Below are 57,671 nucleotides of genomic sequence, written 5' to 3'. Positions count from 1 at the left end.
AGATTTAAATGGCACAATACCGTCATCCGTACCATGGAAAATAACTATCGGACATACGACAGAAACGATAAATTCATTGGTAGGAAATTTATACTGCAATATAGATCTTACCGGAAGAAATGAAAATCGCGACTTAGCCATATCCACCATACTATAATAAGGAGTTTCCAGAATCAGTAATTTGACTTGGTTTTTAGAAGCGATATAGGCTGCAATTCCTGTTCCCAATGACCTTCCGTAAAGTGTAATTTCAGAATCAGAATAGCTTTGTTTTAAGTAATTGTAGCCATATTGGGCGTCTTTGTAAAAGACGGCTTCACTTAATTTCCCTGTACTTTTTCCATAGCTGCGATAATCCATAATAAACACATCGTAGTCCATTTTTACAAAGAACTCAGCAATGGTTCCCCATCCGGACAAATCGCCCGCATTGCCATGAAAATAGAAAATCACCCCTTTGGAATGTTCAGCTTTAAAATGAAGGGCATTAATCACAGCATCATCGGCCGTTTCCAAAAACACTTCCTCAAATGGATGATTGAATTCATATTGATAATCCTGCGGTAAAACCGTTGGCATAAAAAGAATTCTCTCTTGTAGAAAATATAAGGATGCTCCAATCATAATATATAAAGTAACTATAACGAGTAGCATTTTTTTAAGTTTTTGTTTGATATGAGACTTAGTTTTCAAAGTTCAAATTTCAGGTTTTAGGCTTTTAAACGTTGACAATTCATTAGGTTATTAATCGTAATCCTTTGTTTAATAGACATGAATCCTCTAGCAAATCTACTTTAAATTATTTAGGTTTTAAACTATTCATCCTATTGTCAGTCATACTACTACAAACCTTTAAAACAAGTAGACATGAAAAAGCTAATAATGATTCTGATTGCAGTTGCAACACTACAGGTTTCTGCACAAGACCAAAAAAGAGAAATGAAAAAACAGCGCATGACTTCCAAAATGGATTATTCTCCTGAAGAAATGGCGCAACTCCAATCTAAGAAATTGACATTAAAACTCGATTTGGACGCCAAACAACAAAATGAAGTATCCGCTTTACTTTTGGAACAAGCAAAATTAAGACAAAGTAAAAAAGAAGCGTATTTAAAATCTAAAGACAAAGAAGAGACTAAGACGTTTTCAAAAGAGGAGCGCTTTAAAATGGCAAACGCCAGGTTGGACCAACAAATTGAAATGAAGAAAAAAATGAAAGGTATTTTATCTACAGAACAATATGAAAAATGGGGTAAAATGACCGAAGAACGCAGCCGTCATGGCAAAAAATACCATATGCATTCCATGCATAAAAAAGATGGGATGCCTCAACAAAAAGCAAAGCAGTAATTTATAATCATAATTTACAAAAACAAAAAAGGGAGTTTCTAATTAGAAATTCCCTTTTTTTTTACCTATACGCCAATGAGATTTAAAAATCTTTACTGACGATTTCAACCGCTTTTATAGTCGCATCCAAGTCCTCATAACTCAAGGCATCAGATATAAACCACGTTTCAAAAGCACTTGGAGCAATATAAATGCCTTCTTTAAGCATGCCATGAAAGAAACGTTTAAAGGTCTCATTATTAGCCTTTGCAGCAGTTTCAAAATCATACACCTCATGCTCTTCAAAATGGATAGAAATCATGGACCCCATTCTATTGATGGTATGCTTCACATTGTTGTTTTGAAGCGCCTTCGCAATCCCGTGATGCAAGTATTCTGTTTTCTCTGCTAAACGGTCAAAAACCGTTCTATCGTTATTCAAATATTGCAACATGGCCAATCCTGCAGCCATGGCCAACGGATTACCACTTAAAGTCCCTGCTTGATAAACAGGACCAAGTGGTGCCAAATAATCCATGATTTCATTTCTTGCGGCAAAAGCGCCAACAGGTAAGCCACCACCGATAACTTTTCCAAAACAAACGATATCTGCATTGACACTATATAACTCTTGTGCGCCACCTGCAGCCAATCTAAATCCGGTCATGACCTCATCAAAAATCAACAGTATATCATGTTGATCACATAAGGTTCTTAACTTCTGTAAAAAATCATCTTTCGGCGGAATACAGCCCATATTTCCTGCAACGGGTTCAATGATGATACAGGCTATTTCACCTTTGTTCGCTTCCACTAATTCGGTTACATTAGCAATATCATTGAATTTAGCTAAAAGTGTATCTTTTGCAGTGCCTTGTGTCACTCCTGGACTATTTGGTGTGCCAAATGTAATGGCACCAGAACCCGCAGCAATTAAAAACGCATCACTATGTCCGTGATAACACCCTGCAAATTTGATGATTTTATCCTTTTTGGTAAACCCTCGTGCCAATCTTACCGCGCTCATACAAGCTTCAGTTCCTGAATTTACGAATCTTATCTTATCGATGTTGGGTACCATAGAAATTGCCAATTCAGCAATCTCCGTTTCTATGGCTGTGGGCATTCCAAACGAAGTCCCTTGTTTCGCCTTTTCAATAACAGCATCCACTACTGGATCAAAAGCATGGCCAAGAATCATCGGTCCCCATGAGTTGATATAATCGATATACGTATTTCCGTCTTCATCATGGACATAGGCCCCTTTTGCCGATTTTGCAAAAATCGGGGTGCCACCTACGGCTCCAAATGCTCTTACTGGCGAGTTGACACCACCTGGAATAACTTTCTCTGCTTCTTTAAATAAACTACTACTGCGTTGATATAACATGAACTAATTAGCTTTTATTATGAGTATTTGACCTACTTGTAAATCATTGTTGCGCATTCCGTTCAATTTTTGTAATTCGTTAACGGAAAGATTATAGCGTTTTGAAAGGGAATACATCGTATCTCCCTGAACTACCTTATGGGTCACTTGAGATGCAACTTCTGTTCTTCTCGGTTTTGATGTGGTTGTTCCTAGAACTTCTTGGTCAAATTTATATAACTGAAATCGCTCAATCAAAGTGATCAATTTATCTGGATATTTTCTATCGGTAGCATAACCTGCCGCTCTTAAGCCTTTTGCCCAACCCTGATAATCATCAAGATCCAGTTCAAATAATTTTGAATAACGCCCGCGGGATGTCAAAAACTCAGAGTGGTCTTCAAAAGATTGTTCGGCATATTTATATTTTCTAAAGCATTCTTGCGAGGCATCGTCATCATGATGGATTTTATCACCTGCCCAACCATGACATTTAATTCCAAAATGATTATTGCCCTCAACAGCCAATCTCCCTCTTCCAGAACCCGATTCTAAAATGCCTTGTGCCAAAGTGATACTCGCAGGGATTTTGTGCGTTCGCATATTATTCTTGGCAATTTCACTGTAAGTAGCAATATAGATTTCGTTGACATTTAAATTTCCGGACGGCTTAGGAGTCGTCACCACAGGCCTCCCATCTCGAGACTTATCATCTGATGGACTGGTAGTACGTCCATCTCTAACAACCCGTTCGGTTTTTGCTTTAGCATGTTTCTTTTTAGTAACAATACGTTTCTTTCCCCCACAACTTGCAAGGGTCAACGCCAGTATCAAAACCATTAATAATCTCAGACTAAATTTCATAGATAATTTAAATAATTAAAGGCCATTTCTTTTTTCTCAATAGTTCATTCATTCCAGAAATCCCCTGTAAACCACCAGTATGAATGACCAGTATTTTGGATTTCTCAGGAAAGAACCCATGGTTCAATAAATCCATTACGCCAAACAGCAACTTCCCAGTATAAACAGGATCCAACGGGATGTTATGAGCGCTCTTAAACTGATTCATAAAACCGATTAATTCGGGATTTATTTTAGCATAGCCACCAAAATGATAATCAGTGATAAGTTGCCAGTTTGAATTTTCAGCAAACTTACTAATTTCTTCTTGCAAAAAATCACCTTTTAATGCAGGAAAGCCCAGAATCTTCTGATGTGGTTTAGAGGCATTAATGATTCCAGAAATCGTTCCTCCAGTCCCGACGGAACAACAGATATAATCAAATTCAGAATCTGCATCTAACAAAATTTCCTCACAGCCTTTAATGGCCAAATCATTGGTGCCGCCTTCAGGAATTAAATAGAAATCGCCAAACTCACTTTTTAAATTCTTAATGAATTCTGCAGAAATTTTATTCCTAAATTCCTCTCGGGTGACAAATTTAAACATCATGCCACAATTTTTTGCGAATTTCAAGGTGTGATTAGCCTCTATTTTATCCACCAACTCCTCGCCTCTTATCACACCAATCGTCTTGAAACCCAATTCTTTTCCCACCGCAGCAACCGCAGCAATATGATTTGAAAAAGCACCGCCAAAAGTCAATAAGATATTACTTCCTTCAGCTTTTGCTTGCGCCAAATTGTATTTTAATTTACGGTATTTGTTACCTGAAATATAGGGATGGATGAGATCCTCCCTTTTGATACTAACAAGATGCTTATAATTTGAGCCTAAGTTTAAGCTTTGGTTTTTTGAAAGATGTACTTGAAAATTCATGGGTTCAAAGATATTTCAAAAAGTTCCAAAATGGACGTTTTTTAAGATATTCTAAGTCATTTTCATTTTGATATGCCTCACGTTCAAAAGATATATTGTGATACGCCTCATGCCAATTCTTAAAATAAACATAGCGCACTAAAAATTCAAGACCATACCAGATAAAAAAAGGGAGGATTAAAAGTTCTAACTGTTGTTTCAGATGAATCCGTTCATGGTTTACAAAAACTTTATTAAGTTTGAGGTAAGCGTGCTTTACAAACACAAAAGGAAACAGGGCAATACCTGTAAACCCTTTAGGAACGATATATTTTGAGACTAATATCATGAATAGAGTTTAAAAAACCGTGAGACTATCTATATTTTGGGTCTGAAAACTTGGATCTTGAGTCACGGAATTTTTTCTCGAATTTACACTATCTTTGTAATACTATGAAGAAAATTGTGCCTCTTGAAGAAGGCGATTATTATTTGACCCCAGAAGGTTACCGCTGTTTTACTGCTCAATATTTACTCAAGCGTGGTTATTGTTGCGAAAGTGGCTGTAGACACTGTCCTTATGGTTTTGATCCTTCGACCCAGCTCAGGACTGGCAAAAATAAATTAAAGAAAAACTAATGCAAAGTACTTCCATTTCTTTTAAAGATCAAATTTTAGAAGGCATCCCAAGCGTTTTACCCCCAGCAAAACCTTATGATGAGGCCATCAATCATGCGCCAAAACGCAAAGACATTTTATCTGATGAAGAAAAAAAATTGGCCTTACAAAATGCTTTACGGTATTTTGATCCAAGTCAGCACGCGGAATTACTTCCAGAATTTAAACATGAATTAGAGACCTACGGCAGAATTTATATGTACCGGTTGCGTCCGGACTACAAAATGTACGCCAGACCGTTAGATGACTATCCTGCAAAATCAAAACAAGCAGCGGCCATCATGCTGATGATTCAGAATAATTTAGATTATGCCGTTGCGCAACATCCACATGAACTCATTACTTATGGCGGCAATGGGGCTGTGTTTTCAAATTGGGCACAGTACCGATTGACCATGAAGTATTTGGCGGAAATGAATGATGAACAAACCTTGACCATGTACTCCGGACATCCTATGGGCTTGTTTCCAAGTCATAAAGAAGCACCAAGAGTTGTGGTTACAAATGGCATGATGATCCCGAATTACTCAAAACCCGACGACTGGGAGAAATTCAATGCTTTGGGCGTTACGCAATACGGACAGATGACTGCTGGAAGTTATATGTATATCGGTCCGCAAGGCATTGTCCACGGCACTACCATAACTGTTCTGAACGGATTTCGAAAAATAAATAAAATGCCAAAAGGAAACCTGTTCGTCACCTCTGGTTTGGGAGGCATGTCTGGTGCACAACCAAAAGCTGGAACAATTGCCGGCTGTATTACGGTTTGTGCCGAAGTCAACCCAAAAATCACACAAGTAAGGTTAGATCAAGGTTGGATTGATGAGAAATTTTCAGATTTAGATCAATTGGTGCATAGAGTAAAACAAGCGAAAGCAGATCAGGAAACCGTTTCTATTGCCTATTTGGGGAATATCGTTGATGTCTGGGAGAAATTTGATCAAGAGCAAATCCATATCGATTTAGGCAGTGACCAAACCTCATTACATAACCCTTGGGCGGGAGGCTATTATCCTGTTGATATCTCTTTTGAAGATGCCAACGAGATGATGGCGAACAATCCGAAGCTCTTCAAGGAAAAAGTTCAGGAAACCTTGCGTCGTCATGCGAGAGCAATAAATAAACATACTGAGAAAGGTACTTATTTCTTCGATTATGGAAATGCTTTTCTATTGGAAGCGTCACGCGCAGGCGCCGATGTAATGGCCGATAATTCCACTTTAGGACGTGAATTTAAATTCCCAAGTTATGTGCAAGATATTATGGGACCTATGTGTTTTGATTTTGGCTTTGGACCATTCCGCTGGGTTTGCACCTCAGGAAAGCCCGAAGATTTAGCCAAAACCGATGAAATAGCTTGTAAGGTTTTAGAAGATATAAAGACCAATTCTCCTGAAGAAATCCAGCAACAAATGGCGGATAACATTCAATGGATTAAAGGCGCACAAGAGAATAAGTTAGTGGTGGGCTCACAGGCCAGAATCCTATATGCAGATGCTGAAGGACGCACAAAAATCGCTCAAGCTTTCAATGATGCCATTGCGAAAGGTGAAATCGGTTATGTGGTTTTAGGACGCGATCACCATGATGTTTCAGGTACGGATTCCCCCTATCGGGAAACTTCAAATATTTATGATGGATCTCGATTTACCGCAGATATGGCCATCCAAAATGTGATAGGCGATAGTTTTAGAGGAGCCACTTGGGTAAGCATACACAACGGCGGTGGCGTTGGTTGGGGCGAGGTTATTAATGGTGGATTTGGTATGGTTCTTGATGGTAGTAAGGACGCGGAAAGACGTCTAAAGTCCATGCTTTTTTGGGATGTTAACAATGGTATTTCAAGACGTAGTTGGGCTAGGAATGATGAAGCAATATTTGCCATAAAGCGAGCTATGGAAGCTGAGCCAAATTTAAAAGTCACACTTCCAAACCTAGTGGACACTGATTTATTGAACTCTATATAACCTAAATAAAAATGCTATGAACAAAATATTAACAACAGTAACAATGGCTCTGCTCCTAGTAGTAGCAACCTCCTGTAGCTCAGTAAAAGTTGCGGCAGATTATGACAAGAATGCAGATTTCAACCAGTTCAAAACCTTTGCTTTTTTTAAAACGGGCATTGACAAGGCGGAAATTAGTGACCTTGACAAACGTCGTATTTTAAGAGCCATAGAAAGTGAACTTATGGCCAAAGGCTATACGAAATCTGAAAATCCAGATCTCTTGGTCAGCATTTTCACAAAATCCCGTGACAAAGTGAATGTTTATAATAACGCTTACGGTTACGGACCATACGGTTATGGTTGGGGATGGAGCCCATATTATTGGAACTCTGGATATAGTTCAGTTTCTACTTCAACAGAAGGCACACTATATGTCGATCTGATTGACGCCAATAAAAAAGAGTTGGTATGGCAAGGCATGGGTGTGGGATATTTGGCAGATCGCATGGATAAAAAAGAAGAACGTATCAAAGAATTTGTTGCAAAAATCATGGAGAAATATCCTCCGGGAGCACAAAAATAATATTAAGGATTAATAAACTTCAAAGCATCAATTTTAATAATTGATGCTTTTTTTATGCATAAAAACTACGAGCGAAAGTAGCCTTCCTTTCTAAAACCCTATCTTTGCCCCCTTTAAAGTGCAAAAATCATGATGTTTAGCCAAACAAGAAAAAATTTCACCCAAAACCCGAAAAATGACATCCTCGCAGGCATTACCGTATCATTAGCCATGATTCCTGAGGTTGTCGCTTTTGCTTTTGTGGCACAAATAGATCCTTTGGTGGCATTGTCAGGCGCATTTATTGTGGGATTAATTGCCGCAATTTTTGGAGGCAGACCTGGATTAATTACGGGTGCTGCCGGTGCTGTAGCCGTTATTTTTGTAAACCTTATTTCTGAAGGACATTCTAAAGGGATGTTGTTTGATACCCCTATTGAAAATATGGGCTACTTTTATTTATTGGCAGCTGTTATATTAATGGGACTCATTCAAATAGGCGCTGGCGTTTTAAAATTAGGACGTTTTGTGCGTTTGATTCCCCACTCAGTGATGATGGGGTTTGTCAACGGGTTAGCAATTGTAATATTTTTGGCACAAGTGCGCATGTTCTCTCACAAAGAATTAGAAATAGGTGCGGACGGTTTAAAAACGTATATAAACATTCCGATGCAAGGTTCTGAATTATACATCATGCTAGGTCTTGTGGGGCTAACAATGGCTATAATTTGGTTACTTCCTAAATTAACCACAAAAATACCTTCAGCTTTAATTGCAATTATCGTTACAAGTGGTGTTGTTATTTTTGGAGGTCTTGATGTAAGCACCGTTGGCTCGTATATTATAGAAGGTGGTGGCGAAGGTTTGAAGGGCGAATTTCCAACTCCCAATACCGAACTATGGCAAAACCTACCGATCAATTTCGCTACACTTAAGTTCATCCTTCCTTATGCGTTTTTAGCTGCTTCTGTAGGACTTATCGAATCTCTAATGACCATGAACTTAGTAGATGAACTAACAGACACTCGCGGGAATGGAAATCGAGAATGTGTAGCACAAGGCGCAGGAAATATGGTAAGTGGCTTATTTGGAGGTACTGGAGGTTGTGGTATGATCGGTCAAACCGTTATCAATATTAATGCCGGTGGTAGAGGGCGTTTATCCGGAATTGCAATGGCGTTGACTTTATTAACTTTTATTTTATTTACCGCTCAATATATTGAACAAGTTCCCATTGCCGCTTTGGTAGGCGTCATGTTTATGATGGTTATTGAAACATTTGCCTGGTCCAGTTTCAGGATCATTAGAAAAATTCCGGTTGCAGATGCATTTGTACTTGTAACTGTATCAGCAGTAACGGTCATTTATGATCTTGCAATTGCTGTATTTATTGGGGTTATTTTGTCTGCTCTTGTATTCGCATGGAAAAATGCAACAATGATTAGAGCACGCAAACGCGTAAGCGAAGACGGTACAAAAATTTATGAAATATGGGGCCCTTTATTTTTCGGTTCTGTTCAGAATTTCAACAATAAATTTGATGCCAAGAACGATCCTCAAAATGTAGTCATTGATTTTGTAGAATCACGTGTCAGCGACCATTCAGCGTTGGAAGCTATTTTTAATTTGGTAAAAAAATATGAAGCGGAAGGCAAAACAATTAAACTCAAACATTTAAGCGAAGATTGCAAAACCTTGATGTATAAAGCGAGTCCTAAATTTAAGGAAGTCATTATTGATGCCATCGACGATCCCCGTTATCATTTGGCGGCAGATCCAGAAAAATTTACAAAACCACTTTCTGAATATAACTTATAAAAAAAAGGCGACTCAAATGAGCCGCCTTTTTTTTACATGATCGAAATGATTAATTATCTTTTTTATCCTTTATTTTGACGTCGCCATCATCATCAGTTTTGATTTTGACCTTTCTATTTTCAGTTTCCATTTTAATTTTGTCACCATCTCTACTAACTTCAATATCAGCACCCTCATCCTTCATTTCGTTTATTATTTTCTCTTTTTCCGTCTCTTCTCTACAAGATGTCAATGAGATGGTCATAAACAATGACATGAATGTCATAAAAATTACTTTTTTCATAATACTAGGTTTTAATGTTTGATGTGAAATTACCAAGTATTAGCGGCTCAAGTTGACTCTAATCAGTAATTAAGTAACTCATTTATTTTAGCCTTAACCTTTTCCGTACTCGGAATCATTGTCTCCTCCAATATGGAATTAAGGGGAATGGCGGGCATATTTTCACTTCCAATGGTCATCACTGGGGCATCCAAAAACTTAAAACACTCTTCCTGAATTTTTCCTGCCAAAGCTCTCGCAAAAGAATTATTTGAAGGTTCTTCAGTAACAACAAGACATTTCCCTGTTTTTCTGACGGATTTCATAATGGTTTCTTCATCCAAAGGAAACAAGGTTCTCAAATCAATGATTTCGATTTGATCTCGCATTCCCATTTCTCCAGACGCATTATACGCCCAATGCACGCCCATTCCGTAAGTGACAATTGTGATGGTCTCTTTTCCTTCTTGCTTCCAAATTTCTTGAAGTACCCAAGCTTTCCCAAAGGGCAATATATAGTCCTCCGCAGGCTCAACAGAAGTGGCTCCTTTAGTCCCTGGAACCTTGCTCCAGTACAAACCCTTATGTTCTAAAATAACGACTGGATTTGGATCGTAATAAGCCGCTTTCATCAGCCCTTTTAAATCGGCGCCGTTGCTTGGATAAGCAATTTTAATTCCTCTAATATTGGTCACGATACTTTCAACGGACGACGAATGGTATGGACCTCCACTCCCATAAGCACCAATTGGCACGCGCAAAATCATGCTTACAGGCCACTTTCCATTGGATAGGTAGCAACTTCTACTCACTTCAGTAAATAATTGATTCAAACCTGGCCAAATATAATCAGCAAATTGAACCTCAACAATGGGTTTTAGTCCAACAGCACTCATTCCAACGGTTGATCCCACTATAAAAGCTTCTTGAATTGGGGTGTTAAACACCCGTTCGTCTCCAAATTTTTGAGCCAAGGTTGCCGCCTCTCTAAACACGCCGCCAAGTCTCGCTCCGACGTCCTGTCCATATAACAGACATTCTTTATGCTTTCTCATCAATTCTTCCACAGCAAACAGGGCACAATCGACCATAACGACTTTCTCCGCACCTTTCGGCGAACGCTCGCCGGTTTCTTCGGTAATTGGGGTTGGTGCAAAGTCGTGCGTAAATAAATCTTCTGGCTTGGGGTCTTCGGCTTTTAGAGCCAGATGAAAATCTGCCGCTACAGCCTCTTTTGCATCATTTTCTATGAGTTCTAAATCATCGTTTGTAAATCCGCGATCCAACAATTGTTGTTTCAACACTGGGTAAGGATCCCTTGACCTAGCTTCTTCCAAATCATCACGATACCATTCCATCCGCACACCAGACGTATGATGATTCAGTAAAGGTACTTTAGCATGTACTAAAAATGGCCGACGCTCTTTGCGAATGGTCGTTATAACTTCTCCAAGAGCTTCATAACTTTCTATGAAATTAGCACCATCAATCGTTATGGCTTCCAAACCTTTAAATCCTTTAGCATATTCAAAGGCATCTTGTGCCCTGATTTCTGCTGCAATGGCAGAAATATCCCATTCATTATCTTGTACCAGATATAAGATGGGCAACTTTTTCAAGACAGCCATTTGGAACGCTTCTGCAACTTCACCTTCAGTCACGGAAGCATCACCCAAAGAACAGACAACAATTGGGGACGTCCCATGAAGGCGAGAATACTCTGAATGCACTGAAGGGTTATAATCGCTTGAGGATTTTTCCCCCGAATGATGCAAAGTTGTCGCTGTTTCGTTTTCTTCTTGAAAGAGCGTACCGCTTTCGCGATACTTAAAGCCCATCGCAACGCCAGTCGCTGGAATGGCTTGCATTCCCGTAGCAGACGATTGGTGCGGTATTTTTGGTTTATCGATATCTCTTAAACTGGGATGTGCGTAATAGGTACGACCTCCAGAAAATGGATCGTCTTTTTTAGCCAACAATTGCAACATCAAATCGTATGGTCTCAATCCAAAAGATAGCAGCATGGCATCATCCCTGTAATATGGAAACGCATAGTCTTGCGGCAACAATTGCATTCCGAGAGCTATTTGAATGGCTTCGTGCCCTCTTGAAGTGGCGTGTACGTATTTGGAAACTTGTTTGAAATTAGCTTCGTACAATTCTGACATCGCCTTCGCGGTACAAAGGTTTGTAAAAGCTTTACGAAATATTTCTTTTGGAATATTGTGGGTCATTTTGATTTATTCTCTTTTATTTATAGCAAAGTTTGCTAAAGTTTTGAACTCTTTAATTCGGAGGGTTTTATAAATTATTTACTATTCTATGAATTCCTTCTTTCAATAACCTAGAATTAAAATTCATCAGTAATCCTAATTTCAAATCTGATAATTTCAGATAAGTCAATAGTTGTGCGTAATGAACAGGTGCCAAATTTTCGACAGATTTTATTTCAATAATTATTTTATTTTCAACCAATAAATCTAATCTATATCCAATATCCATTTTTACTTCTTTGTATATGAATGGCATTGGAACTTGCTGCTGAACCGAAAGACCTCTTTCTCTCAAATCATAAGCTAATGCATTTTCATAAGTTGATTCTAGTTAACCAGGACCAATACTCTTATGCAATTCTAAAGCAATTCCAATAACTTTAAAAGAAAGTTCATTCTCTGTCATCATCTAATTATTTCACGCAAAGCAATATAAGAAATTCGCAAAGCACGCAAAACATCTTGGCGTTAAAATCTTTGCGTGGAAATTGAGAGTCATTGATGGATAAAAAAGGATTTCACGCAAAGTAAAATAAGGAATTCGCAAAGCACGCAAAATCTTTGCGTTAAAATCTTCGCGGTCTTTGCGTGGAAATTGGGATGCATTTATATTTTTCTATTAACATCAAATTGCTCGAAATAATCGGCAACGCGGCGCACAAAACTGCCGCCTAAAAAACCATCAACCACACGATGGTCGAAGGACAGAGACAAATACATCATGCTTCTGATGGCAATCTCATCACCCTTTTCAGTTTCCATGACTTCTGCTCTTTTTTTGATAATCCCCAAAGCTAAGATGGCCACTTCAGGTTGGTTGATAATGGGGGTTCCCATCACACTTCCAAACGTCCCAACGTTGGAAATAGTAAAGGTGCTGCCTTTGATATCGTCACCTCCCAATTTATTTTCCCTGGCTTTGTTCGCCATCTCATTGACATTTTCTGCCAATGTTTTCAAATCTTTTGTATCTGCATTCTTCACAACTGGGACAATCAAATTCCCACTTGGTAAGGCTGTTGCCATTCCGATATTGATATCTTCTTTCACGATGATGTCACTACCATCCACAGAGGCATTGATGTTTGGAAAATCCTTGACCGCTTTTGCAACCGCTTCAACAAACAAGGGCGTAAATGTTAAACGTTCGCCATATTTTTTTTGAAAAGCCTCTTTATTGGCATTTCGCCAATTGACCATATTGGTCATGTCGGCTTCCACATAAGCGGTGACGTGGGGCGACGTGTGTTTTGAATAGACCATATGATCAGCAATCATTTGCCGCATCCGGTCCATTTTTATGATTTTACCTTTCCCTTTATCGAAATTCAATTGTGGAATGCGGTAAGCGGTGGGGTCTTGCGCTACGGCTTGTGTAAACTTATAGGGCCTTCCCTCTCCTATATAATTGAAGACATCGCTTTTTCGTAATCGTCCCTCATGTCCAGTGGCTGGAATTCTCGCCAACTCCTCATAGCTAATATGTTGTTCTTTCGCTATTTTTTGGATTAAAGGGGAAAAGAAATCCCCTCCTGGCCTCCCCGAAGAGGAGGAAATATTTGAAGTTGAACTTGAAGTAATTGGTCTTGAAGTAGATCTCGTCGCTTCAGGTTTTTTTGGCGTTTGCTTTGTTTTTTCTTCAGAAACTTCAGAATTAGAAGGAAGAACAACTTTTTCAATTGAAGTTATATCTTCCGAAGCCTCAAAAATTGCAATAATTTCTCCAACTGGAACCACGTCCTTTGCCTGAAATAGTGTTTGTATCAGTTTTCCAGATTGAGGTGCTGGGACTTCATTATCTACCTTATCGGTGGCGACCTCCAAAATGATATCACCCTCTTCAAAGGAATCGCCTTCATTGATGAGCCAACTGATTATGGTTCCCTCCGTGATACTTTCGCCCATTTTGGGCATCTTTAATTCCCACGAAAGTGGGAATCTCTTTTCTTTACTCATTTTATCTAATTTTCAAACCGACTTAAATTCAAACCTATAAGGTTTTAAAACTTGCGGGTTAACCTATTTTATTTCTACTACAATACTTTCTTATTATTATCGACATTGCGTTAGCGATTGAACGGTTTGTTTGAGCTCTCCCGACTTTTCGTCGGGAAGCGAGTAGTGAAAGCGCGACCCTTGGGTAACGCCCAACTATTTCAAACTATAATCTTGCTCCGCTTATGATATGTTATCCGTCATAGCATTGTAATTAATGCCAGGAACTGAATATGGTATCAACCCCTTGTCGTTCTGCGTTTAATCAGAGGATTCCTGCTTGCGCAGAAAGTGTTCACGAAGTGTTTTATATACATCTTCCTGTATTTTCATATTCTTTGGAACTTCTCTTAAAGGTTCAACTTCTCTTAAACTCTCATGACAATCGGCTGGTAATTGCTGATAGAGTTGGGTGCCTTTAGTTTTCCAAGCGATCATCTCATCGCTTACTTGTTTAATTACTTTTGCCGGATTACCGACCACCAGACTTCGTTTTGGAATAATGGTTTCTGCTTTTATAAAACTCATAGCTCCAACGATACTTTCATCGCCTATGTCAGCATCATCCATAATCACTGAGTTCATCCCAATCAGGCAATTTCTACCCAAATTAGCGCCGTGAATTATGGCACCATGACCAACGTGCGCACTTTCTTTTAAGGTGATGGACTTACCCGGAAACATGTGTACCGTACAATTTTCTTGTACGTTGACACCATCCTCTAAGATAATTTGTCCCCAATCGCCACGAATAGCTGCGCCCGGACCGATATAACAATTCTTACCGATAATCACATTACCTGTGACCGCAGCTAAAGGATGTACGAAACTGCTTTCGTGAACAACGGGGGTGTAACCTTTGAATGAGTAGATCATAGTAATCCCCTTTTAATTTCCCCGAAGGGGAAAAACTGTTGTGTAATTATTCTAATGTTATTATACATCATATTTGAATTGGCATTACTCGCTCCTGCCCTTCGGGAAGGCCGGGATGGGATTTACTCATACTCCTTTAACTTCTCTTTCGTAAACTCTGAAAGAACCAATCGTCCACTTATCTTTGCACGTTGTAGCAATAGTTGGTCCCAGTCTTCGGTGCCTCTCCAAAACATGGTTTTCATTTCAGACATGGCTTTTGGGTTGTAACTGCACATGTTTTCTGCGAATGTTTTTATCGCGTCATCTAGTTCTTCAACTGTGTCGAATACGTGGGTATATAATCCTTTTTGCCTCGCCCATTCCGCTGTATAAAATGTGTTGGCGTCCATGGCAATCTGTGACATCCCGCTCAATCCCAATTTACGTTGAACTGCGGGACCAACCACAAACGGACCAATGCCAACATTGAGTTCACTTAGCTTAATTTCCGCATATTTGGTTGCCATACAATAGTCGGTGGCTGATGCCAATCCAACACCGCCACCAACAGTCTTCCCATGAATACGTCCGATGATGAATTTTGGACATTTTCGCATGGCATTGATGACGTTCGCGAAACCTGAAAAGAATATCTTCCCAGTTTCCTCATCGTTTATATCTACAAGTTCGTTGAAACTTGCGCCCGCGCAAAACGTTCTATCGCCTCCGCTTTGTAGGACTATAACTTTGATATGCTCGTCTTCACCTGCAGCATAAATAGTTCTTGCCAATTCTGACAATAGATTTCCTGGTAAGGAATTTTGCGCAGGATGGAAAAATTCAATATATCCTACTCCGTTTTTGTTTTTTAGTTTTACGTATTCTTCCATCACGCTTGCGTGTTCCCGTGAAAACGGAAAACTCTTTTAATTATTAATTATAAACTCTTGTATAAATCCAACCAATTTGGATTCATTTTTTCTATCAATTCAATTTTCCAAGCTCTATTCCATTTCTTCAATTGAATTTCTCTTAATTTTGCATCATCTTCTATGTTGTAATTCTCAAAATATACGAGTTTATCCAAATTATATCTCGCTGAAAAAGTACTTGGATGAACTTTGTTTTTATGCTAATATATTCTCTTCTTTAATCGTTTCGATTCTCCTATGTACAATACGCCATTTGGTTTATTCGTAATAATATAAACGCTCCATGTTATATTTATTTCCATAAAAACAGAAAATCATTAATTAGGCCTATATTTAAGGGACACCCGATTTCTCGGGTGCTTTGAGCAGTTTGGGCTACAAAAGCCCAAACTGTTCAAAGTGATGGTTAAGGTGCTTTCTTTCCAACAAATAAGATTCATATTTGTTCAATTCACCAAAAACCAAGTTTTTCAATTTTGCTTCTGGATGCTCCTTAAAAAACTCCAAATACTTTTCTCTTTGCTCTTGGAACTTTTGTTTCGCAGTCTCTAAATCTGGATATTTTAAAGCTTCCAACTTATCTTTTTCGAGCAACGGGAAATATGTATTTCTTGGAAACTTATCATAGGTATAAAGACTTGCGTGAACCTTTTCTAATATCTTTTCTGGTGTTGCCACTTCAAAATCCTGTATCTCACCTGAAGCAATTTTATAAGTGTATTCCAAGTGTTCCAACATATGTTGTGGCGTCATGATTCCCCATTTTGGTTTCATGCCTGGAGTTAGCTTTGAAAGAAGCTCTTGAATTTTATTATCGGTCAATTCAACAAATACTTCTTGTTTCTTTTGAACCATGGTTAAAATTGTAGCGACGGCCACCAATTCATCTTCCGCATCAAAAACCTCAACAAACCATTTGACAATTCCACTTGGATGTTCTGCGGAAGCGACATCTCTATCCACTTTTTGCTTACAGGTCAATCGCACATAAATTGTATCGTTATGATATAATGGGCGTAAGAATCGACAGTCCTCCAATCCATAATTAGCAGCTACAGGGCCTTTATTTGGATACACGAACAATCCAGCGGCCGCTGCGATGATAAAATAGCCATGGGCAGTTCGCTTCTCAAAAATGCTCCCGTCTAAGGAAGTGATATCTGTATGCGCGTAAAAGTGATCCCATGTGAGATTGGAGAAATTGATTATATCCGTATCCGTAAGTGTCCGTTTGTGGGTTTTTAACGACATTCCAGGTTGAATGTCTTCCCAATGGTATTTAAACGGATGCTGATCGGCTTCTTTATATTTTGCGTTGGCTTGATAAATTCCGGTAATTTCCGTCAGTGTTGTTGGTGAGCCTTGAATTGCGGTTCGTTGTAAGTAATGCTTAATACCTCTCACGCCTCCCATTTCTTCGCCTCCTCCTGCACGTCCTGGACCTCCGTGCACTAAGTTTGGCAATGGTGAACCATGACCTGTGCTTTCCTTTGCCATTTCTCGATTGATGACTAAAATCCGTCCGTGGTGACTTGCAGCATTAACGACATATTCTTTGGCAATTTTATCGTCAAATGTTGCAATAGAAGATACTAAAGAACCTTTCCCCATTTGCGCCAAGGTAATAGCTTCATCTATATTTTTATAGGGCATGATGGTACTTACTGGACCAAAAGCTTCGGTTTCGTGAACTGATAAATTTTTAAATGGATGGTCTTCGCGAAGCAAAATCGGACTTAAAAACGCTCCTTTTTTGGCATCGGCACCAATGGTTTCTATTTTATCCAAATCGCCATAAACGATGCTGGCAGTTTTAGCCAATTCCTCAACTCGATTTCTAACTTCTAAAACCTGATCTTTACTTATCAAAGCGCCCATTCTGACTTCTTTAAGTCTTGGATCGCCAATAGTGACTTTGTCCAAGGCTTTTCCTAAGGCAATCTGAACATCTTCGACCAGATCTTGCGGTACAATAATTCTACGGATTGCCGTACATTTCTGTCCGCATTTGACCGTCATTTCATTCCTGACTTCTTTGATAAACAAATCAAATTCTGGTGTTCCCGGAACAGCATCTTCACCTAAAACAGAAGCGTTTAAAGAATCTGCTTCCATATTAAATGGGACGGATTCTTCAATAATACGTTTATGCGATTTTAAGAGGCGACCAGTGGTTGCAGATCCCGTGAAAGTCACCACATCTTGAGATTGGACCGTATCTAAAATTGTTCTTGCTGATCCTGTAATTAATTGTAATGCGCCTTCTGGTAAAATGCGTGATGCTATAATTTCACGCACCACAGCTTCCGTTAAAAACGAGCCATTTGTTGCAGGTTTCACCACTGCAGGAACGCCTGCCATCCAATTTGATGCGCATTTCTCCAGCATGCCCCATACCGGAAAATTAAAGGCGTTGATATGAACAGCCACCCCACGTTTTGGTACCATAATATGATGTGCCATAAAGCGTCCACCGCGTGATAAATCGATAGGCTCTCCTTCGACGTGATAGGATTGGTTAGGGAATAATTTTCTTAAGGACGCATTGGCAAAAAGATTACCAAATCCACCTTCAATATCAATCCAACTATCCACTCTGGTCGCGCCAGTTCTATAACTCAATTCGTAAAAAGCCTCTTTCCTTTTGGTAAGATATAATGCGAGACTTTTCAACATGTTCCCACGTTCTTGAAAGGTCATTTTACGAAGCACTTCGCCGCCTTTGGTTCTTCCATAGTGAAGAATTTCGGCAAAATCCAGTCCTTGAGTATCTGAAAGAGCTACGACTTCGCCTGTTATGGCATCAAACATCGGCACTCCTTCTCCTTTACCTTCTATCCATTGTCCTGTGACGTAATTTTGTATTTTTTTCATCCTATCCCAACCCTTTCCAAAGGCAAGGGCTTTTTATTAATTAAACTTCTAATCCTAATTCATTCCTGCATAAACCTCACAGGTTTTTGAAACCTTTGAGGTCTGCGTTAGCGATTACTCATTCATTCTTATTTGATAATTAAGAAATCGTGAATGCTCCGCATTTGAGCGGTCTGTTTGAGCTCTCCCACCCTTTCGTTGGGAAGCGAGTAGTGAAAGGGCGACCCTTTTCGGGTAACGCCCAAATACTACAAATTCACATTTTCAATTATTGCCGCATAACCTTGTCCAACCCCAATACACATGGTAACCAAGGCATATCGTTTTCTTGTTTCTTGCAACTCTAAAGCAGCAGAATAGGCTACTCGTGTTCCCGTTACACCGAGCGGATGACCAATGGCAATGGCACCTCCGTTAGGGTTCAATCTTGGATCGTCATCTGCCAATCCCCAAGCTCTTGTGCATGCCAAAGCTTGTGCTGCGAAGGCTTCGTTGAGCTCGATGATGTCCATATCGTCCATGGTCAGTCCTGCTTTTTCCAATGCTTTATTAGAGGCTTCCACTGGACCGATCCCCATAATTCTTGGTTCGACACCAACCACTGCTGAACTTACAATTCTTGCCAATGGTTTTAAATTGTATTTTTTTACAGCTGCTTCAGAAGCAATAATTGTTGCCGCTGCTCCATCATTCAATCCTGAGGAATTTCCAGCGGTGACGCTTCCTCCTTCAGCTTTGAATGCCCCGCGCAATTTCCCTAAAACCTCTAAAGAGGTATTCGGTTTTACAAATTCATCTTTTGAAAACAGAATGGGATCTTTCTTTCGTTGTGGAATTTCAACAGTCATAATTTCTTTTGACAATCTTCCATTTTCCTGCGCTTTTGCCGCTTTCATCTGACTCCAATAGGCAAACTTATCTTGATCTTCTCGAGAGATCTTATATTTCTCCACGAGATTTTCTGCAGTTTGCCCCATACCATCGGTTCCATATAATTTTTCCATTTTCGGATTGACAAAGCGCCATCCAAAACTCGAATCGTACATTTTAGCATCGGTTCCAAATGCACTGGATGGTTTGGCAACTACATATGGTCCACGGGTCATATGCTCCACACCTCCAGCAATAAAAACGTCACCATCATCAGCTTTTATGGCGCGATTAGCGTGAATAATTGCGGATAATCCCGAGCTGCATAAGCGGTTGACCGTTTCACCTGGAACGGTAAATGGCAATCCTGCTAAAAGTAAAGCCATACGCGCCACATTTCGGTTGTCCTCGCCCGCTTGATTAGCACAACCTAAAATGACATCGTCATACGCCTCTTTTGGAATGTTCGGATTTCGTTTGACAATTTCTTCTATGACCAAAGCTGCTAAATCATCTGATCTTACTGCAGATAAAGTGCCTTGATAACTTCCTATAGGCGTTCTGATTCCGTCTATGATATATGCTTCTTTCATTCCTATCCCTAACCCTTTCCGAAGGAAAGGGAACTTGTTTAGTTATTATTTAAAAATATTATCTTTCAAAACTACAAGGTTTTGGAAGCCTTGCAGGTTCAATTATTAATCGTTTGTTTAATTCAATAATTCCGAAAACGTATCGCCTTGTCTGATATCGCCAGATTTATAGCCTTTCATAAACCAATGCATGCGTTGTTCAGAGGTTCCATGGGTAAAGCTATCTGGTTGCACACTGCCTTGCGTTCTTTTTTGAATGGCATCATCACCAACTGCATTAGCAGCACTTAAGGCTTCTTCAATATCCCCTTCTTCCAAATACTCTTTGTTATAGTATGCCCAAACACCTGCATAAAAGTCGGCTTGAAGTTCTTGTGCTACCGAAAGTTGATTGGCTTGTGCTGTACTGGATTGTTGTTGCATCTGCCTTACTTTTTGAGACGTCCCAAGCACGGTTTGAATATGATGACCAATTTCGTGAGCGGTTACATATGCCATGGCAAAATCACCACCCTTTGCTCCAAATCGAGATTGCAGCTCATCAAAAAAAGCTAAATCCATATATACTTTCTGATCTGCAGGACAATAGAACGGTCCTGAAGCTGCGCTTGCATTTCCACACCCTGTTCTGACAGCGTCCGTGAACAATACCATTCCTGGTTTGTCATACTTTCCAAGGTTATTTTCACTGAAAATTTGATTCCAGGTATCTTCCGTACTTGCTAGAATTCTTTTAAAAAGAACACCTGACTCCTTTTCTCGTTCGGTCAATTCGCGCTGTTCAGTCGGCTGTGAACTTGACTGTGTTACACCTTCAAGAATTGGTGCCAATACTTGTCCGGTATCACCACCAAACATTTGTAGCAAAACTACTACAACTGCAATTAAGCCACCACCAGCAGCCATTTTCCCTTTATTGGACATTCCGCGTCGGTCTTCCAAATTACCACTTTCTCTTCTACCTTGCCATTTCATATTTTTTAGTGTTTAAAATTATTAGTTATTAAATTTAAAACATTCTTTTTTAATTTTCCCAATCTTTATTGGTTCTATATACAACTCCTTTAAAAAGAGCTACTAATTCCTCGCCTCGTTTTACCTCGATAATATTGAATCCTAATTTATTTTTCACTTTCTCAATTACGGATTCCGCCACTATATAATCACCTTCATTTAAAGCTTCAATGTGATTGATGCTCGTTTCAATGGAAACCGCATATTTACCATGCGTATTTGCTGCAAAACCGAAAGCGGTATCTGCCAATGAATAACTGATGCCGCCGTGGGCCTTTCCCATGCTATTTAGCATATCTTTTCTGATGGTCATCCCAACTTTACAACGACCAATCTCGCATTCTAAAATTTCAATGCCGAGGTAGGTGCTGTAGGCGTCGAGTGAGAGCATTTTGTAGGGGATGAGGTTTCCTTTTAAAGGCATTTGGAATTAGGGATTAGGGATTAGTTATTTTTGCGTTTCTTTCTAAAATCTTATTTCTTAAGGAAGACATCATTTTCGTCAATTCTGAAATCAACTTTCTATTTTCTTCATCTTCATCAAAATCAATATATTGTCTTCGTTTAGCTTTCGTACTGCAACTAACACACTCATTCGCGCTATAAATAGCATAATTTATGTGCTTAACAAATTGTGCATCAGAACCGGGATAGCCTTCTGCAATATTCAACGCAATTGAATCAGCTGCTCTTCTGAACTGTGATGATAATGCATACAATTCGTATGCTGGAAATTTTTTCACTATTGCATCCACAACTTCCCCAAAGTCCATCGCCTTTTGATAAACTTGTAAATCTTCAAACTTAAAATGAAATTCACTTTTCATACTAATTCCAAATGCCTAATACCTAATCCCATTATGACTCCAAAAATGATCTCTATGGCTCTGCCTTGTCATACCTCAAACCTCAAACCACCTATATTCATCCTCCTCAACAACGGGCTACACCGATATCTATCCTCATGATATTCATTATATAATTCATCCATTTTTGAAACGCACCAATCGATTCCTTTTTCATTTGCCCACGCTAATAATCCTTTTGGGTAGTTGACCCCTTTGGTCATAGCCTCATCAATAGCTTCCGCGGTTGCGATATTCCAGAACAAAGCATCGACAGCTTCGTTGATAAGCATGACGAGAACACGATCGAATATGTGTTGCGATAGTTTTTTATCATGAGAGTCCTTCTCCCGATAGTAATCGCGTTCAGGAATGATTATACCACCACTTTTATCATAGTTATAATACCCTTTACCTGATTTTCTGCCCAAATAACCAGCTTCAGCCAAACGTTTTTGGGTAAAGGCTGGCTTGTATCTCGGGTCGAAATAAAAAGCAGTAAAAACAGTTTCTGTTACTGTATAATTAACATCATTTCCTATGAAATCCATTAATTCGAAAGGCCCCATTTTGAAACCCCCTAAAGTTTTCAGGCTTTCATCTATGGTTATAAAATCGGCAATACCTTCTTCGTATATTCTTAAGGCTTCACCATAAAAAGGTCTTGCCACCCGATTGACTATAAATCCAGGCGTGTCTTTTGCAACGGCAACAATTTTTTTCCAATCGGATATGATTTTCACAGATTTCTCCAAAACTTCTTTTGAGGTTTGAATGGCTGGAATCACTTCTACTAGTTGCATCAATGGCGCTGGATTGAAAAAATGAATTCCTATACAACGTTCTGGCCTTTTTAAGGAGGCTGCAATGGAAGCAATCGAAAGACTTGACGTATTGGAGGCAATGATACAGTGTTCTGAAACATAGGTTTCCAATTCTGAAAACACCTTTTTCTTGATGTCCAGGTTTTCAACAATCGCTTCAATGGTCAAATCGGAGTCTGATAGGTCTTTTAAATCATCGACGTAGGAAATGTTGCTTTGGATTCGGATCTTTTCGTCACCGTCAATGCGATCTTTTTCAATCAATCGTGATAATATTTTATCCAAAGCTGCTTTTGCCTTGTCCAATGCGGATTGATTGGTGTCGAATAATTTTACTTTGCAACCCGCTGTAGCAGCTACTTGTGCGATGCCGCTTCCCATGGTTCCTGAGCCGATAATTCCTATTTTCATGAATAACGAATATTGAATTTTGAATACCGAATATCGAAGTTTAGTTTAGTCATACTATTCATATATTTAGCTTTTGTTCTTATTTTGTGATGTGCGAATACTTGAAACGAAAATCGCAATTAGTTCATTATTTTCTTTCATTAACAGATCCAATCGTTCAATGTCTTTTATTAAATCTGCCCCTTTTTGAATCTTGAGATTGACTAAGGACTCTCTCAATTCTTTTAGGCATAACCTCATTTTATGAAGAAAATCTTTCGCAGACTCAGCACTTTGCGCTTCTCCGTAATTAAGAGCGGCGGAAGTTGCTGAACGAATTAACTGTTTTGACAAATGTTGTGAGGCGAAACTACCGTCAATTTTCCCACAGATTAAAATAACATCCACAGCAAACTGAATTAGACGTTCTTCCAAATCATACTTATAAATTGCCATTTTAAACTTCGTTATTCATTATTAATCAGTTCGATATTCGATATTCATTTACCTTTAAACTCCGGTTTTCTTTTTTCAACAAATGCCGCAACTCCTTCCGTATAATCTTCTGTTTGTGCTGCTGCGATTTGAAATTTAGATTCCAATGCTAACTGAGCTTCCAAATCGTTGGTCATAGATTCATTGAATAATTCCTTGATCATTCCTAATGCTTTTGTGGGCATATTGGCAAGTTTCAATGCCAACTGATTGACATCTTCTTCGAAACTTTCTAACGGCAGAACTTTATAAATCATGCCCATTTTTTCAGCTTCTGCTGCGGATACTTTATCGCCAAGCATAGCCAATGCCAATGCTTTTTGAAATCCGATAAGTCTTGGCAAGAAGAAAGTTCCTGCACTATCTGGCACCAAACCAATGAGGCTAAATGCCTGTATAAAACTGACCTTTTCATGAGCAACTACTATATCGCAAGCCAAAGCAATATTTGCTCCTGCTCCAGCGGCTACGCCGTTGATGGCACCAATGATTGGTTTTTTAATCGAGCGGATTCTTGTGATTATCGGATTATAATGTTCTTCCAAGATTTTCTTAAAACCTGGATTTAATTCTGGAGATGTCACTTCTTTTAAATCTTGACCCGCACAGAATGCCTTTCCGTTTCCAGTCAAAACGATGGCGCGAACTGCATCATTTTTTTCACAAGCATCAAGTGTGTCCTGTAACCGTAACGCCATTTCGCGATTAAAACTATTGAACACCTCTGGGCGGTTGAGCGTGATATACGCAATCTTGTTTTCTATTTTTAATAAGATACTTTCGTTCATTCTTTCTATTCAAAAACCTACAAGGTTTTGAAAACCTTGCAGGTTATTATATTCTACTTAAGACATTTAAAATAATCAAACGGCTCCAAACAGTCATCGCACTGAAACTGTGCTTTACATGCTGTTGAACCAAACTGGCTCACCATTTTTGTGTTTGTTGAACCACATTGTGGACATTTTACAAGGCGTTTCCCGTGTAGTAAAACATCTTTGTCGGCTTCGACTCCCAAAGGCGCTGCAATGCCATAATCTTCCAATGCTTTCCTGCCTCTTGGTGTTATCCAATCGGTGGTCCAAGCTGGGGATAAAATCAACTCTACTTCCGACTTATATCCCGCATCTTTTAAAGCTTTTTTTATATCGTCACCAATGACATCCATGGCAGGGCATCCACTATATGTTGGAGTGATTTGAACTTTTACAATGCTATTTTCAAAAACAGCAGAACGCACCACACCCATATCCATAATAGAGAGGACTGGGATTTCCGGGTCGGAAACTTGCTCCAATATTGGAATTAAAATGTCATCGATATGTTGTTCTGTTGTAATCATTAGAGATTTCATTATCTAAGAGATTCCTGCTTTCGCCGGAATATATTGCTTCACTTTCATGAGATTCCTGCCTTCGCAGGAATTGGTTACCATTCCATATTAGGGTAAGTGCGCTGCATGTATTGCAATTCTGATAGCAAAAAACCCATATGTTCTGTATGAATCCCCATTTTCCCTCCTTTTTGGAAATATTTAGATTCTGGAATAGTTAAGGTTGATTCTTCTAAAATCGTATTTACTTTTTCGTAATAAGCTTCTTTTAATTTGGTGACATCTACGCCAATGCCTTCTGAAACCATGGCTTTATCAGCTTCGGTTTGATGGAACAATTCATCGGTATAGGTCCATAAATCGTTAATTGCTGCTTGCATTCGGTTTTGACTTTCTTCAGTGCCGTCGCCTAAACGTCTGATCCAATCCGATGAGAAACGCTGATGGTATCTTACCTCTTTAATGCATTTTGTAGCGATTGCCGCCAAGGTCATATCCTTACTTTTTTTTAATTCTGTCAAGAATAATAAGTGATATACATCAAATAAAAAATGGCGAGCCATGGTATAAGCAAAATCGGTGTTGGGTTGTTCTACCAAAAGCACGTTGACATACTCACGTTCTTTACGAAGCATGGCAATATCATCCTCTGTACGCCCATCACCTGCAATTTTGGCCGCGTATTGGTAATAACTACGCACCTGCCCAAATAAATCTAAAGAAATATTGGTACAGGCGATATCGGTTTCCAAACTCGGTCCGTGGCCGCAGAGTTCACCCATGCGTTGACCGAGGATTAGGGAGTTGTCGGCGATGCCGAGGATGTAATTGTATAGGGACTTTTTCATCTCTTAAATTGAAATTGAAGTCGAAAATGAAATTGAAAGGCTGAAATTCATAATTTCATCTCTTCTATTACAATTCGATCTCAAGTTTGTTTTATATTCTTAATTCTTGTTACCATTATTCGAATCAATTGCTCATTTTCATCTTTTAATGGTGTTAAATTTTCATTTGAAAATAGTTTTGCTTTTGTCTGAATATTAAGATTTCTGTGACACTCTCTTAATTCTTTTAAACAAATTCGCAACTTGTTTATTTTATCTTTGTCCGTGCCAGCACCTAAAACTTCTCCATAATTCAAAGCTGAAGAACACGAAGAACGAATGAGTTGTTTAGCCAAATAATCACCAGCATAAGACAACGGCTTTTTATCATATAACAAAATGATAGTTGCTGCAAAGTCTTCTAACCGATCACTCAAATCAAATTTATTCTCACTCATTTTTTCAATTTGAATTTCAATTTCAACTTCAGCTTATACGCTACATATATTTCACCTCATCAGGTAACTCATAAAAAGTGGGATGGCGATATACTTTATCTTTTGCTGGTTCAAACATTTCGCCATTGTGTTCCGGATTGGATGCGGTGATGTTTTTGGATTCCACGACCCAAATGCTGACGCCCTCATTTCTTCGGGTGTAAACATCGCGCGCATTCTCAAGTGCCATGTCGGCATCTGCTGCGTGCAGACTTCCAAAATGACGATGCTCCAAGCCGTTTTTGCTTCTTACGAAGACTTCCCAAAGTGGCCATTGTTTAGTTGACATAATTTTATGAATTAAATTGAAATCGAGTTTGAAATCAAATTCGAAGTTAATTGGTCTTCAATTTCAAATTCATCCTCAATTTCAAGTTCTTATTATACTGCTTCTTTTTCTTTTCTTTCGGCTTTCTTTTCTGCGTGCGCCATGGCTGCATCTCGCACCCATTCGCCGCGTTCCCATGCACCAACTCTGGCTTTCATTCGCTCCTTATTCATTGGGCCATGACCTTTGACCACTTGCCAAAACTCATCCCAATCGATTTCTCCAAAGTCATAACTTCCACGTTCTTCGTTCCATTTTAAATCGGCGTCAGGAATGGTCAATCCTATTAAATCTGCTTGTGGAACGGTTTGATCAATGAATTGCTGACGTAATTCGTCATTGGATTTACGTTTCAGTTTCCATTTCATGGATTGTTCGGTATGGACAGATTCGGCATCTGTTGGTCCCAACATCATTAAACTTGGCCACCACCATCGGTTTAAAGCATCCTGTGCCATTTCTTTTTGTTCAGGTGTGCCATTTGCCAACTTGATCATGATTTCATAACCTTGCCGCTGATGAAAGCTTTCTTCCTTACAAACCCTTACCATAGCTCTTGCATAAGGACCAAAAGAAGTGCTACATAATGGCACTTGATTGATGATAGCTGCGCCATCGACCAACCATCCAATAGCACCCATATCGGCCCAAGTAACGGTAGGATAGTTGAAAATACTTGAGTATTTTGCCTTTCCAGTATGCAATTGCTCATACATTTCTTCACGTGTAATACCTAAAGTTTCTGTTGCAGAATAGAGATACAGGCCATGACCTGCTTCGTCCTGGACTTTTGCCAACAAAGCTACTTTTCGTCTTAAAGAAGGTGCTCTGGTAATCCAATTCCCTTCTGGAAGCATCCCTACGACTTCTGAATGCGCATGCTGTGACATCTGACGAATATGCGTCTGACGGTACTTTTCTGGCATCCAATCCTTCGGTTCGATTTTTTCGTCTCTTGCGATACGTTCTTCGAATTGCTTTTCTAAATTTCTTATTTGCTCTTCACTCATAAGCCTCACCCCAGCCCTCTCCGAAGGAGAGGGAGCTTATAGGGACTTTGATTTTAAGTTTTTATATTTAATACCAACTAAACATTCAAAATCTAATTGGTATAACGCCATTTTTGCGTCTTATTTTTTTTCTTATTTAAACCTACAAGGTTTTAGAAACCTTGCAGGTTAATGCCTGCTACACATCAAAATCGACCACAACTTTATCGCTTGTTGGGACGGCTTGACAACTCAATACATAATTCTGTGCCACTTCCTTATCGGCGAGTGCGTAATTCTTTTTCATTTTGACCGAACCTTCTATGACTTGACATTTGCAGGTACTACAAACGCCACCTTTACAGGCAAAAGGCAAATCGGCTCCAGCAGCCAATGCACCATCAAGAATGGTATCAAAATCATCATCCATAATGAAATGGAATTCTTTTCCGCCATCAATAATGGTCACACGTGTGCCATCAATTCTTTGTTCAAGGACTTCTGCAATATGTTTATTCTCTTCTTCAGAACTGCCTGTAAAAAACAATTCGAAATGAATATTATCCTTAGGCATTCCTGCAGCTTGTAACTCATCGCGAATCAAGTAAATCATATCTTGTGGTCCGCAGATGAACGCATGTTGCGTATCTGGAATATCAATAAAGGTTTTGGTCAGCACTGCTAATTTCTCCTTGTCAAATCGTCCGTTCAAAAACGGAATATCGCGCTGTTCTTTTGTTAAAAAATAAAATACTTGAAACCTTTCAAAGAACTCATTTTTAAGCTGTTCGATTTCTTCTTTAAAGATAATGGATTTTACGGTTCGGTTCAAGTAAAACAACTTAAAGGTGCTGTTTGGCTCCTGATGTAAGTGTGTCTTAATTATGGATAACAATGGTGTAATACCACTTCCTGCCGCAAATGCGATGTAATTGTTACGCGCCGAAACATCCACATCAACCGTAAATTCACCGTGTGGCACCATCACTTCCAGAGTGTCCCCTTTTTTTAATTCGTTAAAGGCATAATTTGAAAAGACTCCGTCCCGTATGGTTTTGACAGCGACTTTCCATTCGCCATCCAACGGACTTGAACACAACGAATAATTCCGTCGGATGTCCTCGCCATTTAACTCCTTACGCAAAGTCAAATGTTGACCTTGTCGGTATTTGAATTTTTCCTTTAGCTCATCAGGAACATCAAAAGCAATGACTACGCAATCTTTTGTTTCCTTGTAAATATCTGCCACTTTGAGGTTGTGGAATTCTGCCATAATCCTATCCCTAACCCTTTCCAAAGGAAAGGGAATTTTTGTTTTATTAAATTCAGTTTAACTACAAATACCTAATCTCGAGGATAGGAAAACTTGCAGACATCAAACTAACACTTGTTAGTTTGAGTGACAAATTTACAAAATTAATTGTAAACTATTTGTTAATTCCGTTGATGAGAACGTCGCTCAAGTTTTGAGCCAAGGCTTTTGCATTAATTTCTTCTTTTCGAGGGATCCATAAATACAAGGAGCGAAGTGTTGAAAGTATTGAAAACATCACTACTTCAGGATTTGTATCGACAATTTCATTTGAAGAAATACCGCTCTTGATAATCGATACAAAATCTTTCTCATAGCGCTCTCGTAATCCCAAATAATACTCGAGTTGACCTTCCAAATGCATCCAATCATTGTTGAGGGACGCCATTCCGTATGGGTTCTTTGTTGTAATATCGACGTGAAGTGCAACAATCAGATTTAACTTTTCGATAGCCGTTTGATCGGATTTTTTAATGATATCCATGCCTTGTGTGAATTCTTCAGCCAAAGAAATGATGATGGCTTTGAGGATTTCTTGCTTGGAGTTGATGTGATTGTAAAGACTTGCCGCTTTCATGCCCATAGCCGTTGCCAAATCTCGCATGGTCACCGCACTATAGCCCTTTTCTTTAAAAAGTTTTGTGGCTGTGTTTATAATTTCGTCTCTACGTGTGCCTTCGGTATTCACGATTCAAAGTTTAAAATTCAAAGTGTATGGCTCAAAATTTGTCCAATATTTTGTAAATTTAAACAAAAGAAAACTATGGGAATTTTCGATTTTATATTCGGTATCAAAAAAAGGCAAATAAATGACCTTTTAGAAAAAGGCGCTATCATTTTGGATGTGAGGACTCAAAGGGAATGGGATAATGGTCATATTAAAAATTCAAAACACATTCCATTGGATGAGTTAAAAAATCGGGTTGGGGAACTCAAGAAATTAAACAAACCAGTAATTACATGTTGTGCCAGTGGTGCACGCTCAGCAAAGGCAGCTGAATATTTAAATTTGAATAATATTATCGCCACAAATGGTGGTGGTTGGCTGAGTTTGAAGAGCAAGATTCCCTCCTAATCTCCCACCTGAATCCTCCTGAAGGGTGGACTTTTAATTCGTGTTGGCTTAAAAAAATGATCGATTAAAACTTACAGTTTGATATTCTGCAAATCATCAGAAGACTTGATGTTGTTGCCTTCATATTGAAGTGTCCAACCTAAAGAACTGGTCAGGATATAGAATTTCGACAATTCGCTGATCAAGCGATTTTCCGCATTGCTTTTTAAGTTGGAAGCTTCAATCTTCTTCATCAACTGCGCTCTTACTTTATCTTTGATTTTATTATAATCTTCCGCTTTAAATGGATTTAAATAGTCAGCCGTGATATCATAATACTCAAAATCTGGACTGATATTGATCTCTTCTTTTGGAATGCTTAAAATTCTGAGTGTTTTGGAGGCTTCATCCAATTCGTATTCAATCAGGCTTAAATCGTAGGACACGGTCACATCTGCATTAACCACTACCAGTGCTTTCTTTTCGACATTGACAAGGTTGGCAAAAATGGCTTTTGAGTTCTTATAGGTGAACACCTGACTGAAATGTCCTTCAGTCACTACCAACTTGCTGACGTTCCTAATCTGTTCTTGAATTAGTGCAGAATTTTCCTGTAGAATCGTTTTGTCCTTATCATTAAAAATATAGCGATAGCCGAACATGACGACCATCACTAAAATTAAAACGTACAGGAGTTTGCGCATTGTTTATTTGTTATTTATATAAACCTTCCAGGTTTTGTAAACCTTGCAGGTTAATAGATCTTACTTATTGAGTTCTAACTTTTCGGCAAAATAATCGCAGAAATCCTTCATGGTTGCGGACATTTTTTCATCTTCAGTGGCGCGATGAAAGGTGTTGCTCATTTCGACCAAGGTTTGATGGAAAAAAATCTTCATTTCATCCACTGGCATATCTTTCGTCCAAAGGTCGATACGCAAAGTTTCTTGTGCTTCACTATCCCAAACAGATAGCATCATGGCTTTAGCTTCTTCATTATTGATTCCACCATCTGGTGCCGTCCAACTTAGTTTTTCAGGCACACGATTTTCATCCAATTCAACGTGCAATTCGATGGTTGATTTTATGGTTTTAGACATTATTTACGTGGTTTAAATTTAGATTTATTAAAAATTTCGTCAGCGTCCATTCGTAACATCTCCAAAAATGGAACATCATTGTTCTTCATATAAGATCTTACGATTTCCCAACCTAAGTACTGACCTATTTTATCTGGAGACTCACTGTCCAGTTCCAAATAAAATTTAGAAAACGGTGCATCAGCAATAAATCGACCAGCCAAACTATTGTCCGTACTGAACAACAATTCCCGCTCGATAAAATAGCGCCAAATTTCACTTTCATTTGCTTTAGCCCATTCTATTTGCTCTTCAGAATAGCCGATTTTTTCAGCATCCGATTTAAATGGAATCATTTTATCCTTAAAATATAATTGTTTTCCAAAATAGATCATATCATCCAAAAGGGTTTTTGGTTTATTTTGAAAAATATAACCCTCTGAATAGTTTGCTGCCAAATCGCTTACAATTTGAGAGCGCTTCATATTTAAGGTCAAAAACCTTTGGATACCTTCGTAAAAGTGGTGATCAGAACCTAAATAAGTGTCTAAGGAAATCAACACAATTGTATCGGTTACAATCGTTTTATTTCTGTAATCCACATCAGAAGTTACCGTAATCACTCTTGGTACTTTAAAGGTTTTATCATAATATTTCAAATGTTGAAAAAGTGATTCGATCTCCTCATAAACATCATCAAAATTGGAAAATGTTCTTTTAACTTCGTTTGACAGTTCTTGTTGAAGTGAATCATTAATCCGCTCAATCCAGATAGAATCATTGATACGCTCCGAAAACAAAAAAGGATAGGCCTTTTTCAACTCAGGTAAGTCTTCAGATTTAGCATTTGCGAAATCCAAATCAAAACGCTCCACTCTAAAGTCGATATCAACTTTAGAAATTTCACTTTCTATCTGATTATTTTCTTTACAAGCGTTAAAAACAAACAGTAGAATTAACAAAAAACCAACATTCTTCATAGAATTATTATAACCTCTTTAATTTTTATTACTTAGGCGATTACTTTATTTTTGTGGTACAAAGGTAGTATTCTTTGTGTTAAATCCTCCAAAAAATGCAAACTGAAAAAGTTATTGACCACATCGTAAATTGGTTAAAAGATTATGCCAACAATGCCAAAGTAAATGGTTTTGTAATTGGTATTTCAGGCGGAATTGATTCGGCTGTCACTTCCATCCTATGTGCCAAAACCGGACTGGAGGTATTGTGCATTGAAATGCCAATCCATCAGCCAAAAAGCCACGTATCAAGAGGACAAGAGCATATAAAACAATTAAAGAAGGATTTTCCTAACGTGAAGAACTCATTAGTGGATCTCACTCCTGTTTTTGATCAATTTAAAGCTGAAGTTTCCATAATTGAAAAGCAAGCTACCGTTGACATGGCGCTTGCGAACACAAGGGCAAGATTAAGAATGACCACACTGTATTATTACGCTGGATTACATGGTTTATTGGTAGCGGGTACTGGCAATAAAATCGAGGATTTCGGCATTGGATTCTATACAAAATATGGCGATGGTGGTGTAGATTTGAACCCCATTGCCGATTTAATGAAGTCTGAAATTTATGACCTTGCCAAGGTATTGGGTGTTTCCAATTCTATTATTAAAGCTGCGCCAAGTGATGGATTGTTTGGTGATGAAAGAAGTGATGAAACCCAGATTGGCGCATCCTATCCTGAGCTGGAATGGGCAATGACAATGAAAGAAAACGGAAACACAGCCAAGGATTTTGAAGGCAGAAAACGCGAGGTTTTTGAACTCTTTTCAAAACTTAACCGGAATAACCAACATAAAATGATTCCAATTCCGATATGCGAAATACCTAAAAGCTTAAAATAATCTGACTTTTTTTTCGTGCAATTCACTGAATGTTGTCAAAACCAACTGAGTTTCATGTTTTTTTTCTTACATTTACGTAGCAAATCTCCACAATCTAAAACTTACCTTCTTAAGTGTATAGACTAACTTAATTAACTAACAAACAATAAATTATGATTAAGGTATTGGTTGTAGACTACCATCCCATTGTAAGAAAAGGCTTAAAACTGCTTTTTGAATCAGATCCAGAAATTGAAGTGGTCGGAACTGTAGGTACAGGCATCGAAATCTTTGAATTTATAAGACGCTATCCCGTAGATGTGATCATTTCTGAAATTGATCTTCCCGAACTTAATGGCATCACCGCATTAAGAGCCATTAAAAAAGAACACGAAAATTTAAGAGTGATCATGTTCAGTTATCACCCTGAAGAAATCTATGCCATCAGCAGTATAAAGGCTGGAGCATCTGGATATCTTTCAAAAACGGTCGACACAAAAACCATTAGGGACGCCATCATTAAGGTACATAACGGCGGTATATATTTGAGTGCCAATATGGAGAAACATTTGCACTTTGATGACACCCGCAATACGAAAAGCAAACTTTACAAACGCTTATCCACAAGGGAAGTTGAAGTTTTGAAATTGCTGTCTACGGGTAAGAAAAACAAAGAAATTGCTTTGGAACTCGATATCAACGAAAAAACGGTCAGTACCTATAAAGCTCGACTTTTCAAGAAATTGAATGTCACCAATTTAGTAGATCTGATCCATCAAGCGCAGCATATGGGCACCGTTTAAATTTTACTGCCAACTACTTTCCCCAATTTTTTGGATAAGAGGGTTTTTAATCTAAGATAATCTCGGACGTCTTCCAGGATTCCCATGCTATTGTTTTGGGGCTGGGCTATTTCCATTTTGTATTCCATCACCTTTTGGTCGATTAAAAAGCACCTTAAACTCAAGATTGTTTGAGTGACTAATTGTGAAATGGATTTATCTTTGTCTTTCGGAATAATATGGTTACGCTCCCAATCGTGTAGGCTATAACGTTCATCATTCATCAAAATAGAAGTGACCTCATTGGCCATTTTCTGATCCAGTTTGTTAATGAAATCTTTCAATTGAAACTCTTTAGACTGATGAAGCGCCTCAATAATCACATAATAAAGATTTTGAAATTGCTCATCAGAAAACTGCATTTCATCTTCCTGTAAATCCAGATAAATTTTCTCAAACACTTTTGCCTGATGGATTACCGGTTCCATTTTTAAGTCGCCAGCATCGTCTTCTTTCATAACCAAGTCTTCAAATTCTTCTGTTTCATTGCCATAAAGCAATAAAATTTCGATGATTTTCTGCTCCAATATATATTGGTGATTCACTTTTTTGGCAGGCTGTTCTGAGCGGACTACCTCAAAAGCCGTTTGCTCCGTTCTGTGCTGTCTACTGGCTTCTTGGGTTTCCTTTTTACCAATTTGCGCCAAGGTACTAAACAAAACTGCCTCACTAATGTCCATAATATTGGAACATTCTTTTACATAGATCTCCCGTTTTATTGGATCAGGAATCTTAGAAATACTATTGACAATTTCCCGAATGGTATCTGCCTTTTTTATAGGGTCATTTTTGGCATCTTCAACCAACAAAGACGCTTTAAACTGAATAAAATCTTTCGCATGATCCTCAAGATAAGTGGCCAGCTCTTCAGGGGTATTTTGTCTCGCAAAACTATCCGGATCGGCACCGTTTGGAAAGGAACATACTTTAACATTCATGCCTTGTTCCAAAATCAAATCAATCCCTCTAACCGCCGCTCTAATACCTGCTGCATCACCATCAAAAAGAACGGTGATGTTTTTGGTCAACCGATTGATCAAACGAATCTGTTCTGGTGACAACGCAGTTCCTGAGGATGACACCACATTCTTAACACCCGATTGGTGGAACTGGATGACGTCGGTATAACCTTCTACCAAAAAGCAATTGTCTTCTTTGGCGATGGATTGTTTGGCATGAAACAAACCATACAGAATTTTACTTTTATGGTAGACATCACTTTCTGGAGAATTCAGATATTTTGCAGCCTTTTTATCGGCACCCAAAATTCGACCTCCAAAACCCAATATTCTTCCACTCATACTGTGGATGGGGAACATGACCCGACCCTTAAACCGATCAAAACGCTTCTCTTCTTTGACAATGGTCAATCCAGTCTTTTCAAGAAACTCCAATTGATAGCCTTTCTTCAAGGCTTCGTCAGTAAAGCCCTGCCATTCATCTAAGGAGTACCCCAAACTGAAGGTGTTGATGGTATCCATAGTAAATCCGCGTTCCTTGAAATAACTCAGTCCAATCGATTTTCCTTGATCTGTTTTATGGAGTGTTCTTTGAAAATAGGTATTGGCAAACTCATTGACCAAATAGAGGCTTTCCCGCTCATTGGCAACTTCCTTTTGCTCATTGGTCTGCTCAGTTTTCTCAATCTCAATATTGTATTTTCTGGCGAGGTACTTAAGAGCTTCAGGATAGGTAAAATGCTCGTGTTCCATAAGAAAAGTCACCGCATTTCCGCCTTTACCACTACTAAAATCCTTCCAGATCTGCTTTACGGGACTTACCATAAAACTTGGTGAACGTTCATCGCTAAACGGACTCAGTCCTTTGAAATTACTCCCGGATTTTTTAAGATTGACGAAATCGCCAATCACCTCCTCAACCCGGGCGGTTTCAAATATTTGGTCTATAGTGGATCTTGAAATCAAAGTTGTAGATGTAATTTTTTGTAAAAATACTATAAAGAAATTAAATAAAAGGTTAATGTTACGTTTTGGGGTGTTCGGGAATTAGTCGATATTCGTTTATGCTCTGATTAGCATATGCGCCCCGAGTTTACCCAAGCTAATACTATTTAAAACATTCTGGTTGGGACTAACAATTAAATTTAAACCTATGAGAAAAATACCGCGTTTTACAAGTAGATTACGAACTAACATCGTAGAAGTGCCAGAAATCATTAATACATGTTCAGGAATTCAAGTTTTTGGACAGCTATTAAAATCTTTTTTATTCAGCACTGATGTGGCTATTATCCGCAATACAAACGCGAACGCCATTATTGCAGTTTATCCATTTACACCACAACCTTTAATCTCGCATTCCCTAATTTTAGCAGCAGACAAGCCTATATTTTGTGGTGTAGGTGGCGGCATTACTACAGGAAACCGGTCGATTGACCTTGCCATAGACGCAGAATTTCAAGGGGCATTGGGAGTCGTATTAAACAAACCAACGCCTAATGATTTGATAAAAAAATTAAAAGATAAAATAGATATCCCTATAGTCATCACGGTAGTTTCCGAAAAGGACGATATCAAGGGACGTATTTTGGCCGGTGTGGATATTTTTAATGTTTCAGGTGCTGAAAAAACTGCAGATATTATCAAAAAAATACGAGACATTGATAATGATGTGGCCATTATAGCTACTAGCGGTAAAACCGACGACACGATTCAGCTAGCAATTGAATCGGGCGCAAATGCCATTTCTTATACCCCACCAACTACCGCAGAATTATTTAAAGATATTATGATAAAATATAGGAACGAATAAATCAGCATTTTCAAAATTGGAGCGAACATTAATTAAGCAAAAAACATCAAAAAAAGAGTTTGAATAGATAAGACCAAAGTTGCTCAAAATGAAAAAAGGCATTGAAGAACTTCAATACCTCTTTTGACTAACACAAATTTATTAAGTTCTATTTACCAGACTTTTATTGGAAATCCCAACGTAACCCCAATGACACATTATTCTGAGCAATAGCTTGATCTTTGAATAAATCGTTGAGATTATATTTAGCGTAAATACTAAAATCACCAACACCAATGTATCCACTTACACCATAAACAAGATTGGTGGTATTGTAATCTGATTTAAATTTATCCTTTTGATTATTTCCATTTTCTTTATATTTCAGTTTTTGCTTTGTCGCTAAGTTGACTCCTGCAAATCCACCTAGACCTATTTTGAATTGTTTATGGGTTTGATATCTAATACGGTCATTAAAACCCAGTAGCTTTGATGGACCAAACTCAAAATGAACTGGAACAACTAAACTGGTGGTTCTGAATTTGGATTTTTTCAAATTCAAATGGAAGGTTTCCAAGGTGGTTTCGTCGCCGTTCGCAACAAAGTATTGGTTGTCTTTTATAGATAATTTATTCCATTGAAAGGACAGCCCATAATTGACCCTTACGAAATTCGAGTTCTTTAAAAGTCTGGTTTTCCATAGCCAACCCAACTCCACAAACCCAGAACCCCCCAATTGATAAGGTGAATCGTCTAAACTTTCACCATCAATTATGGTGTTATTGAAGCCGATGGCAAATAGCAATTGATTGCTAGTTCTAATGTCATATTTAGGCGGCTCGTTCTTACTTTTAATATACAATCCCTTTTTCTTTCCAATGGAGATAATAACTTCATTTTCCGGAGATTGTGTAGATGGATAATAGCCGGGATTACGTGTAATAAGTTCAATCTGGCTGTCAATAATAGCGATACGATTTTCGATGTTCAAAGCTCTTTTTTTAGCCATCTCTTGTTTTAAAACCTCGGCTTCCACTTGGGTAATTTCTTTGTTTTCAAGACGTTGATTAATCGTCTCTACTTCAGTTTTTAGAAATGCTTTTTCCTCTTGGGTAATAACTTCTTTATACTCCTGTAAACTTTCAATTTTTAATTGACTTTTTGTTTTCTGGAGCGTGTCCTGAGCATGTGATGTGCCTGTAATTAAGCATAAGGAGATCAGCACAACGAGTTTTGTGATTGTGTTCATAATGTTCGATTTTTGATTGATGATTAATTTTGACTGTTGGGATTCCTGCCTTCGCAGGAATTGGTTTAATTATTTCGTTCCGCAACTGCAGTTTTTACGGTTTCATAACTATTTTTCAAAGCTTCAAAGATTTTATTTCTGAATGATTGCTGCAAATCAGCTTCAACATCCTGTAACAGCGCATTTGCATCTACAATTAAGGTACCGCCCTGTGTCATGGTTTGATACCTAATTTCCTTCTGAGCCTGGACTAACAACGCATCAATATCAGCATCTGTTATCGTTTGACCCTTACTTTTTAAATCCTGAATTTGAGCAACAATTTCCGTGACTTTTTTATCTTCTAAAATTTCATTTTGAAGATTTGTATCTAATGGCTCAATTATTTCTTTCTCGATTTTAGCAACGGAACTGTTCTGCTTTATTGTTGGCGTTAAATCGTTCTGTTTTTTTACAAGCTCTTTATTAGTGGTGGTTTTATCGATTTGCTCTGGACTTTCATCAGCTTGTTGAGCTTCTGCTATTTGTATTTCCACTGGCAATTTCTCCATCGGAATGAGTTGATCATCTATCTGTTCTTGTGTATCTACTATAACTGGGGCTTGAATCTCGTTTCCATTCCCGTTAAAAAAAACAGTCGCCGTAAATAGTATCGCTGCAACACTTGCTGCCATACCCATCCACCAATAGATTTTTTTACTCTTGTTTCTGTCGGAGGCATCCAGTTTACTTGCCAAGGCATCCCATGATTTATGAGTGGGCTTAATCGTTCTTTTCTCAAGCGTTTCCTTTATATTATCTTCCCATTTCATCTGTTCCATTATTTACAATGTTAGACATGTTAATCTTTTGTTGCAAAAGTTGACGCGCTTTAAACAATTGCGATTTTGAGGTACCTTCATTGATGTTCAGCAAGTTTGCGATTTCATGATGTTTGTAGCCTTCAATGGCATACATGACAAAAACCATTTTATAACCTTCAGGCAATGCGTCAATATGCTGTTGGATCTCATTCACTTCAATTGCCGTTTCAATGTTATTGGTTTGCTGATGATCCATATCAAAGGTTTCTACTGAAAACTCAATCTTCTTTTCTTGCCTTAAAAATGAGATGGCTTCCCTGACCATGATTCTTCTGAGCCAACCTTCAAAACTACCTTCATTTTTAAAGTTCTTTAAGTTGACAAAAGCTTTGAAAAATCCGTTGAGCATGACCTCTTCCGCTTTTTGAATATCCTTTACATAATATCTACAAATACTCAACATTTTTGGCGCATGCACTTCATAAAGCACATGTTGCGCCTCACGATTGTTTTTTGCTGCTTTTTTTATGAGCTCGATATTGTTGTTATGTAATTGAATGACTTTCAAAAATTGGTTCTATTAGGTCTTCTATTTATAAAGACGCAAAAATCAAGTAAAAGGTTGCCTAAGCGAGTTGTTTTTTTATTGAATTATTTAAAAACAAATCGAACATGACTGATTTTAAGTAGGTTATAGCGATGAATTAAATATTTTTTATTTTGAAAAAGTGAAGTACTTCGCAATTCAAGCTCAAAACCTATTTCTTCCTGTCAATCACATAATTGACCATGAGTAGCAAAGACGATTTAAATTGTGATTCCGGATAAGCATTTAAAAGTAATAACGCTTCGTCCTGAAATTCAAGCATTTTAGAAACAGCATACTCCAATCCGCCTTTGCTTTTCACAAATGCAATAACTTCTTTAACACGCTTTCTGTCTTTATTGTGGTTTTTGACCGAATTGATCAACCAAGACTTTTCTTTTTTTGTAGAATTATTAATGGCATAAATAAGTGGGAGGGTCATTTTACGTTCCTTAATATCAATACCAGTAGGCTTTCCGATGGCTTCATTGCCATAGTCGAATAGATCATCTTTAATTTGAAATGCCATCCCGATGAGTTCACCAAATTTGCGCATGGTTTCCACATCCGGAGCGTTAGGCTTTACAGAAGCCGCACCAAGACTACAACAGGCAGCTATGAGCGTCGCAGTTTTTTGTCGAATGATTTCGTAGTAAACATCTTCGGTGATGTCCAATTGACGTGCTTTTTCAATTTGCAGCAACTCACCTTCGCTCATTTCCCTGACGGCTACGGAAATTATTTTAAGCAAATCAAAATCGTTATTATCAATGGAAAGCAGTAAACCTTTAGACAATAGATAATCGCCAATAAGCACGGCAATTTTGTTTTTCCATAAGGCATTGACGGAGAAGAAACCACGCCTTCTGTTACTATCGTCTACCACATCATCATGTACCAAGGTGGCTGTATGAATCAACTCTATGACTGCAGCACCTCTGTAGGTCCGTTCGCTGACATTGCCATTATTGACCATTTTAGCGACAAGAAACACAAACATTGGTCGCATTTGCTTGCCTTTTCTATTGACGATAAAGGTGGTAATTCTATTTAAAAGCGCCACTTTAGAAGACATGGAAAGTAGGAACTTTTGTTCGAAAAGTTCCATTTCATAGGCAATGGGCTGCTTTATTTGTTCGTCAATTTTCAAATGGAGGTCGTCATGCGGATTTCTATAACAAACGTACTAAAAATGGGAATGATATACTATCTAAAATTTCAGAAAGCTGAATTTTATGTGATAATTTCAACATATAAAATAGGAATAAGCTCTTTTAAGACTTATTTGCCAACTGGCCACAAGCGGCATCAATGTCCTTGCCTCTTGAGCGTCTTACCGTAACGGTAATATTGTTTGCTTCCAACATCGAGATGTACATATCAATTGCAGCGTTATCCGCTTGTCGGAATTCGCCATCATCAATAGGGTTGTATTCAATTAAATTGACTTTGCTGGGGGCGAATTTACAGAATTCTATTAAGGCTTCCACATCTTTTTTAGTGTCATTGATGCCATCCCAAACCACATACTCATAGGTAATGAGGTTTTTTGTCTTGGCATACCAATGCTCTAAAGCCTCTCTTAAATCGGCCAGTGGAAATGTTGCATTAAATGGCATAATAGAGGTACGGATCTCATCAATTGCAGAATGCAAAGAAACGGCAAGACCAAATTTAACCTCATCATCGGCCATTTTCTTGATCATTTTAGGAACGCCCGAAGTTGAAACGATAATTCGCTTAGGAGACATGCCAAGACCTTCTGGAGAGGTAATCTTGTCAATAGCCTTCAATACGTTATTATAGTTCATGAGAGGTTCTCCCATACCCATAAATACGATGTTCGTCAAAGGTTTATTGAAATACAATCTACTTTGTTTGTCAATAGCCACAACTTGATCAAAGATCTCATCAGGATTCAGGTTCCGCATACGTTTAAGTCGCGAGGTAGCGCAGAATTTACAGTCGAGACTACAACCAACTTGCGAGGACACACAGGCGGTGGTACGTTTCTTTGTTGGAATCAAAACAGATTCGACTATTAAACCATCATGCAGGCGTACTGCATTTTTAATGGTGCCGTCATTGCTGCGTTGCATCTGGTCCACTTCAATATGGTTGATGACAAAATTTTCTTCCAACATCTGTCGTGTTTCTTTAGAGATGTTGGTCATGTCCTCAAACTTGTGGGCGCCTTTGTTCCACAGCCATTCATAGACCTGATTACCTCTAAAATCCTTATCGCCTTGTGAGACGAAAAATTCACGAAGTTGCTCTTTCGATAATGCGCGTATGTCTTTTTTAATTGTTTCCATTGCTGATGCAAAAATAATGAAAGGATTGACGATATGAGACAAGGTCAGGGTATAATTTGAGAAAGTCTGGTTGAAATTGAAGTTGAATTCGAAATTGAAATTGAATTTCAAATTTCAACTGACTGTCAAACTGCTGACTGCCTACTGCCTACTGCAGACTGCCGACTAAAAAAAAAGCCCCATCCAAAAAGATGAGGCCGTATTTCTATCAATCTGCTAATTAAATAATCAACATCGCGTCCCCATAAGTATAGAAACGGTATTTTTCCTTAATAGCCTCATCGTAAGCCTTCTTGATGAAATCATGGCCTGCAAAAGCAGAAGCCATCATCAATAAAGTAGATTTTGGTGTATGAAAATTCGTAATCATGCAGTTGGCAATGCTAAACTCATAAGGTGGAAAAATGAATTTATTGGTCCAGCCTGAAAACTCATTCAGCGTTCCACTTGATGATACTGAACTTTCAATAGCTCTCATGGCAGTTGTACCTACAGCACACACTCTTTTTTTACGAGTTTTGGCATCATTAACAATATCCGCAGCTTGTTGGGTAACAAAAGCTTCTTCACTGTCCATTTTATGCTTAGACAAATCTTCTACTTCAACTGGATTAAAAGTTCCCAAGCCAACATGAAGTGTGACCTCAGCAAACTCGATACCCTTAATTTCCAAACGTTTTAATAGATGTTTAGAAAAATGCAAACCTGCGGTTGGAGCAGCAACTGCGCCTTCGTTTTTTGCGAAAATAGTTTGGTAGCGCTCCTCATCTTCTGGCTCTACCTCTCTTTTGATATATTTAGGAAGTGGTGTTTCTCCAAGTAATGTCAATTTTTGACGAAATTCTTTATAAGACCCGTCGTAAAGAAAACGCAAAGTACGTCCTCTGGATGTTGTATTGTCAATCACCTCAGCCACTAAAGTTTCATCATCTCCAAAATACAGCTTGTTACCAATTCGTATTTTTCGGGCCGGATCAACCAAAACATCCCATAAACGTTGTTCTTCATTAAGTTCTCTTAATAAAAAGACTTCAATTCTTGCTCCTGTTTTTTCTTTATTACCGTATAAACGGGCTGGAAAAACCTTTGTGTTATTAAGAACCATGACGTCTCCTTCATCAAAATAGTCAATGATATCCTTAAAAGTTTTGTGCTCAATAGTTTGTTTTTTTCGATCCAAAACCATCAAACGGGATTCATCTCTAATTTCTGTTGGATGCTCAGCCAATAATTCTTCAGGAAGTTTAAAATTAAAGTGGGATAATTTCATGTATTTATGTGTTTTTAATGATCAGATCTGTTTGCCAACAAATCTTAAGAATACCCTTTTCTATCAAATCATTCCTTTAAAACCTAGTTATAAGTGTTTCATAGCTCGATTTGTATAGATTTTTGCAGGCTGCAAAGATACAATCTCAAAGTAGGCCTTGTCAAGTAAATGACCGTTTATTATTTTGTTATTTTAAATCCTACAGTTTTGAGGTCATCCCAGAAGGTGGGATAGGATTTTGAAACCACCATCGCATCTTCAATCTGGAGATTTGTTTTGAGCCCTAAAGGGGCAAATGCCATGGCCATTCTGTGATCATGATAAGTAGCTATAACCTCTCCCAACCCTTTATTTGACTGGGCTTTAGCTTCAGACGAAAACAATTGATTAGGTTCTAGCGACAAACTGTTTTCAGTTATGGAAACCTGTGCGCCTAACTTTTCAAGTTCCGTTTTTAGAGCTACAAGTCTGTCCGTTTCTTTTATTTTTAGCGTATGTAAACCTGTTAAAAAACAGCCTATTCCGAGTCCAAAAGAGGTTACGGCAATGGTTTGAGCAATATCTGGCGCGTTTTTAAGCTCGCAAGTGATAGTTTTCAGCTGGCATTCAGCTTTCTTTAAAAGAGTTATGGCATTCTCGCCAAATTTAGTTTCTACACCAAAATCCGTATAGATTTCTGACAGAACTGAATCGCCCTGCAAACTATCTTTTTTGTAGGAGGATAAGGTGATTTCAGTTCCCACGGGACTTAATGCCACAATACTGTAAAAATAAGATGCCGAAGACCAATCGCTTTCTACCGTTAACGGTTGTTGATGCGCGTTCAGGGTTTCAAGCGGACTAATATTTATTTTATTATTCTCGAAACTGGTTTTAACTCCAATTTGATCGAGTAAATCCAAGGTCATATTAATATAAGGTACGGATGTGATTTCACCCTCTAAGGTCAATTCCAATCCGTTTTTTAATTTTGGGGCAATCAATAATAACGCAGAAATATATTGACTGCTCACATTGGCTTTTAAAGACACGTGTTCTTTTGACAACAACTTCCCGTTGATTTTTAAAGGTGGACAACCTTCCGTTTCCAAATAGGAAATATCGGCTCCTAAGGCATTTAAGGCCTCAACCAACACTTGTATTGGTCGCTCCTTCATTCTGTCAGAACCTGTAATAGTTATTTCCCTTCCTTCTTGTGTGGCAAAAAAAGCGGTTAAAAAACGCATGGCAGTACCTGCATGAGAGATATCAATAAGGTTTGAAGTTGATTTTAATGCTTTTTGCATCACTTCGGAATCGTCGGAATTGGAGACATTTAGAATCTGTAATTCCGGATAAAGTGCTTGCAACAATAACAATCTATTCGACTCACTTTTTGAACCTGTGATGACTATTTTTGGAGGATTTTCTACGATGGTAGATTTGTGAAGAGCTAACAACATGGGATTGACGATTGATGATTTTTGATTTACGATTTTTGCCTGCCCGTCCGCAGCTTTTGCGAAGGCGGGATTTACGATTTTTGCCTGCCCGTCCGCAGCTTTTGCGAAAGCGGGATTTGCGATTTGCGAAAATAGAAAAGCTATTCCACAAAGTGACACAAAGAAGCACGAAGTTTCACAAAGGAAACCTTAGAACGATTTACGATTGTGGATTGTGGATTGTGGATTGACGATTGATGAAAAGAATAATTTACATCTTCAAAAACTCATCACTCATCACTCATAACTCCTAACTCCTAACTCATAACTCATAATTCATAAAAATCATTTCAACTTCTCATTCCCATGATGCCTGTCGTGATCCCGCTTTGTTTTTAAGTCCATTTTTTTGTCAAAAGCAGCCTGAAGATCAATTCCCGTTTGGTTGGCCAAGCACAGAACGACGAAGACTACATCTGCCAATTCCTCACCAAGATCCTTGTCTTTGTCACTTTCTTTTTCACTCTGTTCGCCATATCGACGCGCAATAATCCTGGCAACTTCACCTACTTCTTCGGTAAGCTGTGCCATGTTGGTCAACTCATTAAAATATCGGACGCCATGTGTTTTGATCCAATCATCTACTATCTTTTGTGAGTTTTTAAGTTCCATTTTATATTTTTTTAAGTACTACTTTCTCTGTTTGCTTTTCTGTGATGCCCTGATAGAATTGCTTGAAATTAGCATATTCATCCGGAAGAATGAAGGACTGATTCAAATCTAAGGAAATTAAAAACTGTAACATCTTACCATTTACCTTTGCAACATACTTAAACTCTCCTGCATTTCCTTGGAATTGAACCACGTAACTCTCCGGGATGGACTCCACAGCATAGCCGTCAGGAACGATCACATTAATAATGTATCTATCGTTAAATGCATATATAAAATCAATTGGATATTCTCTTTTATCTTCCTTAAACGGATTTTCCTTTGGCGCAAAAAACAGCATTGGGGTTAGAAATACTTTATCGCCTATTTGCTCTAGGCCATTCTTCAGATTATAATCATAAACATACATGATCGGTTTATCTATTACCTCCATATCAGTAACTTCATAATTCGACACTTCTATCTCGCCCTTATCCTTTTCAAGAGCCTTCAATTTTTCTTCGGTATTGAAATTCTCATATTTACTCCTAAAATTCTTAGCCGCAAATGAGGTCATTTGTCCTCTGACCTTACCCTCAATAGAAAGATCCTCATTAATTTTCGCATTTAAGGACGTATTCTCTTTGACTGTTTCTTTAGGACTAAGATCGAACCAAGCTGATGTGCCCGCCTCTCTAATGATTCTACCTTGCCAATTAATTGCTCTTACTGGAAGCACATTGGGGGTTGAAAACTTATCGGTGGCGTCCAAAATAATGACATCGTTAAGTACTTCTACGGCAGAAACAACATAATTAAAGCCACCAGTAGCAGGAAATACCGGAATGTCATTACTTCTTGTACTGACCAACATGGGATTAGCATTTATTTTGGCATAACGCAACATGGCAGTGAGCATTAGATTGATGTCCGCTACGTTGCCAACACCTTCTTTATAGGCCTTTTTCACACCATTATCTGTCGTATAACCATTATAGTCATTCCACTTCACTTTCGATTTTACAAAATTATAAATAAGGTTGATTTTTTCAGAATCATTGGCAACACCTTTGATCAACGCTGAAATATCCTCTTCAAAATAATTGGTCTGTTTTAACTGCCCTCCAAAGCCGCTGTCATCAAAAATTGTTTTTGTAACCTGATCCCAAGTGGACGCATAATTTGTAATTAGGCCATTTGCTTCCTTAGAAAATGCATATTCCCATATTAATTTGGTCCTATAGGTATTTAGATTGCTGACATAATTCTCGATTTTAAGCGCAGGTGCATTCTTAAGTTTTATTTCCGTTTTGTTTTCTTTGAACTCCCAATTTTCACTTGAATTGTTCGATTTAACAAATCCGTTAGCCCCAATTCCAGTGTTTTTAAGATGAAGCACCTCCGTCCTCATTACCTCTGAATTAGTAATATTTGGGATGTATGTTGCTCTTGGATTCACATATTTATTAAAATTAAAATATTCAGGAATTCTGACGTACATATCCAATTCCTTTATTGGAATGCCATATTGCAAATTAATATCGCGTATGCTTATGTATGGAGAAGTAATCTTATATTCAAATTCTAACACACATCCATCTTTAATATTTGGCATGGTAAACTTTGAGGTTTTCCAATATTTATTGTTTTTTTCGTCAAACATGCCATCCTTCTTCAATTTGGTCGCCTCTATCTTCCCATTCTCCAAGGTGTAGGTTACCGCTTTTAAACTCACCACAGATTCTCGTTTAGAACCGTCATCTCTTAATTCGATCTCTTCAGTAGCCCAATCAAAACCATCTTTATTATAGATTTTTATGCGCTTATAGACTTCTGTAATTTGTACAAAACCTTCATTTTGCACGTAATTGTAATATGTTTTTTGATTCAGGTATAGAATTGCGGCATTTGCTTCAGGATCTCCGGGATATGCGGATTCTTGAAGTTCATCCTTGGACACCTTTCCGAATCGGTAATCTTGGGCGTTGGTCCAGTTAAAAGCGATAAAAATAAACAGGTAGGCGATTTTTTTCATGAGGCTAAGATTTTTTAATAAGGATAATTCTTGATTGGTCTTGTTTAACAACTTCTAAATAAAAATTCCTGAAATCCTCATAATCGGTGTTGACATAATGACCTTTATTCAAAATAAAACTGCGTTTGAACAGTAAGGTATGGTCGTCCATTTTAGAAATGGAATAGTTGTATTTTCCGAATTTATTTTCAATAAGGACGTCATTTTGAAGTGCTTCAACTTCAAAGTTTTCTGGGATGGAAATAACATATTCATCCATATCATGAAAACCGCGTTCTATTTCAAACGGCAGTTTTCTTTCTCTGTAACGCGTTGGCACATTGGAAAGCACATTGAAGAAATTTGGACTCAACAGCAAGCGATCACCTGTTTTTGAGGCATATTTTTTTGCAGTCAGTTCAATGTTTTCAGTAAACATTATCGTGTCTTTATCGTTGTTGTAATTCATTGAAAGAATATCTACATTATGGATATAGCTCCAATAATCTTTATAATGAAGTGTTTGATCTTTTAAGGTTCTGTATTGAATCCCCACGTGATGGCCATATTGGGTACCGTAGGAATTTAGATTGATTTTAGCTTCAATATCACCATCTTCTGTCAAGACGATATTTGCTTTGGTATCCAATAGATTTTCTGCAGCAGTATAAATTTTGGTTCGGATAACTTCACCGCCATCAGGCCTGATCACAAAAACATTTCGGTCGTCCGTAAAATTGGCACTATATCCAAAGGGTGAGGTTTGACTTGTGCATTCCAACCAGATATTTGTTCCTTGATAAGGAAGATTTAAAATGACATGATTTGATTGCCCAAGAAAAGAGACAAAATCCTTATTGATATCCACTAAATTATCGGGTGACGCAAAAACTCTTGTATAATAGGATTCAACACCAACAAGATCCAATAGGGCTTTGGTATAGTTGGAAAGTCCTTTGCAATCGCCATATTTTACCTCATCAACTTTTAGTGCATCAATAGGTTGGATGCCCCCAATACCTTCTTGAACACTGATATATCTTGTGTTATTCTGAACATATTGATACACCACTTTCGCCTTGTCTAGCGGATCATCCAGACCTGCCACCAAAGCGTTTATTTCATTTTTGGTCTTATCAGAAACGCGAGTTCTTCCCAACAGCAATTGTTCATGCATCCATTTCCCTAAACCTTCCCAATCATTTGAACTGCCAAAATAACCTTCATAGGAGAAGTTTTTTAAATTGAGCATGGCGTAGGGAGTTATATCTTTGAGGTTGGGGCTGTACGCTTCATATACAATAGCTTTAAGATTGTTGGCTTCATAATGGATTTCGCCAGGCTTGGATTGATTTATAACGCCAAAGCTCTCAAAGTTGGTCTCAGATTTATTTAATTCGTTGGAAGCATCATAACGAAACACGTAGCGGCTGTTTTCAGTACTGGTGGCAAACCCTTCTATAGGTTTCCATCTTCTTATGTAAGCCGTATAACTGTATTCAACCTCGGTCTCAAAAAGCACGGTGTAAGGATAGTCAATTGGGGTATATCTTAGATATTTAACGCGACTGTCTGAATAAAGTGTGCCGCCATCAACTGCGCTGACATCTTCAAAATCGTTCCTCTTTATTTTTTTGATCTCTTTTCCTTGGGCATCAAAAATCCGTGCTTCCATTTTTTTGATGGAAATTCCTTTATCATATCCCAAATAAGCGTTGACTTTAGAGTTTCCGGAAGAATTCAAAATGGTCACAATCCGTTTGTTGGTATGGACCATTTTATTGGGAGCCTTAACTTCAATTTGTGAATCATCCCATCTCACGACGGCATTCGCATTTTCCCTTAAAGTAGAAGGGATGGTTTGGGAGTTCAATAGTTTATCCTCCTGTGCAAAACAGAGTATAGGAAAAACCAGAACAAAAATTAAGCGGTAAATTTTGATCATGGGGTCATGTTAATAGGCTAAAGTAGTCTTTTTTAGGACATGTCAAAATGATTACTCAACATTCTTGGAATCGATAATTATGGTTACTGGACCATCGTTTATGAGTTGCACTTTCATGTCTGCACCAAATTGACCTGTTTGCACTTTCTTACTGAGATCTTCTTGCATCTGTTTTATGAAACTTTCATATAAGGGAATTGCGACATCGGGTTTTGCCGCTTTGATATAACTTGGCCTGTTGCCCTTTTTAGTGGAGGCGTGGAGTGTAAACTGGCTGACGACAATGGCATCACCATCAACTTCAATTAGCGAGCGATTCATCACCCCATTTTCATCTTCAAAAATACGAAGATTGGCAATTTTTCTGGTCAGCCATTGAATGTCTTCTTGAGTATCTTCATTGACGATACCCAACAAAATCAGTAAACCCGAATTAATGGATGCCACTTGTTTATGGTCAATGGTGACACTTGCATTAGAAACTCTTTGGATAACTGCTTTCATAAAAACCTATATTCTTGTTGGGTGGTTTAGATCTAAAATGATGATTGCTCTTTTGAAACCTTGCAGGTTATTTGGTTAACTATATACTGAGAAAAGAGGACTGCCAACTGATTACTACCAACTCATTTCATCCATTCCTCAGTACGATAATGTTCATCATCTCCTTCTAAAATCTGAAGATAACTTCTATAGCGAGAGAAAGAGATGTCATCTTTGTCCAATGCCTCTTTTACAGCGCATTGTGGCTCTTCAATATGTAAACAATTATTAAATCGACACTGATGCTTTAAAGCGAAAAACTCTGGAAAATAATCGCCAATTTCCTCTTTGTCCATATCTACAACTCCAAATCCTTTGATGCCAGGTGTGTCGATTATTTTTGCGCCGAAACTCAAATCAAACATCTCAGCAAACGTTGTGGTGTGCTGTCCCTGCATGTGCTGCATGGATATTTCCTTTGTTTTCAGATTTAAACCTGGCTCTATTGCATTGACCAAAGTCGATTTCCCAACCCCTGAATGCCCAGCAAACATGCTCGTTTTATTCTTCATCAACCCTTTTAAATGGTCGATGTTTTTTCCGGTGAGTGCTGAGACTTCAATACATTCATAGCCAATTTTTTTATAGATAGAAGATAGGTACTTTACCTCCATTACATTCTCCTCGTCATAAGCATCCATTTTATTGAACACCAGAACTGTTTTTATGCGATAAGCTTGTGTGGTAACCAAAAACCGATCTATAAAACTGGTTAATGTTGGCGGATTATTTATGGTGATGAGCAAAAACACCTGATCGATATTGGCGGCAATAATATGGGTTTGTCTAGATAGGTTAACCGATTTGCGCACAATATAATTCTCCCGATCATGAATGGTGTGGATGATGCCGGTAGTCTTATTGTCCAAGGTCTCCACGTCAAAACCCACAACATCGCCTACAGCAATCGGATTGGTGCTTTTGATATCCTTGATTCTGAACTTTCCTTTAATACGGCAATCATAAAATGCACCGAGTTCTGTTTTTACGGTGTACCAACTTCCTGTGGACTTATAAACGGTTCCTGTCATGCATCAAATTTAGTAAACAAAATAACGATTTTAAAATTAAAGAAAAATGTATATTAGCTACTTAATTTTTAAACCAAACTACTTATTATGAAAAATTTTTACGTTCCAATTTTATTATTTGCATTTCTCATTAATGTCAATGCCCAAACCAATCTCTATGAAAATCCTGAATTTGACGATATTGCTAAATCACATCGAATCATAGCTATAGTACCATTTAAAACTAAGGTAAAATTAAGACCCAAGCAAATGAAGGATATGACAAGTGAACAATTAGATCGCTTGGAAAAAGCTGAAGGCGAAGGCATTCAAACTGCATTGTACTCTTGGTTCTTGAAACGAAAAAAAAGAGGTGACATGAAGACCGTAGACATTCAAGACGTGCGAACCACTACTGCAATATTAAATAAAAAAGACATCAATTATGATAATATATTGGACTACACTCCACAAGAACTAGCTCAAATTCTTGGTGTTGACTCCGTAATTTCTGGTGATTTTGAAACTAACAAACCTATGTCAGAAGGAGCCTCGTTGGCATTAGGTCTGCTTGTGGGTTTTGGTGGCGCCACAAATAGTGCATTAATAAACATGAGTGTTCATAATGCTGAAAACGGCACATTATTATGGAATTATAACAAAAAGGTAAACGGAGGTTTGGGAAGCAGCTCAGAGGATTTAATTAATGTCCTTATGAGAAAAGCTTCGCGAAGATTAAGTTATACTAAAAATTAATTTTAAGTTCTTTCAGAGATCTATTAAAATAAAACAGAAGGTGTCTTAAAATTAAGACACCCTCTGTTTTTTAAAAACTAACCATTAATAATTTTCTCTTGGTGATTAATGGATTCCTGATGGATCGCTTTAAACATCTTAAGGATAAACTCTTCGCTCAATCCATTTTGTTCACCTTCCAAGACCATATTTCCCAAAATCTCGTTCCAACGTTTACTTTGCAAAACCGCAACGTTTTTTTGTTTTTTAAGGGCGCCAATCCCATCAGAAAACTTCATTCGCTTGCCCAACATTTCAATAAGTTGGTTATCGACCACATCAATTTGTGCTCTCAAATTACTCAATTCGGCATTGAACTCTTTTTCCGGATCCGATTCTTTTCTGATACGTAAATCTCTCATAATTTGAATCAAAGTTTCTGGCGTTACCTGTTGCGAAGCATCACTCCAAGCAGCATCCGGATTGGTATGCGTCTCAATCATGAGGCCGTCAAAATTCAAATCTAAGGCCGTTTGTGACACATCAAAAATCATGTCACGCTTTCCTGTGATGTGCGACGGATCATTGATCAGCGGTAAATCAGGGAATCGTGTTTGCAATTCGATGGCCAATTGCCATTCTGGATTATTTCTATACTTTGTTTTTTCATAGGTTGAAAACCCTCTGTGGATAGCACCCAGCCTTTTGATATCTGCCGACGCCAAACGCTCAATCGCACCCAGCCAAAGTGGTAAATCTGGGTTTACAGGGTTCTTCACCAATACAATCTTATCTGTTCCTTTTAATGCATCTGCAATTTCTTGAACAATAAATGGGCTCACCGTAGAACGTGCACCAATCCATAACAGATCGATATCATGCTCCAATGCCAATTCAACATGCGCTCTATTGGCAACTTCAGTAGCGGTTTTAAGACCTGTCTCTTCCTTAACTTTTTGCAGCCATTTCAAACCTAACGCACCAACCCCTTCAAACATTCCAGGACGTGTACGTGGTTTCCAAATTCCAGCTCTAAAATAACTAACATCTGTATCTTTCAATTCATGGGCGATACCCAATACTTGCTCTTCTGTTTCTGCACTGCATGGCCCTGCAATGACCAAGGGATGATCCAATTTCAAATCATCTAACCATGTTCTTAATTCTTTCGTGTTTTCCATAATTGTTTAAAATTTCAATGTTTAAAATTCCCTGTCTGCTGACAGGTAGAAAAATTCCAAGTCTTTTAATACCGTTCGACTTATTTTTGGAATTTGGTGCTTTATTTTTTGGTATTTAATATTACTGTATGCCGTTTAATATGTCTTTGATGTGATTCGTGTTTTTCATTTCTGAATAAATAGCCTCAAAATCATCTTCATGCATGAACTCCCTGAATTTTTGGAGGTTGATGATGAATTCATCCAAAGTTTCGAGGACGTTGGCTTTGTTCTGTTTGAAAATTGGCGTCCACATTTCAGGGGAGCTCTTTGCCAATCGAACGGTAGAGGCAAATCCACTTCCCGCCATATCGAAAATATCACGTTCATTCCGTTCTTTATCAATCACCGTTTTACCCAACATAAATGAGCTGATGTGCGATAAATGTGACACATAGGCAATATGCTTATCGTGAGCTTCAGGATTCATATAACGGATGCGCATCCCCAAATCTGAAAACAACTTCAGTGCTTGTTCCTGAAGTTTGAAAGCCGTTTTCTCAACCTCACAAATGATATTGGTCTTATTTTGGTACAATCCCAAGATTGCTGCTTTTGGCCCAGAAAATTCCGTTCCTGCTATGGGATGGCTGGCCAAGAAATTTCTACGTTTTGGATGTTCCTCTATGGCTTTGCAAATTTCAGCTTTTGTAGAACCGACGTCTACCACTAAGGCATCGTCTGAAACCAAATCCAATACTTTCCTGATTTCATTCACCGCCGCATCAACGGGTATTGATAAAATGACCAAATCGGCATTTTTCAGGTCTTCATAAGTGGCTTTGGCATCAATAACATTCAGCTGAATGGCCTCCTCCAAATGGTTTTCATTATGATCAATCCCGAAAACCTTTACCTTATGATCGTGTTTTTTAATATCAAGGGCCAAACTTCCACCTATCAATCCCACACCTATGATGTATATATTTTTCATTACTAATATGTCGCCCCTTTGGGACATTATTTACGATAATTAATTTTCTACAAAGAGCTACAATACCTAATGTCAATTGCAACCTGCAAACTGAATACTGAATACTGAACACTGCCTGCCCGTCCGTAGCATTTGCGTAGGCGGGAACACTGCCTGCTCGTCCGAAGCTTTTGCGGAGGCGGGATCACCGAACACTAACCCCTAACCTCACCCTTGAAATTGCCTCTTGTAATTCCTCAATCGGTGCACATAGTGAAAACCGAATATAACCTTCGCCATTGCTTCCAAAAATGGTTCCGGGAGCAATAAAAATGGAATGCTCTTTCAGGACCATATCAATATAGGCTTCGGCTTTAAGGTGTAGCGGTAATTTTGCCCAAACGAAAAGTCCGGTGGCATTTTCATCATAGGTACAATTTAACGCGGTTGCCAATTTCCATACTTTTTGACGGCGTTCTTCATAAACGCTATTCAAACTTGTAAACCACATTTTCGAACATTTTAAAGCTTCAATCGCACCTTTCTGAATGCCATAAAACATTCCAGAATCCATATTACTTTTCACTTTTAAAATAGCATTGATGTATTCTGTTTTTCCTAATACCATTCCAACACGCCATCCTGCCATATTAAAAGTTTTACTAAGCGAATTAAGCTCCAAACACACCTCTTTCGCACCTTTATATTTTAAGATGCTACGCGGATAGTCGTTCAGCACAAAACTGTATGGGTTATCATTGACCACCAAAATATTGTGTCGTTTTGCAAAAGCAATGATATCCTCAAAAACTTTATTGCTAGCGGTCGCTCCAGTTGGCATATGTGGATAGCTCACCCACATTAATTTTACTTTAGATAAATCACTTCTTTCTAAAGTTAGAAAATCAGGACACCAATCATTTTCAGCTAACAAATCGTAGAAAACAGGTTTTGCGCCTAGGAGTTTTGTCACAGATTCATAAGTTGGATAGCCTGGATTTGGAATCAACACCTCATCGCCTTCGTTCAAAAACGCCATGGAAATGTGCATGATGCCTTCCTTACTTCCCATTAAGGGCAACACTTCAGTCAACGGACTCAAAGAAACACCATAATGTTCCTTGTAAAAACCTACCATGGCTTCCCTAAGTTCTGGCAGACCTTGATAACTTTGGTATTTGTGTGCCACAGCGTCGTTCATGCTTTCCGTGATGGCATCAATGACGCGAGATGGTGGCTCTAAATCTGGACTTCCAATTCCTAAATTGATAATAGGTTTCCCTTGGGATTTCAGTAAGTTCACTTCCCTCAATTTTTTTGAGAAGTAGTACTCTTCTACCGTGTTTAATCTATCTGCAAAAGTGATCATTGTCGTGCATTTTTATATTCGCCTAAAACCTTAAAGTTATAGGCCATTATTTCCATTATTGATTTCGCTTTTTGATAATCCTGATACGCATCGAATGTGATATCCACAAAAAACGCATACTTCCATGGGGTTTCAATTATTGGTAAGGATTGGATCTTGGTGAGGTTCATTCTACAGTCGCTCATCACATTCAAAATGGATGCTAAACTGCCGCGTTTATGGTCCACGTCAAATTTTAAAGACGCCTTATTGATATGGACTTCTTGAGCTTCAGAATTATTGGTTACTGCAATCACAAATCGCGTTTCATTCTGTTTTATGGATTGGATACTTTCAGCAACAATTTCCAATTCAAACAATTCTGAAGCTAATTGACTGGCAATAGCGCCTACATTTTTGAGTTGTTTTTGCTGAATCCGTTGCGCCACTTCGGCTGTATCTTTATCCTCCACCAATTTGATATGGGGATGTTTTTTGAAAAATTGTTTGCACTGCAACAAGGCCATTGGATGCGAATACACTTCGTGGATATCTTCAATACGCTGACCTGGCAAGGCCATTAAATGATGCTGAATATCCAAATAATGTTCGCCAATAATATGAAGTTGATTATCATCAATCAACGCATAATTAGGAATGATGGAACCAGCAATCGAATTTTCGATGGCCATAATAACCGCATCGGTTTTCTTGCTCAAAACACTTTGTACGGCGCCATCAAATGTCATGCACTCATCAATATATTGTATTGAACTGTCAAAATATTGTAAAGCGACAATATGGTGGAAGGACCCTTTAATCCCTTGTATGGCAACAGATTTAATCATGAGTTGAATAAATTAAATGTAACATTTTTCATCATTTTAGCTAAGTTTCAAAACTTTTTAAAACAAAAAAGTCCCGATTTTCATCGAGACCTTTATATTAAATTTATTGTTCATAAATTACACATACGAAGTCTCGTCCCTTTTGCTAAAAAAGAAATAAAACCAGTTTTGATATGTGTAAGTTGTTGTTTTCATCATTTGATTTCGCTAAAGTAGAGAATAAATTTTATAAACAAAATGTTTTTTCAATTCTTTTTATAATACATCGATTTCGTTAAATCATTACATATCTAAAATGCTTATTTTTGAGCAAATAATTTGAATCATGTCCATTGAAGTCAATAATATCACCAAACTATACGCCGATCAGAAGGCACTGAACAATGTTTCCTTTAAAGTAGATAAAGGTGAAATTGTAGGGTTTTTAGGTCCGAACGGCGCTGGTAAATCTACGATGATGAAAATCCTGACCACCTATATTGATGCTTCTGAAGGAGAAGCAAAAGTAAACGACTTTGATGTTCAGACCCAAGCTCGCGAGGTTCAAAAACGCGTCGGATACTTACCAGAGCACAATCCGCTCTACTTAGATATGTATGTCAAGGAGTATTTGGCATTCAATGCCGATGTGTATCAGGTTTCAAAATCGCGGATTGCAGACGTTATTGAGCTTACCGGACTAACACCAGAAGCCCACAAAAAGATAGGTCAACTTTCAAAAGGGTACAGACAACGTGTCGGATTGGCAAATGCCCTGTTGCACGATCCGGAAGTATTAATTTTGGATGAACCTACTACGGGATTGGATCCAAATCAATTGGTCGAAATCAGACATTTGATCAAATCCTTAGGCGAAGAAAAAACAGTGTTTCTCTCCACCCACATTATGCAAGAAGTGGAGGCCATATGCGACCGCGTCATCATCATCAATAAAGGTGAGATTGTGGCCGATAAAAAACTTTCCGATTTAAAAGCCGACCAAGAACAAATTATTGAAGTGGAATTTGACTATCGTGTTGAAGATGTCCTGATGAATCGTTTACAACATATCCAAAATGTCAAAAATACACACGACTTTATATACGAATTAACCTTTTCTACAAAAAAAGATATGCGTCCAATGGTATTTGATTTTGCCCATGATAACGGCCTAAAAATCTTACAGCTCAACCAAAAGAACAAAAATCTAGAAAGTCTTTTTAGGGAGCTGACTATCGAATAATATGTCATTCAATAATCAAACGGCCTTTATAATAGGTTTGGACATCCACAACAGGAGGCTTATTGACTACAATAACATTGCCCGTACTTCTTATTTCTCCACGCAAAGACGCCTGAGGATTAAGGATCATGTCATTGCTACTGCGTTGAAAAATACTGATGTTTTGCGCCACTAAGTTCCTGCCTTCAAAACGGGAATCACCGGAATAAAAACCGATTTCCAAATTCTCGACCGTTCCGTTTAGATAGATATGTGATAAGTTGTTGGTCACCACCTGCAGATTGGTGCAATTGACCTCCAATCTGAAATCGCCAACCGTATGATATTCGCCTTCCGCATCAAAGTCTTCTGAAAGTAAAGTCAAATTCGGGTAGTTTAAAATACCATCACTTAAAATAGGTAACCCGCTACTCGATCGGAGATCTGTAATATTGGGTGCACTGACGTAAATTTTAGTAATGCCATAATCTCTTGTGATATTACAAGCGTTATGATCTTTTAATAGCAAGACATCATCTTCGATTTTCACTTCAATATCATCCCTCAAATATTCGCCGGTCTCTACGATTACTTTATACTCTGGCGCTTCTTTAAGGATGAGTTGCACACGTTCAAAAACGATGATTTTATTGAACGTTGACACAGGAATCTCCATTTGAATTATGGGCCCAGCATTCTGTAAACAATCCGGCATCACCTTGGCGTTGCATGATAGCAACACTATTGTAAACAGGATGTAAATATATTTTTTCATTTTAATTCTTTCCGAATAACTACTATTAATCAATCTATTTTTCTTCACGCTTCCCGCTTCGTTATTCCTATAATACTTATTTTTTATTTTTATTAGTCATTACAACCCCATCTACCATCTGAGTATCATCTATTAACCACCACATTCTGTCGATGCCTGAAATACGTTGACCGTTTAGGGTTAGATAATTCTAATCAAAAATGGCAAATTTAAATGGATTGAAAAAAGGTTTTGAGACAAATTACAATCGGACATTTGGCGAAAAGTTCAAGAA

General features: G+C 38.2%; 59 protein-coding genes and 1 pseudogene (1 of these 60 running past the window's edge). 11 read left to right on the top strand and 49 right to left on the bottom strand.

Going from position 1 to position 57,671, the window contains the following annotated elements; translation table 11 throughout:
• Nucleotides 1-654 carry the 5' portion of an alpha/beta hydrolase gene (locus ESZ48_RS17325; RefSeq protein WP_129018762.1) on the bottom strand. It extends 126 nt beyond the left edge of the window, so only the first 654 of its 780 coding nucleotides appear in the window; it begins with the start codon at nt 652-654; its stop codon lies beyond the left edge, outside the window.
• A 213-nt stretch (nt 655-867) separates the two neighbouring features.
• Here ESZ48_RS17325 and ESZ48_RS17320 point away from each other — a divergent pair, with 213 nt between their 5' ends.
• Entirely contained in the window at nt 868-1,350 is a 483-nt protein-coding gene (locus tag ESZ48_RS17320) for a hypothetical protein (RefSeq protein WP_129018761.1), read from the top strand.
• 82 nt (nt 1,351-1,432) lie between these two features.
• Here ESZ48_RS17320 and hemL read toward each other — a convergent pair whose 3' ends face one another.
• The 4 genes from hemL to ESZ48_RS17300 are packed head-to-tail and all read right to left on the bottom strand — an operon-like array spanning nt 1,433 to nt 4,809.
• Nucleotides 1,433-2,719 carry a glutamate-1-semialdehyde 2,1-aminomutase gene (gene hemL / locus ESZ48_RS17315; protein ID WP_129018760.1) on the bottom strand — a complete coding sequence of 429 codons (1,287 nt, stop codon included), beginning with the start codon at nt 2,717-2,719 and terminating at the stop codon, nt 1,433-1,435.
• Between the two features lie 3 nt (nt 2,720-2,722).
• A complete protein-coding gene (locus ESZ48_RS17310; protein ID WP_129018759.1) occupies nt 2,723-3,562 on the bottom strand; it encodes a glucosaminidase domain-containing protein in 840 nt (279 codons plus the stop codon).
• A gap of 7 nt (nt 3,563-3,569) precedes the next feature.
• Entirely contained in the window at nt 3,570-4,481 is a 912-nt protein-coding gene (locus ESZ48_RS17305; RefSeq protein WP_129018758.1) for a 1-aminocyclopropane-1-carboxylate deaminase/D-cysteine desulfhydrase, read from the bottom strand.
• 4 nt (nt 4,482-4,485) lie between these two features.
• The gene (locus ESZ48_RS17300; RefSeq protein WP_129018757.1) at nt 4,486-4,809 is read right to left on the bottom strand and encodes a hypothetical protein; all 324 of its coding nucleotides are present in this window, start codon (nt 4,807-4,809) and stop codon (nt 4,486-4,488) included.
• A 104-nt stretch (nt 4,810-4,913) separates the two neighbouring features.
• Here ESZ48_RS17300 and ESZ48_RS17295 point away from each other — a divergent pair, with 104 nt between their 5' ends.
• The 4 genes from ESZ48_RS17295 to ESZ48_RS17280 all read left to right on the top strand — a co-directional run bounded on the left by ESZ48_RS17295 (nt 4,914) and on the right by ESZ48_RS17280 (nt 9,470).
• Complete coding sequence (locus tag ESZ48_RS17295; protein WP_129018756.1) at nt 4,914-5,099, top strand: DUF5522 domain-containing protein; 186 nt, start codon at nt 4,914-4,916, stop codon at nt 5,097-5,099.
• 14 nt (nt 5,100-5,113) lie between these two features.
• Nucleotides 5,114-7,108 (top strand): urocanate hydratase, encoded by a 1,995-nt coding sequence (locus tag ESZ48_RS17290; RefSeq protein ID WP_129018780.1) that lies wholly within the window; start codon nt 5,114-5,116, stop codon nt 7,106-7,108.
• Nucleotides 7,109-7,124: 16 nt separating this feature from the next.
• A complete protein-coding gene (locus ESZ48_RS17285; protein ID WP_129018755.1) occupies nt 7,125-7,673 on the top strand; it encodes a DUF4136 domain-containing protein in 549 nt (182 codons plus the stop codon).
• Nucleotides 7,674-7,802: 129 nt separating this feature from the next.
• The gene (locus ESZ48_RS17280; protein ID WP_223266496.1) at nt 7,803-9,470 is read left to right on the top strand and encodes a SulP family inorganic anion transporter; all 1,668 of its coding nucleotides are present in this window, start codon (nt 7,803-7,805) and stop codon (nt 9,468-9,470) included.
• Nucleotides 9,471-9,519: 49 nt separating this feature from the next.
• On the opposite strand, the gene ESZ48_RS17275 is transcribed toward ESZ48_RS17280, so the two are convergent.
• The 23 genes and pseudogenes from ESZ48_RS17275 to ESZ48_RS17170 all read right to left on the bottom strand — a co-directional run bounded on the left by ESZ48_RS17275 (nt 9,520) and on the right by ESZ48_RS17170 (nt 29,669).
• Nucleotides 9,520-9,753 carry a hypothetical protein gene (locus ESZ48_RS17275; RefSeq protein WP_129018754.1) on the bottom strand — a complete coding sequence of 78 codons (234 nt, stop codon included), beginning with the start codon at nt 9,751-9,753 and terminating at the stop codon, nt 9,520-9,522.
• Nucleotides 9,754-9,815: 62 nt separating this feature from the next.
• On the bottom strand, nt 9,816-11,966 hold the full coding sequence (locus ESZ48_RS17270; protein ID WP_129018753.1) for an alpha-ketoacid dehydrogenase subunit alpha/beta: 2,151 nt from the start codon (nt 11,964-11,966) through the stop codon (nt 9,816-9,818).
• A 67-nt stretch (nt 11,967-12,033) separates the two neighbouring features.
• Nucleotides 12,034-12,324 (bottom strand): annotated as a pseudogene (locus ESZ48_RS17265) (GxxExxY protein); the annotation flags it as partial.
• Between the two features lie 287 nt (nt 12,325-12,611).
• On the bottom strand, nt 12,612-13,961 hold the full coding sequence (locus ESZ48_RS17260; RefSeq protein ID WP_129018752.1) for a dihydrolipoamide acetyltransferase family protein: 1,350 nt from the start codon (nt 13,959-13,961) through the stop codon (nt 12,612-12,614).
• Nucleotides 13,962-14,261: 300 nt separating this feature from the next.
• Nucleotides 14,262-14,876 (bottom strand): acyltransferase, encoded by a 615-nt coding sequence (locus ESZ48_RS17255; protein ID WP_129018751.1) that lies wholly within the window; start codon nt 14,874-14,876, stop codon nt 14,262-14,264.
• Between the two features lie 122 nt (nt 14,877-14,998).
• Nucleotides 14,999-15,751 carry an enoyl-CoA hydratase/isomerase family protein gene (locus ESZ48_RS17250; protein WP_129018750.1) on the bottom strand — a complete coding sequence of 251 codons (753 nt, stop codon included), beginning with the start codon at nt 15,749-15,751 and terminating at the stop codon, nt 14,999-15,001.
• A 44-nt stretch (nt 15,752-15,795) separates the two neighbouring features.
• Nucleotides 15,796-15,945, bottom strand: a complete 150-nt coding sequence (locus ESZ48_RS19745; protein WP_317128000.1) for a GIY-YIG nuclease family protein — start codon at nt 15,943-15,945, stop codon at nt 15,796-15,798.
• Nucleotides 15,946-15,990: 45 nt separating this feature from the next.
• Nucleotides 15,991-16,092 (bottom strand): GIY-YIG nuclease family protein, encoded by a 102-nt coding sequence (locus ESZ48_RS19740; protein WP_317127999.1) that lies wholly within the window; start codon nt 16,090-16,092, stop codon nt 15,991-15,993.
• A 73-nt stretch (nt 16,093-16,165) separates the two neighbouring features.
• Nucleotides 16,166-18,664, bottom strand: coding sequence for a phenylacetic acid degradation bifunctional protein PaaZ (gene paaZ, locus ESZ48_RS17240; protein WP_129018749.1), 2,499 nt, complete (start codon nt 18,662-18,664; stop codon nt 16,166-16,168).
• A gap of 248 nt (nt 18,665-18,912) precedes the next feature.
• Nucleotides 18,913-20,127 (bottom strand): 3-oxoadipyl-CoA thiolase, encoded by a 1,215-nt coding sequence (gene pcaF / locus ESZ48_RS17235; protein WP_129018748.1) that lies wholly within the window; start codon nt 20,125-20,127, stop codon nt 18,913-18,915.
• A 117-nt stretch (nt 20,128-20,244) separates the two neighbouring features.
• A complete protein-coding gene (gene ypfJ / locus ESZ48_RS17230; protein WP_129018747.1) occupies nt 20,245-21,102 on the bottom strand; it encodes a KPN_02809 family neutral zinc metallopeptidase in 858 nt (285 codons plus the stop codon).
• A 49-nt stretch (nt 21,103-21,151) separates the two neighbouring features.
• Nucleotides 21,152-21,565 carry a hotdog fold thioesterase gene (locus ESZ48_RS17225; protein ID WP_129018746.1) on the bottom strand — a complete coding sequence of 138 codons (414 nt, stop codon included), beginning with the start codon at nt 21,563-21,565 and terminating at the stop codon, nt 21,152-21,154.
• 13 nt (nt 21,566-21,578) lie between these two features.
• Nucleotides 21,579-21,968 carry a four helix bundle protein gene (locus ESZ48_RS17220; RefSeq protein WP_129018745.1) on the bottom strand — a complete coding sequence of 130 codons (390 nt, stop codon included), beginning with the start codon at nt 21,966-21,968 and terminating at the stop codon, nt 21,579-21,581.
• A gap of 68 nt (nt 21,969-22,036) precedes the next feature.
• Nucleotides 22,037-23,221 carry a 3-hydroxyacyl-CoA dehydrogenase NAD-binding domain-containing protein gene (locus ESZ48_RS17215; protein WP_129018744.1) on the bottom strand — a complete coding sequence of 395 codons (1,185 nt, stop codon included), beginning with the start codon at nt 23,219-23,221 and terminating at the stop codon, nt 22,037-22,039.
• Between the two features lie 66 nt (nt 23,222-23,287).
• Nucleotides 23,288-23,635, bottom strand: coding sequence for a four helix bundle protein (locus ESZ48_RS17210; RefSeq protein ID WP_223266495.1), 348 nt, complete (start codon nt 23,633-23,635; stop codon nt 23,288-23,290).
• A gap of 65 nt (nt 23,636-23,700) precedes the next feature.
• Nucleotides 23,701-24,483: an enoyl-CoA hydratase-related protein gene (locus tag ESZ48_RS17205; RefSeq protein ID WP_129018742.1), complete on the bottom strand. Its 783-nt coding sequence runs from the start codon at nt 24,481-24,483 to the stop codon at nt 23,701-23,703.
• A gap of 53 nt (nt 24,484-24,536) precedes the next feature.
• Nucleotides 24,537-25,037: a 1,2-phenylacetyl-CoA epoxidase subunit PaaD gene (gene paaD, locus ESZ48_RS17200; RefSeq protein WP_129018741.1), complete on the bottom strand. Its 501-nt coding sequence runs from the start codon at nt 25,035-25,037 to the stop codon at nt 24,537-24,539.
• A gap of 86 nt (nt 25,038-25,123) precedes the next feature.
• The gene (gene paaC / locus ESZ48_RS17195) at nt 25,124-25,876 is read right to left on the bottom strand and encodes a 1,2-phenylacetyl-CoA epoxidase subunit PaaC (protein WP_129018740.1); all 753 of its coding nucleotides are present in this window, start codon (nt 25,874-25,876) and stop codon (nt 25,124-25,126) included.
• 80 nt (nt 25,877-25,956) lie between these two features.
• Nucleotides 25,957-26,313, bottom strand: a complete 357-nt coding sequence (locus ESZ48_RS17190) for a four helix bundle protein (RefSeq protein ID WP_129018739.1) — start codon at nt 26,311-26,313, stop codon at nt 25,957-25,959.
• Nucleotides 26,314-26,353: 40 nt separating this feature from the next.
• Nucleotides 26,354-26,641, bottom strand: a complete 288-nt coding sequence (gene paaB / locus ESZ48_RS17185; protein WP_129018738.1) for a 1,2-phenylacetyl-CoA epoxidase subunit PaaB — start codon at nt 26,639-26,641, stop codon at nt 26,354-26,356.
• 92 nt (nt 26,642-26,733) lie between these two features.
• On the bottom strand, nt 26,734-27,690 hold the full coding sequence (gene paaA, locus ESZ48_RS17180; RefSeq protein WP_129018737.1) for a 1,2-phenylacetyl-CoA epoxidase subunit PaaA: 957 nt from the start codon (nt 27,688-27,690) through the stop codon (nt 26,734-26,736).
• Between the two features lie 178 nt (nt 27,691-27,868).
• Nucleotides 27,869-28,942, bottom strand: a complete 1,074-nt coding sequence (gene paaE / locus ESZ48_RS17175; protein WP_129018736.1) for a 1,2-phenylacetyl-CoA epoxidase subunit PaaE — start codon at nt 28,940-28,942, stop codon at nt 27,869-27,871.
• 154 nt (nt 28,943-29,096) lie between these two features.
• Entirely contained in the window at nt 29,097-29,669 is a 573-nt protein-coding gene (locus ESZ48_RS17170; RefSeq protein WP_223266494.1) for a TetR/AcrR family transcriptional regulator, read from the bottom strand.
• Between the two features lie 75 nt (nt 29,670-29,744).
• On the opposite strand from ESZ48_RS17170, the gene ESZ48_RS17165 reads away from it, so the two are divergent.
• The gene (locus ESZ48_RS17165; RefSeq protein ID WP_129018735.1) at nt 29,745-30,056 is read left to right on the top strand and encodes a rhodanese-like domain-containing protein; all 312 of its coding nucleotides are present in this window, start codon (nt 29,745-29,747) and stop codon (nt 30,054-30,056) included.
• Nucleotides 30,057-30,127: 71 nt separating this feature from the next.
• On the opposite strand, the gene ESZ48_RS17160 is transcribed toward ESZ48_RS17165, so the two are convergent.
• The 3 genes from ESZ48_RS17160 to gldB are packed head-to-tail and all read right to left on the bottom strand — an operon-like array spanning nt 30,128 to nt 32,094.
• Nucleotides 30,128-30,739: a DUF4230 domain-containing protein gene (locus ESZ48_RS17160; protein ID WP_129018734.1), complete on the bottom strand. Its 612-nt coding sequence runs from the start codon at nt 30,737-30,739 to the stop codon at nt 30,128-30,130.
• Nucleotides 30,740-30,799: 60 nt separating this feature from the next.
• Nucleotides 30,800-31,135 carry a gliding motility protein GldC gene (gene gldC, locus ESZ48_RS17155; RefSeq protein WP_129018733.1) on the bottom strand — a complete coding sequence of 112 codons (336 nt, stop codon included), beginning with the start codon at nt 31,133-31,135 and terminating at the stop codon, nt 30,800-30,802.
• Complete coding sequence (gene gldB / locus ESZ48_RS17150; protein WP_129018732.1) at nt 31,135-32,094, bottom strand: gliding motility lipoprotein GldB; 960 nt, start codon at nt 32,092-32,094, stop codon at nt 31,135-31,137. Before gldB ends, gldC begins: the two co-directional genes overlap by 1 nt.
• A gap of 95 nt (nt 32,095-32,189) precedes the next feature.
• Here gldB and nadE point away from each other — a divergent pair, with 95 nt between their 5' ends.
• Nucleotides 32,190-32,978 carry an NAD(+) synthase gene (gene nadE, locus ESZ48_RS17145; protein WP_129018731.1) on the top strand — a complete coding sequence of 263 codons (789 nt, stop codon included), beginning with the start codon at nt 32,190-32,192 and terminating at the stop codon, nt 32,976-32,978.
• A gap of 152 nt (nt 32,979-33,130) precedes the next feature.
• Nucleotides 33,131-33,760, top strand: coding sequence for a response regulator transcription factor (locus tag ESZ48_RS17140; protein ID WP_129018730.1), 630 nt, complete (start codon nt 33,131-33,133; stop codon nt 33,758-33,760).
• Here the strand turns inward: ESZ48_RS17140 and dnaG are convergent.
• A complete protein-coding gene (dnaG, locus tag ESZ48_RS17135; RefSeq protein WP_129018729.1) occupies nt 33,757-35,724 on the bottom strand; it encodes a DNA primase in 1,968 nt (655 codons plus the stop codon). The two genes, ESZ48_RS17140 and dnaG, sit on opposite strands and share 4 nt — an antisense overlap.
• Before the next feature lie 187 nt (nt 35,725-35,911).
• Between dnaG and ESZ48_RS17130 the strand changes: the two genes are divergently transcribed.
• Nucleotides 35,912-36,571, top strand: a complete 660-nt coding sequence (locus tag ESZ48_RS17130; protein ID WP_129018728.1) for a beta/alpha barrel domain-containing protein — start codon at nt 35,912-35,914, stop codon at nt 36,569-36,571.
• A gap of 163 nt (nt 36,572-36,734) precedes the next feature.
• On the opposite strand, the gene ESZ48_RS17125 is transcribed toward ESZ48_RS17130, so the two are convergent.
• From ESZ48_RS17125 to rsgA, 12 genes are all read right to left on the bottom strand, one after another.
• Complete coding sequence (locus ESZ48_RS17125; protein ID WP_129018727.1) at nt 36,735-37,799, bottom strand: hypothetical protein; 1,065 nt, start codon at nt 37,797-37,799, stop codon at nt 36,735-36,737.
• Nucleotides 37,800-37,864: 65 nt separating this feature from the next.
• Nucleotides 37,865-38,620, bottom strand: a complete 756-nt coding sequence (locus ESZ48_RS17120; RefSeq protein WP_129018726.1) for a hypothetical protein — start codon at nt 38,618-38,620, stop codon at nt 37,865-37,867.
• Complete coding sequence (locus tag ESZ48_RS17115) at nt 38,595-39,170, bottom strand: RNA polymerase sigma factor (protein ID WP_129018725.1); 576 nt, start codon at nt 39,168-39,170, stop codon at nt 38,595-38,597. Before ESZ48_RS17115 ends, ESZ48_RS17120 begins: the two co-directional genes overlap by 26 nt.
• 190 nt (nt 39,171-39,360) lie before the next feature.
• On the bottom strand, nt 39,361-40,338 hold the full coding sequence (locus ESZ48_RS17110) for a polyprenyl synthetase family protein (protein ID WP_129018724.1): 978 nt from the start codon (nt 40,336-40,338) through the stop codon (nt 39,361-39,363).
• Nucleotides 40,339-40,462: 124 nt separating this feature from the next.
• Entirely contained in the window at nt 40,463-41,503 is a 1,041-nt protein-coding gene (gene rlmN / locus ESZ48_RS17105) for a 23S rRNA (adenine(2503)-C(2))-methyltransferase RlmN (protein ID WP_129018778.1), read from the bottom strand.
• A gap of 220 nt (nt 41,504-41,723) precedes the next feature.
• Nucleotides 41,724-42,773 carry a tRNA preQ1(34) S-adenosylmethionine ribosyltransferase-isomerase QueA gene (queA, locus tag ESZ48_RS17100; protein WP_129018723.1) on the bottom strand — a complete coding sequence of 350 codons (1,050 nt, stop codon included), beginning with the start codon at nt 42,771-42,773 and terminating at the stop codon, nt 41,724-41,726.
• Nucleotides 42,774-42,952: 179 nt separating this feature from the next.
• Nucleotides 42,953-44,215, bottom strand: a complete 1,263-nt coding sequence (locus ESZ48_RS17095) for a 3-phosphoshikimate 1-carboxyvinyltransferase (protein ID WP_129018777.1) — start codon at nt 44,213-44,215, stop codon at nt 42,953-42,955.
• A gap of 324 nt (nt 44,216-44,539) precedes the next feature.
• Entirely contained in the window at nt 44,540-44,866 is a 327-nt protein-coding gene (locus ESZ48_RS17090; RefSeq protein ID WP_129018722.1) for a nucleotide pyrophosphohydrolase, read from the bottom strand.
• A 1-nt stretch (nt 44,867) separates the two neighbouring features.
• The gene (locus ESZ48_RS17085; RefSeq protein ID WP_129018721.1) at nt 44,868-46,880 is read right to left on the bottom strand and encodes a DUF3857 domain-containing protein; all 2,013 of its coding nucleotides are present in this window, start codon (nt 46,878-46,880) and stop codon (nt 44,868-44,870) included.
• Between the two features lie 4 nt (nt 46,881-46,884).
• On the bottom strand, nt 46,885-48,804 hold the full coding sequence (locus ESZ48_RS17080; protein ID WP_223266493.1) for a DUF3857 domain-containing protein: 1,920 nt from the start codon (nt 48,802-48,804) through the stop codon (nt 46,885-46,887).
• A 51-nt stretch (nt 48,805-48,855) separates the two neighbouring features.
• The gene (dtd, locus tag ESZ48_RS17075) at nt 48,856-49,308 is read right to left on the bottom strand and encodes a D-aminoacyl-tRNA deacylase (RefSeq protein WP_129018720.1); all 453 of its coding nucleotides are present in this window, start codon (nt 49,306-49,308) and stop codon (nt 48,856-48,858) included.
• 122 nt (nt 49,309-49,430) lie between these two features.
• A complete protein-coding gene (rsgA, locus tag ESZ48_RS17070) occupies nt 49,431-50,378 on the bottom strand; it encodes a ribosome small subunit-dependent GTPase A (RefSeq protein ID WP_129018719.1) in 948 nt (315 codons plus the stop codon).
• Between the two features lie 87 nt (nt 50,379-50,465).
• Here rsgA and ESZ48_RS17065 point away from each other — a divergent pair, with 87 nt between their 5' ends.
• Nucleotides 50,466-51,113, top strand: coding sequence for a hypothetical protein (locus ESZ48_RS17065; RefSeq protein WP_129018718.1), 648 nt, complete (start codon nt 50,466-50,468; stop codon nt 51,111-51,113).
• 77 nt (nt 51,114-51,190) lie between these two features.
• Here the strand turns inward: ESZ48_RS17065 and ESZ48_RS17060 are convergent, their stop codons facing one another.
• The 4 genes from ESZ48_RS17060 to ESZ48_RS17045 form a co-directional block, all read right to left on the bottom strand.
• Nucleotides 51,191-52,273, bottom strand: coding sequence for a bifunctional 3-deoxy-7-phosphoheptulonate synthase/chorismate mutase type II (locus tag ESZ48_RS17060; protein ID WP_129018717.1), 1,083 nt, complete (start codon nt 52,271-52,273; stop codon nt 51,191-51,193).
• A 121-nt stretch (nt 52,274-52,394) separates the two neighbouring features.
• Nucleotides 52,395-53,246 carry a prephenate dehydrogenase gene (locus tag ESZ48_RS17055; protein ID WP_129018716.1) on the bottom strand — a complete coding sequence of 284 codons (852 nt, stop codon included), beginning with the start codon at nt 53,244-53,246 and terminating at the stop codon, nt 52,395-52,397.
• A gap of 184 nt (nt 53,247-53,430) precedes the next feature.
• Nucleotides 53,431-54,594, bottom strand: coding sequence for a pyridoxal phosphate-dependent aminotransferase (locus tag ESZ48_RS17050; protein WP_129018715.1), 1,164 nt, complete (start codon nt 54,592-54,594; stop codon nt 53,431-53,433).
• Nucleotides 54,591-55,421 (bottom strand): prephenate dehydratase, encoded by an 831-nt coding sequence (locus tag ESZ48_RS17045; RefSeq protein WP_129018714.1) that lies wholly within the window; start codon nt 55,419-55,421, stop codon nt 54,591-54,593. Before ESZ48_RS17045 ends, ESZ48_RS17050 begins: the two co-directional genes overlap by 4 nt.
• A gap of 325 nt (nt 55,422-55,746) precedes the next feature.
• Here ESZ48_RS17045 and gldA point away from each other — a divergent pair, with 325 nt between their 5' ends.
• On the top strand, nt 55,747-56,643 hold the full coding sequence (gene gldA, locus ESZ48_RS17040; protein WP_129018713.1) for a gliding motility-associated ABC transporter ATP-binding subunit GldA: 897 nt from the start codon (nt 55,747-55,749) through the stop codon (nt 56,641-56,643).
• A gap of 4 nt (nt 56,644-56,647) precedes the next feature.
• Here the strand turns inward: gldA and ESZ48_RS17035 are convergent, their stop codons facing one another.
• The gene (locus ESZ48_RS17035) at nt 56,648-57,397 is read right to left on the bottom strand and encodes a head GIN domain-containing protein (protein WP_129018712.1); all 750 of its coding nucleotides are present in this window, start codon (nt 57,395-57,397) and stop codon (nt 56,648-56,650) included.
• Nucleotides 57,398-57,671 lie beyond the last annotated feature (274 nt).

It is taken from the genome of Gelidibacter gilvus (genome assembly GCF_004115975.1).
GTDB lineage: Bacteria > Bacteroidota > Bacteroidia > Flavobacteriales > Flavobacteriaceae > Gelidibacter > Gelidibacter gilvus.
The sequence above is the reverse complement of the archived record's forward strand: the minus strand, read 5'-3'. Positions and strand labels throughout refer to the sequence as shown.

Excerpts from the sequence above, each read along its gene's own strand:
- ESZ48_RS17320 (WP_129018761.1), top strand. The coding sequence starts at position 868 with ATGAAAAAGCTAATAATGATTCTGATTGCAGTTGCAACACTACAGGTT.
- hemL (WP_129018760.1), bottom strand. The coding sequence starts at position 2,719 with ATGTTATATCAACGCAGTAGTAGTTTATTTAAAGAAGCAGAGAAAGTT.
- ESZ48_RS17310 (WP_129018759.1), bottom strand. The coding sequence starts at position 3,562 with ATGAAATTTAGTCTGAGATTATTAATGGTTTTGATACTGGCGTTGACC.
- ESZ48_RS17305 (WP_129018758.1), bottom strand. The coding sequence starts at position 4,481 with ATGAATTTTCAAGTACATCTTTCAAAAAACCAAAGCTTAAACTTAGGC.
- ESZ48_RS17300 (WP_129018757.1), bottom strand. The coding sequence starts at position 4,809 with ATGATATTAGTCTCAAAATATATCGTTCCTAAAGGGTTTACAGGTATT.
- ESZ48_RS17295 (WP_129018756.1), top strand. The coding sequence starts at position 4,914 with ATGAAGAAAATTGTGCCTCTTGAAGAAGGCGATTATTATTTGACCCCA.
- ESZ48_RS17285 (WP_129018755.1), top strand. The coding sequence starts at position 7,125 with ATGAACAAAATATTAACAACAGTAACAATGGCTCTGCTCCTAGTAGTA.
- ESZ48_RS17280 (WP_223266496.1), top strand. The coding sequence starts at position 7,803 with ATGATGTTTAGCCAAACAAGAAAAAATTTCACCCAAAACCCGAAAAAT.
- ESZ48_RS17275 (WP_129018754.1), bottom strand. The coding sequence starts at position 9,753 with ATGAAAAAAGTAATTTTTATGACATTCATGTCATTGTTTATGACCATC.
- ESZ48_RS17270 (WP_129018753.1), bottom strand. The coding sequence starts at position 11,966 with ATGACCCACAATATTCCAAAAGAAATATTTCGTAAAGCTTTTACAAAC.
- ESZ48_RS17260 (WP_129018752.1), bottom strand. The coding sequence starts at position 13,961 with ATGAGTAAAGAAAAGAGATTCCCACTTTCGTGGGAATTAAAGATGCCC.
- ESZ48_RS17255 (WP_129018751.1), bottom strand. The coding sequence starts at position 14,876 with ATGATCTACTCATTCAAAGGTTACACCCCCGTTGTTCACGAAAGCAGT.
- ESZ48_RS19740 (WP_317127999.1), bottom strand. The coding sequence starts at position 16,092 with ATGGAAATAAATATAACATGGAGCGTTTATATTATTACGAATAAACCA.
- paaZ (WP_129018749.1), bottom strand. The coding sequence starts at position 18,664 with ATGAAAAAAATACAAAATTACGTCACAGGACAATGGATAGAAGGTAAA.
- pcaF (WP_129018748.1), bottom strand. The coding sequence starts at position 20,127 with ATGAAAGAAGCATATATCATAGACGGAATCAGAACGCCTATAGGAAGT.
- ypfJ (WP_129018747.1), bottom strand. The coding sequence starts at position 21,102 with ATGAAATGGCAAGGTAGAAGAGAAAGTGGTAATTTGGAAGACCGACGC.
- ESZ48_RS17225 (WP_129018746.1), bottom strand. The coding sequence starts at position 21,565 with ATGCCTTTAAAAGGAAACCTCATCCCCTACAAAATGCTCTCACTCGAC.
- ESZ48_RS17220 (WP_129018745.1), bottom strand. The coding sequence starts at position 21,968 with ATGAAAAGTGAATTTCATTTTAAGTTTGAAGATTTACAAGTTTATCAA.
- ESZ48_RS17215 (WP_129018744.1), bottom strand. The coding sequence starts at position 23,221 with ATGAAAATAGGAATTATCGGCTCAGGAACCATGGGAAGCGGCATCGCA.
- ESZ48_RS17205 (WP_129018742.1), bottom strand. The coding sequence starts at position 24,483 with ATGAACGAAAGTATCTTATTAAAAATAGAAAACAAGATTGCGTATATC.
- paaD (WP_129018741.1), bottom strand. The coding sequence starts at position 25,037 with ATGATTACAACAGAACAACATATCGATGACATTTTAATTCCAATATTG.
- paaC (WP_129018740.1), bottom strand. The coding sequence starts at position 25,876 with ATGAAAAAGTCCCTATACAATTACATCCTCGGCATCGCCGACAACTCC.
- ESZ48_RS17190 (WP_129018739.1), bottom strand. The coding sequence starts at position 26,313 with ATGAGTGAGAATAAATTTGATTTGAGTGATCGGTTAGAAGACTTTGCA.
- paaB (WP_129018738.1), bottom strand. The coding sequence starts at position 26,641 with ATGTCAACTAAACAATGGCCACTTTGGGAAGTCTTCGTAAGAAGCAAA.
- paaA (WP_129018737.1), bottom strand. The coding sequence starts at position 27,690 with ATGAGTGAAGAGCAAATAAGAAATTTAGAAAAGCAATTCGAAGAACGT.
- paaE (WP_129018736.1), bottom strand. The coding sequence starts at position 28,942 with ATGGCAGAATTCCACAACCTCAAAGTGGCAGATATTTACAAGGAAACA.
- ESZ48_RS17165 (WP_129018735.1), top strand. The coding sequence starts at position 29,745 with ATGGGAATTTTCGATTTTATATTCGGTATCAAAAAAAGGCAAATAAAT.
- ESZ48_RS17160 (WP_129018734.1), bottom strand. The coding sequence starts at position 30,739 with ATGCGCAAACTCCTGTACGTTTTAATTTTAGTGATGGTCGTCATGTTC.
- gldC (WP_129018733.1), bottom strand. The coding sequence starts at position 31,135 with ATGTCTAAAACCATAAAATCAACCATCGAATTGCACGTTGAATTGGAT.
- gldB (WP_129018732.1), bottom strand. The coding sequence starts at position 32,094 with ATGAAGAATGTTGGTTTTTTGTTAATTCTACTGTTTGTTTTTAACGCT.
- nadE (WP_129018731.1), top strand. The coding sequence starts at position 32,190 with ATGCAAACTGAAAAAGTTATTGACCACATCGTAAATTGGTTAAAAGAT.
- ESZ48_RS17140 (WP_129018730.1), top strand. The coding sequence starts at position 33,131 with ATGATTAAGGTATTGGTTGTAGACTACCATCCCATTGTAAGAAAAGGC.
- ESZ48_RS17130 (WP_129018728.1), top strand. The coding sequence starts at position 35,912 with ATGAGAAAAATACCGCGTTTTACAAGTAGATTACGAACTAACATCGTA.
- ESZ48_RS17125 (WP_129018727.1), bottom strand. The coding sequence starts at position 37,799 with ATGAACACAATCACAAAACTCGTTGTGCTGATCTCCTTATGCTTAATT.
- ESZ48_RS17120 (WP_129018726.1), bottom strand. The coding sequence starts at position 38,620 with ATGGAACAGATGAAATGGGAAGATAATATAAAGGAAACGCTTGAGAAA.
- rlmN (WP_129018778.1), bottom strand. The coding sequence starts at position 41,503 with ATGGAAACAATTAAAAAAGACATACGCGCATTATCGAAAGAGCAACTT.
- queA (WP_129018723.1), bottom strand. The coding sequence starts at position 42,773 with ATGAAATTATCCCACTTTAATTTTAAACTTCCTGAAGAATTATTGGCT.
- ESZ48_RS17095 (WP_129018777.1), bottom strand. The coding sequence starts at position 44,215 with ATGTTGTTAGCTCTTCACAAATCTACCATCGTAGAAAATCCTCCAAAA.
- ESZ48_RS17090 (WP_129018722.1), bottom strand. The coding sequence starts at position 44,866 with ATGGAACTTAAAAACTCACAAAAGATAGTAGATGATTGGATCAAAACA.
- ESZ48_RS17085 (WP_129018721.1), bottom strand. The coding sequence starts at position 46,880 with ATGAAAAAAATCGCCTACCTGTTTATTTTTATCGCTTTTAACTGGACC.
- ESZ48_RS17080 (WP_223266493.1), bottom strand. The coding sequence starts at position 48,804 with ATGATCAAAATTTACCGCTTAATTTTTGTTCTGGTTTTTCCTATACTC.
- dtd (WP_129018720.1), bottom strand. The coding sequence starts at position 49,308 with ATGAAAGCAGTTATCCAAAGAGTTTCTAATGCAAGTGTCACCATTGAC.
- rsgA (WP_129018719.1), bottom strand. The coding sequence starts at position 50,378 with ATGACAGGAACCGTTTATAAGTCCACAGGAAGTTGGTACACCGTAAAA.
- ESZ48_RS17065 (WP_129018718.1), top strand. The coding sequence starts at position 50,466 with ATGAAAAATTTTTACGTTCCAATTTTATTATTTGCATTTCTCATTAAT.
- ESZ48_RS17060 (WP_129018717.1), bottom strand. The coding sequence starts at position 52,273 with ATGGAAAACACGAAAGAATTAAGAACATGGTTAGATGATTTGAAATTG.
- ESZ48_RS17055 (WP_129018716.1), bottom strand. The coding sequence starts at position 53,246 with ATGAAAAATATATACATCATAGGTGTGGGATTGATAGGTGGAAGTTTG.
- ESZ48_RS17050 (WP_129018715.1), bottom strand. The coding sequence starts at position 54,594 with ATGATCACTTTTGCAGATAGATTAAACACGGTAGAAGAGTACTACTTC.
- ESZ48_RS17045 (WP_129018714.1), bottom strand. The coding sequence starts at position 55,421 with ATGATTAAATCTGTTGCCATACAAGGGATTAAAGGGTCCTTCCACCAT.
- gldA (WP_129018713.1), top strand. The coding sequence starts at position 55,747 with ATGTCCATTGAAGTCAATAATATCACCAAACTATACGCCGATCAGAAG.
- ESZ48_RS17035 (WP_129018712.1), bottom strand. The coding sequence starts at position 57,397 with ATGAAAAAATATATTTACATCCTGTTTACAATAGTGTTGCTATCATGC.